The 57,444-nt window shown below is 36.6% G+C and carries 63 protein-coding genes and 1 pseudogene (1 of these 64 cut by a window edge); 47 read left to right on the top strand and 17 right to left on the bottom strand.

All coding sequences use genetic code 11. From position 1 onward, the window contains the following. The first annotated feature begins 78 nt into the window (after window positions 1-78). The gene (locus tag J2Y03_RS07360) at window positions 79-1,131 is read left to right on the top strand and encodes a YkvI family membrane protein (RefSeq protein ID WP_310192391.1); all 1,053 of its coding nucleotides are present in this window, start codon (window positions 79-81) and stop codon (window positions 1,129-1,131) included. A gap of 42 nt (window positions 1,132-1,173) precedes the next feature. Here J2Y03_RS07360 and J2Y03_RS07355 read toward each other — a convergent pair whose 3' ends face one another. After that, window positions 1,174-1,785 carry a CPBP family intramembrane glutamic endopeptidase gene (locus J2Y03_RS07355; RefSeq protein ID WP_310192389.1) on the bottom strand — a complete coding sequence of 204 codons (612 nt, stop codon included), beginning with the start codon at window positions 1,783-1,785 and terminating at the stop codon, window positions 1,174-1,176. Window positions 1,786-1,935: 150 nt separating this feature from the next. On the opposite strand from J2Y03_RS07355, the gene J2Y03_RS07350 reads away from it, so the two are divergent. Further along, window positions 1,936-2,055, top strand: a complete 120-nt coding sequence (locus J2Y03_RS07350) for a DUF6254 family protein (RefSeq protein WP_310192387.1) — start codon at window positions 1,936-1,938, stop codon at window positions 2,053-2,055. A gap of 251 nt (window positions 2,056-2,306) precedes the next feature. Here J2Y03_RS07350 and J2Y03_RS07345 read toward each other — a convergent pair whose 3' ends face one another. Next, window positions 2,307-2,495 carry a YkvS family protein gene (locus tag J2Y03_RS07345; RefSeq protein WP_090758199.1) on the bottom strand — a complete coding sequence of 63 codons (189 nt, stop codon included), beginning with the start codon at window positions 2,493-2,495 and terminating at the stop codon, window positions 2,307-2,309. A gap of 233 nt (window positions 2,496-2,728) precedes the next feature. Between J2Y03_RS07345 and J2Y03_RS07340 the strand changes: the two genes are divergently transcribed. From J2Y03_RS07340 to J2Y03_RS07310, 7 genes are all read left to right on the top strand, one after another. Further along, the gene (locus J2Y03_RS07340; RefSeq protein ID WP_310192382.1) at window positions 2,729-2,923 is read left to right on the top strand and encodes a hypothetical protein; all 195 of its coding nucleotides are present in this window, start codon (window positions 2,729-2,731) and stop codon (window positions 2,921-2,923) included. Window positions 2,924-3,207: 284 nt separating this feature from the next. Then, window positions 3,208-3,474, top strand: coding sequence for a phosphocarrier protein HPr (locus J2Y03_RS07335; protein ID WP_310192379.1), 267 nt, complete (start codon window positions 3,208-3,210; stop codon window positions 3,472-3,474). Continuing rightward, complete coding sequence (ptsP, locus tag J2Y03_RS07330) at window positions 3,474-5,186, top strand: phosphoenolpyruvate--protein phosphotransferase (protein ID WP_310192376.1); 1,713 nt, start codon at window positions 3,474-3,476, stop codon at window positions 5,184-5,186. The genes J2Y03_RS07335 and ptsP overlap by 1 nt, the downstream gene beginning before the upstream one ends. Window positions 5,187-5,302: 116 nt before the next feature. Continuing rightward, a complete protein-coding gene (locus tag J2Y03_RS07325) occupies window positions 5,303-6,088 on the top strand; it encodes an SDR family oxidoreductase (protein ID WP_310192373.1) in 786 nt (261 codons plus the stop codon). Between the two features lie 91 nt (window positions 6,089-6,179). Beyond that, on the top strand, window positions 6,180-6,653 hold the full coding sequence (locus tag J2Y03_RS07320) for a hypothetical protein (RefSeq protein WP_132085754.1): 474 nt from the start codon (window positions 6,180-6,182) through the stop codon (window positions 6,651-6,653). A gap of 156 nt (window positions 6,654-6,809) precedes the next feature. Next, window positions 6,810-7,688, top strand: coding sequence for an NAD(P)-dependent oxidoreductase (locus tag J2Y03_RS07315; protein ID WP_310192370.1), 879 nt, complete (start codon window positions 6,810-6,812; stop codon window positions 7,686-7,688). 72 nt (window positions 7,689-7,760) lie between these two features. Next, window positions 7,761-7,934, top strand: coding sequence for a hypothetical protein (locus J2Y03_RS07310; protein WP_165902991.1), 174 nt, complete (start codon window positions 7,761-7,763; stop codon window positions 7,932-7,934). Between the two features lie 27 nt (window positions 7,935-7,961). On the opposite strand, the gene J2Y03_RS07305 is transcribed toward J2Y03_RS07310, so the two are convergent. The 4 genes from J2Y03_RS07305 to J2Y03_RS07290 form a co-directional block, all read right to left on the bottom strand. Further along, window positions 7,962-9,125, bottom strand: coding sequence for an aminotransferase A (locus J2Y03_RS07305; RefSeq protein ID WP_310192367.1), 1,164 nt, complete (start codon window positions 9,123-9,125; stop codon window positions 7,962-7,964). Between the two features lie 158 nt (window positions 9,126-9,283). Continuing rightward, a complete protein-coding gene (locus J2Y03_RS07300) occupies window positions 9,284-9,484 on the bottom strand; it encodes a hypothetical protein (RefSeq protein WP_132085760.1) in 201 nt (66 codons plus the stop codon). 165 nt (window positions 9,485-9,649) lie between these two features. After that, window positions 9,650-10,126: a YkyB family protein gene (locus tag J2Y03_RS07295; protein WP_132085762.1), complete on the bottom strand. Its 477-nt coding sequence runs from the start codon at window positions 10,124-10,126 to the stop codon at window positions 9,650-9,652. Window positions 10,127-10,309: 183 nt separating this feature from the next. Next, window positions 10,310-11,188 (bottom strand): metallophosphoesterase, encoded by an 879-nt coding sequence (locus J2Y03_RS07290; protein ID WP_132086323.1) that lies wholly within the window; start codon window positions 11,186-11,188, stop codon window positions 10,310-10,312. Between the two features lie 518 nt (window positions 11,189-11,706). Between J2Y03_RS07290 and J2Y03_RS07285 the strand changes: the two genes are divergently transcribed. From J2Y03_RS07285 to J2Y03_RS07220, 14 genes and pseudogenes are all read left to right on the top strand, one after another. After that, window positions 11,707-12,921: an EAL domain-containing protein gene (locus J2Y03_RS07285; protein ID WP_310192362.1), complete on the top strand. Its 1,215-nt coding sequence runs from the start codon at window positions 11,707-11,709 to the stop codon at window positions 12,919-12,921. Between the two features lie 68 nt (window positions 12,922-12,989). After that, window positions 12,990-13,229 carry a hypothetical protein gene (locus J2Y03_RS07280; RefSeq protein WP_132085765.1) on the top strand — a complete coding sequence of 80 codons (240 nt, stop codon included), beginning with the start codon at window positions 12,990-12,992 and terminating at the stop codon, window positions 13,227-13,229. Between the two features lie 185 nt (window positions 13,230-13,414). Next, window positions 13,415-13,732, top strand: coding sequence for a DUF3993 domain-containing protein (locus tag J2Y03_RS07275; protein ID WP_310192360.1), 318 nt, complete (start codon window positions 13,415-13,417; stop codon window positions 13,730-13,732). A gap of 365 nt (window positions 13,733-14,097) precedes the next feature. After that, complete coding sequence (locus tag J2Y03_RS07270) at window positions 14,098-14,334, top strand: YkuJ family protein (protein ID WP_045515459.1); 237 nt, start codon at window positions 14,098-14,100, stop codon at window positions 14,332-14,334. A 138-nt stretch (window positions 14,335-14,472) separates the two neighbouring features. After that, a complete protein-coding gene (gene cbpB / locus J2Y03_RS07265; RefSeq protein ID WP_132085769.1) occupies window positions 14,473-14,925 on the top strand; it encodes a cyclic-di-AMP-binding protein CbpB in 453 nt (150 codons plus the stop codon). Window positions 14,926-14,966: 41 nt separating this feature from the next. Beyond that, window positions 14,967-16,478, top strand: coding sequence for an MDR family MFS transporter (locus tag J2Y03_RS07260; protein WP_310192354.1), 1,512 nt, complete (start codon window positions 14,967-14,969; stop codon window positions 16,476-16,478). A gap of 107 nt (window positions 16,479-16,585) precedes the next feature. After that, complete coding sequence (locus J2Y03_RS07255; protein ID WP_132085773.1) at window positions 16,586-17,470, top strand: LysR family transcriptional regulator; 885 nt, start codon at window positions 16,586-16,588, stop codon at window positions 17,468-17,470. A 63-nt stretch (window positions 17,471-17,533) separates the two neighbouring features. After that, window positions 17,534-18,244 (top strand): 2,3,4,5-tetrahydropyridine-2,6-dicarboxylate N-acetyltransferase, encoded by a 711-nt coding sequence (gene dapD, locus J2Y03_RS07250; protein WP_310192350.1) that lies wholly within the window; start codon window positions 17,534-17,536, stop codon window positions 18,242-18,244. 62 nt (window positions 18,245-18,306) lie between these two features. After that, on the top strand, window positions 18,307-19,425 hold the full coding sequence (locus J2Y03_RS07245; RefSeq protein ID WP_396954178.1) for an N-acetyldiaminopimelate deacetylase: 1,119 nt from the start codon (window positions 18,307-18,309) through the stop codon (window positions 19,423-19,425). Between the two features lie 156 nt (window positions 19,426-19,581). Then, entirely contained in the window at window positions 19,582-20,130 is a 549-nt protein-coding gene (locus tag J2Y03_RS07240) for a peroxiredoxin (protein WP_132085779.1), read from the top strand. A 69-nt stretch (window positions 20,131-20,199) separates the two neighbouring features. Further along, window positions 20,200-20,655, top strand: a complete 456-nt coding sequence (locus tag J2Y03_RS07235) for a TlpA family protein disulfide reductase (RefSeq protein WP_310192345.1) — start codon at window positions 20,200-20,202, stop codon at window positions 20,653-20,655. Window positions 20,656-20,735: 80 nt separating this feature from the next. Continuing rightward, window positions 20,736-21,384, top strand: a pseudogene (locus tag J2Y03_RS07230) (ABC transporter ATP-binding protein); the annotation flags it as partial. Window positions 21,385-21,477: 93 nt separating this feature from the next. Further along, the gene (locus tag J2Y03_RS07225) at window positions 21,478-22,383 is read left to right on the top strand and encodes a DUF4349 domain-containing protein (RefSeq protein WP_310192343.1); all 906 of its coding nucleotides are present in this window, start codon (window positions 21,478-21,480) and stop codon (window positions 22,381-22,383) included. A gap of 71 nt (window positions 22,384-22,454) precedes the next feature. After that, complete coding sequence (locus J2Y03_RS07220; protein ID WP_132085785.1) at window positions 22,455-23,114, top strand: potassium channel family protein; 660 nt, start codon at window positions 22,455-22,457, stop codon at window positions 23,112-23,114. Between the two features lie 287 nt (window positions 23,115-23,401). Here the strand turns inward: J2Y03_RS07220 and rnjA are convergent, their stop codons facing one another. Both rnjA and J2Y03_RS07210 read right to left on the bottom strand, forming a co-directional pair. Then, the gene (gene rnjA, locus J2Y03_RS07215; RefSeq protein WP_310192339.1) at window positions 23,402-25,069 is read right to left on the bottom strand and encodes a ribonuclease J1; all 1,668 of its coding nucleotides are present in this window, start codon (window positions 25,067-25,069) and stop codon (window positions 23,402-23,404) included. Window positions 25,070-25,075: 6 nt separating this feature from the next. Continuing rightward, on the bottom strand, window positions 25,076-25,285 hold the full coding sequence (locus J2Y03_RS07210; protein WP_132085789.1) for a DNA-dependent RNA polymerase subunit epsilon: 210 nt from the start codon (window positions 25,283-25,285) through the stop codon (window positions 25,076-25,078). 530 nt (window positions 25,286-25,815) lie between these two features. Here J2Y03_RS07210 and J2Y03_RS07205 point away from each other — a divergent pair. Beyond that, the gene (locus tag J2Y03_RS07205; protein ID WP_310192337.1) at window positions 25,816-26,586 is read left to right on the top strand and encodes a Cof-type HAD-IIB family hydrolase; all 771 of its coding nucleotides are present in this window, start codon (window positions 25,816-25,818) and stop codon (window positions 26,584-26,586) included. Window positions 26,587-26,622: 36 nt separating this feature from the next. On the opposite strand, the gene def is transcribed toward J2Y03_RS07205, so the two are convergent. Next, the gene (gene def, locus J2Y03_RS07200) at window positions 26,623-27,177 is read right to left on the bottom strand and encodes a peptide deformylase (protein ID WP_310192334.1); all 555 of its coding nucleotides are present in this window, start codon (window positions 27,175-27,177) and stop codon (window positions 26,623-26,625) included. Window positions 27,178-27,358: 181 nt separating this feature from the next. Between def and J2Y03_RS07195 the strand changes: the two genes are divergently transcribed. The 5 genes from J2Y03_RS07195 to lpdA all read left to right on the top strand — a co-directional run bounded on the left by J2Y03_RS07195 (window position 27,359) and on the right by lpdA (window position 33,283). After that, window positions 27,359-28,033 (top strand): YkyA family protein, encoded by a 675-nt coding sequence (locus tag J2Y03_RS07195; protein ID WP_310192330.1) that lies wholly within the window; start codon window positions 27,359-27,361, stop codon window positions 28,031-28,033. Window positions 28,034-28,371: 338 nt separating this feature from the next. Next, window positions 28,372-29,487: a pyruvate dehydrogenase (acetyl-transferring) E1 component subunit alpha gene (gene pdhA, locus J2Y03_RS07190; RefSeq protein ID WP_132085795.1), complete on the top strand. Its 1,116-nt coding sequence runs from the start codon at window positions 28,372-28,374 to the stop codon at window positions 29,485-29,487. A gap of 3 nt (window positions 29,488-29,490) precedes the next feature. Next, window positions 29,491-30,468: an alpha-ketoacid dehydrogenase subunit beta gene (locus J2Y03_RS07185; RefSeq protein ID WP_310192327.1), complete on the top strand. Its 978-nt coding sequence runs from the start codon at window positions 29,491-29,493 to the stop codon at window positions 30,466-30,468. A gap of 64 nt (window positions 30,469-30,532) precedes the next feature. After that, window positions 30,533-31,864 (top strand): dihydrolipoamide acetyltransferase family protein, encoded by a 1,332-nt coding sequence (locus tag J2Y03_RS07180; RefSeq protein ID WP_310193023.1) that lies wholly within the window; start codon window positions 30,533-30,535, stop codon window positions 31,862-31,864. Window positions 31,865-31,867: 3 nt separating this feature from the next. Next, a complete protein-coding gene (lpdA, locus tag J2Y03_RS07175; RefSeq protein WP_132085799.1) occupies window positions 31,868-33,283 on the top strand; it encodes a dihydrolipoyl dehydrogenase in 1,416 nt (471 codons plus the stop codon). Between the two features lie 411 nt (window positions 33,284-33,694). Here lpdA and J2Y03_RS07170 read toward each other — a convergent pair whose 3' ends face one another. Beyond that, window positions 33,695-34,129, bottom strand: a complete 435-nt coding sequence (locus J2Y03_RS07170) for a DUF1885 family protein (protein ID WP_207909377.1) — start codon at window positions 34,127-34,129, stop codon at window positions 33,695-33,697. A gap of 155 nt (window positions 34,130-34,284) precedes the next feature. Here J2Y03_RS07170 and J2Y03_RS07165 point away from each other — a divergent pair, with 155 nt between their 5' ends. Both J2Y03_RS07165 and J2Y03_RS07160 read left to right on the top strand, forming a co-directional pair. Next, window positions 34,285-34,584 carry a DUF3055 domain-containing protein gene (locus J2Y03_RS07165; RefSeq protein WP_095247804.1) on the top strand — a complete coding sequence of 100 codons (300 nt, stop codon included), beginning with the start codon at window positions 34,285-34,287 and terminating at the stop codon, window positions 34,582-34,584. Window positions 34,585-34,749: 165 nt separating this feature from the next. Continuing rightward, window positions 34,750-34,866 (top strand): GapA-binding peptide SR1P, encoded by a 117-nt coding sequence (locus tag J2Y03_RS07160; RefSeq protein WP_132085805.1) that lies wholly within the window; start codon window positions 34,750-34,752, stop codon window positions 34,864-34,866. 56 nt (window positions 34,867-34,922) lie between these two features. Here the strand turns inward: J2Y03_RS07160 and J2Y03_RS07155 are convergent, their stop codons facing one another. After that, window positions 34,923-36,395: an aminotransferase class I/II-fold pyridoxal phosphate-dependent enzyme gene (locus tag J2Y03_RS07155; protein ID WP_310192319.1), complete on the bottom strand. Its 1,473-nt coding sequence runs from the start codon at window positions 36,393-36,395 to the stop codon at window positions 34,923-34,925. Window positions 36,396-36,599: 204 nt separating this feature from the next. Between J2Y03_RS07155 and J2Y03_RS07150 the strand changes: the two genes are divergently transcribed. Further along, entirely contained in the window at window positions 36,600-37,559 is a 960-nt protein-coding gene (locus J2Y03_RS07150) for an NAD(P)H-dependent flavin oxidoreductase (RefSeq protein ID WP_310192317.1), read from the top strand. A gap of 40 nt (window positions 37,560-37,599) precedes the next feature. After that, window positions 37,600-37,872 (top strand): UPF0223 family protein, encoded by a 273-nt coding sequence (locus tag J2Y03_RS07145; protein ID WP_132085811.1) that lies wholly within the window; start codon window positions 37,600-37,602, stop codon window positions 37,870-37,872. A gap of 34 nt (window positions 37,873-37,906) precedes the next feature. Here J2Y03_RS07145 and J2Y03_RS07140 read toward each other — a convergent pair whose 3' ends face one another. After that, complete coding sequence (locus J2Y03_RS07140; protein ID WP_310192315.1) at window positions 37,907-38,539, bottom strand: YktB family protein; 633 nt, start codon at window positions 38,537-38,539, stop codon at window positions 37,907-37,909. Window positions 38,540-38,718: 179 nt separating this feature from the next. Here J2Y03_RS07140 and J2Y03_RS07135 point away from each other — a divergent pair, with 179 nt between their 5' ends. Beyond that, window positions 38,719-38,913 (top strand): hypothetical protein, encoded by a 195-nt coding sequence (locus J2Y03_RS07135; protein WP_132085815.1) that lies wholly within the window; start codon window positions 38,719-38,721, stop codon window positions 38,911-38,913. Between the two features lie 294 nt (window positions 38,914-39,207). Next, window positions 39,208-40,005, top strand: coding sequence for an inositol monophosphatase family protein (locus J2Y03_RS07130; protein WP_310192311.1), 798 nt, complete (start codon window positions 39,208-39,210; stop codon window positions 40,003-40,005). A 24-nt stretch (window positions 40,006-40,029) separates the two neighbouring features. Here the strand turns inward: J2Y03_RS07130 and J2Y03_RS07125 are convergent, their stop codons facing one another. Next, window positions 40,030-40,215, bottom strand: a complete 186-nt coding sequence (locus J2Y03_RS07125) for a YlaF family protein (RefSeq protein WP_132085819.1) — start codon at window positions 40,213-40,215, stop codon at window positions 40,030-40,032. A 176-nt stretch (window positions 40,216-40,391) separates the two neighbouring features. Here J2Y03_RS07125 and typA point away from each other — a divergent pair, with 176 nt between their 5' ends. The 3 genes from typA to J2Y03_RS07110 are packed head-to-tail and all read left to right on the top strand — an operon-like array spanning window position 40,392 to window position 42,879. Further along, complete coding sequence (gene typA / locus J2Y03_RS07120; protein WP_310192309.1) at window positions 40,392-42,230, top strand: translational GTPase TypA; 1,839 nt, start codon at window positions 40,392-40,394, stop codon at window positions 42,228-42,230. A 25-nt stretch (window positions 42,231-42,255) separates the two neighbouring features. Further along, window positions 42,256-42,570: a YlaH-like family protein gene (locus J2Y03_RS07115; protein ID WP_310192307.1), complete on the top strand. Its 315-nt coding sequence runs from the start codon at window positions 42,256-42,258 to the stop codon at window positions 42,568-42,570. A 15-nt stretch (window positions 42,571-42,585) separates the two neighbouring features. Continuing rightward, window positions 42,586-42,879: a hypothetical protein gene (locus tag J2Y03_RS07110; protein WP_310192304.1), complete on the top strand. Its 294-nt coding sequence runs from the start codon at window positions 42,586-42,588 to the stop codon at window positions 42,877-42,879. Window positions 42,880-42,911: 32 nt separating this feature from the next. Here the strand turns inward: J2Y03_RS07110 and J2Y03_RS07105 are convergent, their stop codons facing one another. Further along, entirely contained in the window at window positions 42,912-43,112 is a 201-nt protein-coding gene (locus J2Y03_RS07105; RefSeq protein ID WP_310192302.1) for a YlaI family protein, read from the bottom strand. A 172-nt stretch (window positions 43,113-43,284) separates the two neighbouring features. Here J2Y03_RS07105 and J2Y03_RS07100 point away from each other — a divergent pair, with 172 nt between their 5' ends. Continuing rightward, complete coding sequence (locus J2Y03_RS07100; protein ID WP_310192300.1) at window positions 43,285-43,740, top strand: pyridoxamine 5'-phosphate oxidase family protein; 456 nt, start codon at window positions 43,285-43,287, stop codon at window positions 43,738-43,740. 65 nt (window positions 43,741-43,805) lie between these two features. Here the strand turns inward: J2Y03_RS07100 and J2Y03_RS07095 are convergent, their stop codons facing one another. Beyond that, window positions 43,806-44,390 (bottom strand): YhcN/YlaJ family sporulation lipoprotein, encoded by a 585-nt coding sequence (locus tag J2Y03_RS07095; protein WP_310193021.1) that lies wholly within the window; start codon window positions 44,388-44,390, stop codon window positions 43,806-43,808. Between the two features lie 200 nt (window positions 44,391-44,590). Between J2Y03_RS07095 and J2Y03_RS07090 the strand changes: the two genes are divergently transcribed. Then, window positions 44,591-45,919, top strand: a complete 1,329-nt coding sequence (locus J2Y03_RS07090; protein ID WP_132085833.1) for a PhoH family protein — start codon at window positions 44,591-44,593, stop codon at window positions 45,917-45,919. A gap of 65 nt (window positions 45,920-45,984) precedes the next feature. On the opposite strand, the gene J2Y03_RS07085 is transcribed toward J2Y03_RS07090, so the two are convergent. Continuing rightward, window positions 45,985-46,482 (bottom strand): peptidyl-prolyl cis-trans isomerase, encoded by a 498-nt coding sequence (locus J2Y03_RS07085; protein ID WP_310192296.1) that lies wholly within the window; start codon window positions 46,480-46,482, stop codon window positions 45,985-45,987. A gap of 173 nt (window positions 46,483-46,655) precedes the next feature. Between J2Y03_RS07085 and J2Y03_RS07080 the strand changes: the two genes are divergently transcribed. The 3 genes from J2Y03_RS07080 to pyc all read left to right on the top strand — a co-directional run bounded on the left by J2Y03_RS07080 (window position 46,656) and on the right by pyc (window position 51,814). Then, entirely contained in the window at window positions 46,656-46,937 is a 282-nt protein-coding gene (locus J2Y03_RS07080; protein ID WP_132085837.1) for an Fpa/YlaN family protein, read from the top strand. Between the two features lie 171 nt (window positions 46,938-47,108). Then, entirely contained in the window at window positions 47,109-48,314 is a 1,206-nt protein-coding gene (locus tag J2Y03_RS07075) for an FtsW/RodA/SpoVE family cell cycle protein (RefSeq protein WP_132085839.1), read from the top strand. A 59-nt stretch (window positions 48,315-48,373) separates the two neighbouring features. Continuing rightward, on the top strand, window positions 48,374-51,814 hold the full coding sequence (pyc, locus tag J2Y03_RS07070; protein WP_310192289.1) for a pyruvate carboxylase: 3,441 nt from the start codon (window positions 48,374-48,376) through the stop codon (window positions 51,812-51,814). A gap of 42 nt (window positions 51,815-51,856) precedes the next feature. Here the strand turns inward: pyc and J2Y03_RS07065 are convergent, their stop codons facing one another. Continuing rightward, window positions 51,857-52,762, bottom strand: coding sequence for a COX15/CtaA family protein (locus J2Y03_RS07065; RefSeq protein WP_310192287.1), 906 nt, complete (start codon window positions 52,760-52,762; stop codon window positions 51,857-51,859). Window positions 52,763-53,342: 580 nt separating this feature from the next. Here J2Y03_RS07065 and cyoE point away from each other — a divergent pair. The 4 genes from cyoE to J2Y03_RS07045 all read left to right on the top strand — a co-directional run. After that, window positions 53,343-54,281: a heme o synthase gene (gene cyoE, locus J2Y03_RS07060; protein WP_310192284.1), complete on the top strand. Its 939-nt coding sequence runs from the start codon at window positions 53,343-53,345 to the stop codon at window positions 54,279-54,281. 127 nt (window positions 54,282-54,408) lie between these two features. Then, window positions 54,409-55,467 carry a cytochrome c oxidase subunit II gene (gene coxB, locus J2Y03_RS07055; RefSeq protein ID WP_310192281.1) on the top strand — a complete coding sequence of 353 codons (1,059 nt, stop codon included), beginning with the start codon at window positions 54,409-54,411 and terminating at the stop codon, window positions 55,465-55,467. 31 nt (window positions 55,468-55,498) lie between these two features. Continuing rightward, on the top strand, window positions 55,499-57,370 hold the full coding sequence (gene ctaD, locus J2Y03_RS07050) for a cytochrome c oxidase subunit I (protein ID WP_310192278.1): 1,872 nt from the start codon (window positions 55,499-55,501) through the stop codon (window positions 57,368-57,370). After that, window positions 57,370-57,444, top strand: partial view of a cytochrome (ubi)quinol oxidase subunit III gene (locus tag J2Y03_RS07045; RefSeq protein ID WP_310192275.1) — the 5' end (the start) only. It continues 555 nt past the right edge of the window; the window shows 75 of its 630 coding nt (coding positions 1-75); the start codon lies at window positions 57,370-57,372; its stop codon lies beyond the right edge, outside the window. Before ctaD ends, J2Y03_RS07045 begins: the two co-directional genes overlap by 1 nt.

Here is a 57,444-nt window from a genome sequence, read left to right as displayed (position 1 = left end):
ACGAAATTGCACTGATTGGAAAAAAGCTCGTCTTTGTTTGTCCTCTTTCTCATATATTGAATCTGAGGGGGAGATGAGGTGAAAAAGAATTGGTCAGCAGCTTTTCAAATCGCAGCAGTTTACGTGGGTACTGTTGTTGGTGCGGGATTTGCTACTGGAAAAGAGATTGTTGAGTTTTTCTCGCGGTTTGGCTTCATTGGTTTTTTAAGTATATTATTGAGCGGCTTCCTCCTTATCGTGTTAGGGTCAAAGTTGATGAGAATTGCTGCTCGAATTAATGCAGTATCATATCAGGAATTTAATGTGCACTTGTTTGGGAAATGGGCAGGCAGGGGTATTAATATAATCATGCTTTTTATGCTTCTTGGAGTTAGTGCAGTCATGCTTGCAGGTGCAGGAGCAGTCTTTGAAGAGCAATTAGGACTTACGAAAAACTTAGGAGTTTTCATCACCATATTTTTATCCTTTTTAGTTATGCTTGTCGGCACAAAGGGGCTATTTGCAGTTAATTCGTTTGTTGTACCAATTATGATTTGTTTTAGTCTAATGTTAATGACACTATCGATAAAACAGCCAGATTTTGTCAGTCACTTATTATTTATCCCACATGCAGAAGATGGATGGAAAAGTATATTAGCACCTTTTTCTTATACAGCATTAAACCTAGCTTTAGCACAAGCCGTGTTAGTTCCAATTGCAAATGAAATTAAGGATGATTGGACGATTAAATGGGGCGGGATTTTAGGAGGGACAGCTTTAACCGTCATTCTAATATCAAGCCATTTTACCTTGATTATGCTTCCAAATGTAGAGATTTATGAAATACCGATGGCAATCATTATGAAGCAAATCGCCCCTTTTTTCTATTGGATATTTGTCCTTGTTATTTATGGTGAAATTTTCACTTCAGTGATTGGAAACGTATTTGGACTTGACCGTCAGTTAAAACAATTTGTAAGGGTTCCTACTTTTGTTACAATATCAGCTATATTCTTCGTTTCTTATGCCATTAGTCTTATTGACTATAGTAAACTTTTGTCCAATCTTTACCCATTGTTTGGCTATATTAGCCTAATCTTTTTTATCCTTTTATGGATAAAGCCTTTAAACGAAAAAGTGAATAAACCATAAAAATAGGAAAAGCATTGTCCAATACTTAGACAAATGCTTTTCCTATTTTAACGGCAAAATAATAAAAATCATGATGTCAAAAACAATATGTGAAACGATTACTAGCGGCATGCTTTTTTTCCACAAGTAGAGAGCACCCCAGATAAGACCGGAAAGGAATGCTGCAAGCATTAAGATATAGGTTCCTGAATAAATATGGACAGATGCATACAAAAGGGCTCCAATTGTTATACTGGCAAATGGACCGAAATAACGAAGCAGTCTTTTTTGAACAAATCCTCGCCAAAAGAGTTCTTCTCCAGGTGCTGCCACTAAAATTAGTGCAAGATATTGCCAAAATACCGATGGGGCGAACCATCTGTAAAGCTTTTTTATACTAGTATCAAATGCCAAGTTAAGCAGGTCAAAGACTTGGACCCCCAGCCAAAAAAGAGAATAAAGAAAGATTCCTGATAAAGCACCAATAAAAATATAAGAAAAAAATGACGCCTCATCTTCCACCTCTTCTTGAAACATTGCAAAGGTGATCAATATTAGAAGTGAACCTGTGAATATATACCAGAAAATCGCTCTATCATAGAAAGTGAAGAACATAAGAGCATGGGCAAGTACGTATCCAGTAATGAGCCGCAAGTCAAAGAAGCGGTTTTTCATTTTATTTATTAGCTCCTTTCTAACAATAGAACTTATTTTAGCAAAAATGATTTATGAAAGGAAATGTTTACATCACAATTTTGAACAATTCTAATCATAAGTCTCAAGGAAATTGAAAAAAATAGTAGTGAAAGGAAAGGAGGATAAACAATGAGTAAATCCCAAAGTCAACACGAACGTGAATGGACTGTTCGAAAACAAGACCAAAACCCGCACGGAAAAGTAAAATCTTTTAAACAGCTTTCGAAAGAAGCTGGTAAGGGCAGGTAGTAATTTTTCAAATGGCTGTGTTAAAGCTAAATGTTGATATATGCACTCTGTTGATTTGCGCGGAAGGCACGAAGACTCCTGCAGGAGTACGGAGCAGGTGAGACCCCACAGGCGCTAGCGCCGAGGAGGCTCACCGCAACGCCTGCGGAAAGCGAAGTGCCTGGAGCGCAAATTAACAGACAAATTTAACACAGCCTTTCAAATAAAAAGAAAAGGCAGCAAATGGCTGCCTTTTCTATAAAGCTATTAAATTAATAAGCGCTTTCTTTTACAATCTTATAGTTTTTATGGTTAACAACAGTCCGCTGATCCAATTCTAAATCTCGATAGTTATCCATTAATGTTAAGTCGACTATTACAGAGTTTTCATTTACCTTTTCGACAATCCCTTTTAATCCGCCACGGAATTCAATGATATTTCCTACTTCTGCTTTTTTCATTAGTCTCTCTCCTTTGCTTGACAAACTATATATATATTCATTTACATAACAGTTTGCACTACTTTATCCAATTCGTAAAGGATTTTATTTGACAATTTTGTTAATTTCTTAAAAGATACAAATAAAAATTGTAATCGGTTACATTGTTAGATAGAATTTCTTTGAAAAATGGTTTAACTATTGACTATGTTATAATAGATTACTATAAAATGTTAATAAAGGTGGTGCAGGGTATGAATGAAGAATTTGTAAAAGATATCTTGGAAAAATTAAAAACAGGTGAGCTTTCAGAGTACTATGTAAAGAATGAAGATTTTATGGAATTTCGTGAGGTCCTTGTCAAAAGGGAGGACTTTAAACATTTTCGAGGTATAGGACAGCGTGGTGGGGATGTATTATACCATTACTTAAAAGAGCCTCGAAGCTAAAAATAAATGAATTTTTGTCGAATTAGTGAATTTTTCAAAAAAACACTTTACTGATTTTTTAATGCGCTTACATAAAGTGATATAGTTTGTCTAGAATGCTTGAAAATGTTATCCTTGCAATTGTATGAATTTCTAATAATAAAACGAGGCTCGGCAGTTTACATACTTCATTTCCTTTTGGAGAAAATATAACAATTAGTTCAGTTTACTTATCTGACTATAAGCTGTTAGATATGTAATAGCCAGCGTCTTTTTATATTAAATGAGAAGGAGTTTGATTTAACATGGCAGAAAAACAATTTAAAGTAACAGCAGATACAGGGATTCACGCAAGACCTGCAACTTTACTTGTACAAACAGCAAGCAGATTTGATTCAGAAATCACTTTAGAATATAAAGGGAAAACAGTTAATTTAAAATCTATTATGGGTGTAATGTCTTTAGGAATTGGACAAGGTGCAGATATCACAATCAGTGCAGAAGGCAGTGACAGCGAAGATGCTTTAAGGAGCTTAGATGAACTATTGAAAAAAGAAGGACTCGCTGAGTAATGACATTTTTACAAGGTATTGCTGCTTCCAATGGTATTGCCATTGCAAAAGCATATCGGTTAGTAGAACCAAACTTATCGTTTGAGAAACACACGGTAGAAGACATTCCATCTGAGATAAACCGATTTAAGGCAGCAATTGAGAAATCTAAAGAAGAATTGGCAGCAATTCGTGATCGTGCCCAAGTCGACCTTGGTGCAGATAAAGCTGCTATCTTTGAAGCACATTTACTTGTTTTAATTGACCCAGAATTAATTGGTCCGATAGAAGATAAGATTAAATCAGAAAATGTAAACGCTGAAGCTGCATTAAAAGAAACCGCTGACATGTTTGTTACGATGTTCGAGCAAATGGACAATGAGTATATGAAAGAGCGTGCAGCAGATATCCGAGATGTAACCAAGCGCGTGTTGTCACATTTACTAGGTGTTCAATTGGTAAATCCAAGTATGATTGCTGAAGAGGTAATCATAGTTGCCGAAGATTTAACACCTTCAGATACTGCTCAATTAAACAGACAGTACGTTTTAGGATTTACTACAGATATTGGCGGACGCACTTCTCATTCTGCTATCATGGCTCGTTCCATGGAAATTCCGGCAGTTGTAGGTACAAAAACAGCTACAGAGGAAATCAACAATGGAGATTTAGTTATTGTTGATGGTCTTAAAGGTGAAGTACATATTAACCCGACTCCAGAACTTGTGGAAGAATACCGGAAAATTCATGAGCAATATGAGGCTCAAAAGACTGAATGGGCAAAGCTTGTTAATGAGAAAACGGTATCAGCGGACGACCACCATGTCGAATTAGCTGCTAATATTGGTACTCCAAATGATTTAAAGGGAGTAATCGAAAACGGCGGAGACGGTGTAGGTCTATACCGAACCGAGTTTCTATATATGGGCAGAGACCAGCTTCCTACTGAGGAAGAACAGTTTGATGCTTATAAAGCTGTTTTAGAAGGTATGAATGGTAAGCCTGTTGTTGTACGTACATTAGACATCGGCGGCGACAAAGAGCTTCCATATCTTCAATTACCAAAAGAGCTTAATCCATTTTTAGGATTCCGAGCTATTCGTCTATGTTTGGAGGAGCAGGATATTTTCCGTACCCAGCTGCGGGCACTTCTTAGAGCTAGCAGGTACGGTAACTTAAAAATTATGTTCCCAATGATTGCAACCTTGGATGAATTCCGAGAAGCAAAGGCAATCCTTGAAGATGAAAAGCAAAAACTTATTGATTCTGGACAAAAGATTTCAGACAGTATTGAACTTGGAATAATGGTCGAAATTCCATCAACCGCTATTTTAGCTGACCAATTTGCTAAAGAGGTCGATTTTTTTAGTATTGGAACGAATGATTTAATTCAGTACACAATGGCCGCAGACCGAATGAATCAGCGTGTATCCTACCTGTATCAACCATATAGCCCATCGATTCTACGATTGGTGAAGATGGTTATTGATGCTGCACATGCAGAAGGAAAATGGGCAGGGATGTGCGGTGAAATGGCAGGAGATGAAACGGCGATTCCACTTCTTCTTGGTCTTGGATTAGACGAATTTTCTATGAGTGCAACGTCGATATTAAAAGCACGTTCACAAATTAAGAAGTTAAGCAAAGTTGAAATGGAGAAACTGGCCAAACAAGTTTTAAATATGCAAACAACCGCTCAAGTAATTGAAGCCGTTAACGCTGCAACAAAATAAGACATTTTTAAAGAGACAGAGCAAATTCTGTCTCTTTTTTTATTTGTCCTTGTTTAGGATATAAAGGTAATTTTTAGTATAATAGATATAGACAAGTTAAAGGGGGAAAAGTGTAGATGGATTTGAATTTGACCGGGAAAACAGCGCTTGTGATTGCTTCTAGCCAAGGCTTAGGGTTTGCTATCGCTGAAAGATTAGTAAAAGAAGGAACCAATGTAATGATTTCTGGGCGTGATGACGAAAAACTCCGTAAGAAGGCTCATGAATTAGAAGCTATTGGCATGGGAAAAGTTGCTTTCCAAAAAACAGATATAACTAAAACCGAGGATATTAAACGATTAGTAACAAATACAATTGATAGATTTGGTAGTCTTCATTTACTTGTCAATAATGCAGGCGGACCACCAGCAGGATCCTTTGAGGATTTAACAGATGATGATTGGCAGAACGCATTTGAACTTAATTTATTATCTTATGTCCGTGTCATCCGAGAAGCATTACCTTTTTTAAAACAGCAGGGAGGAAAGATCCTTAATATTGCATCTTCATCGATTAAGGAACCAATACCCGGTTTAATACTATCTAATACTTTTCGAACAGGCATCGTAGGACTCTCTAAGACTTTAGCTTCGGAATTAGCTGAATATAATATCCTTATCAATACGATTGCACCTGGCCGAATTGCAACTGACCGTGTAAAGCATTTAGATCAATTTGCTGCAGAAAAACAGGGCGTTGAAGTAGAAACAGTTGAATTAGCTATGAAAGCAGCCATTCCTCTTAAGAGGTATGGAACACCTGAGGAATTTGCTAATGTAGCAGCCTTCCTCCTTTCAGATGCTAATACTTATATGACGGGAAGTTCATTTTTAGTTGATGGGGGCATGATTAAAGCTATTTAACCTCTCTGTTAATCTTCCAATAATCAACCTCATTTTACGTTTATTACCAATAATATTTGGTTAAGGTAAAAACATAAAGGAGTGTTTAAAGATGCGCAGAAGTATTAAAATGGTTTTTGTGTTAATAAGTATGTTCCTTATAGGAACAACACTTACAGGATGTGGATTGCCTCTCTCAAAAGAACTAATTGTAAATCGTTACGCGGACGCCTTGTTGACAAAGAATAACGAACTTCAATTTCGATTTAGAATTAATAATGAAATTTTAGATAGACAAGAGTTATATAAAGTGAAGGTAACTATTCATGATGATCAATTAGCGGCGGCAATTGGAAAACGGGAAATTATCTATGGTGAAGATCAAGTTCTAAATGGTGAGTATTTAGAGGTAAAAGGTAAAAGCGAAAAATATATTTTCATGGATCCCCTTCCTTTAAAAGAAGATTTGCATATACAAGATCTTCAGACTATGATTGAAAAAAACAATGCAGTTTCTATCGAAATATACAATAATCAAGAAGTTTTTGGTCGTGTTTACTTAACAAATTTTTCGTCAGAGCTGTAAAAACATAGTTTATTCCAATTTTATCTAGGAAATGCTATATATGTGCATAAATTTGGAGATTGAGCACGATAACCGGAAAGTACTTAGTTCCGGTTTTTTTGCGTTCACCATTATATAATTGAGATGTGAAAATATTATATCGGGGGATTGATTAATTTGTTAACACCAGAAAATACTGTGGTTGGTTTTATTGGGACAGGCGTTATGGGAAAAAGCATGGCAGGACATTTATTGCGAGCAGGTTATCAGCTTATTGTGTATTCAAGGACAAAGGAAAAAGCTGGCGAACTGTTAGAAAAAGGTGCAGGATGGGTGAATACGCCAAGGGAAATGGCTGAAAAAGCTAATGTTATCTTTACTATGGTTGGCTATCCTTCTGATGTAGAAGAGATTTATTTGGGAGAAAATGGACTAGTTAAGAACGGGAAAGCAGGCAGCTTTCTCATTGATATGACGACATCTGCACCATCACTTGCTTTGAAAATATTTAATGCTGCAAAAGAAAAAGGAATTCATACTTTAGACGCCCCTGTCTCTGGCGGTGATGTCGGTGCTAAGGAAGCGAAACTGTCAATTATGGTTGGTGGAAAGGCAGAAGACTTTAAAGCAATAAGCCCCTTATTAAACATGTTGGGAACAAATATCGTATATCAAGGAACAGCAGGTGCAGGACAGCACACAAAAATGTGCAATCAAATTGCGATTGCTTCTAATATGATTGGTGTCTGTGAGGCAATTATTTATGCGGAAAAAGCAGGGTTAAACCCAGAATCAGTTTTAAAAAGCATCACAACTGGAGCTGCGGGAAGCTGGTCTTTAAGCAACCTTGCTCCAAGAATGCTAAATAGTAATTTTGAACCAGGTTTTTACATAAAGCATTTTATTAAGGATATGAAAATTGCTTTAGATGAAGCTGAGCACCTGGAAATGAAAGTTCCAGGTTTAGCATTAGCAAAATCCCTCTATGATCAACTTGCTGAAATGGGCGAAGAAAATAGTGGAACGCAAGCTCTTTATAAATATTGGAAGTCCTGATCCTGATACAATTCGTATAAATTCCTTCTAGTTTCAAAAACTAGGATAGAAGTAAAATTAGGAGGAATTTTCATGGCTAAACGAACAAAAAAGAATGATCCACAGCAAAAAAACAAAAAGGGTTTTGACTCTGCAGTCTTAAATGAAGAATTCGCTCATGAAATGGGCTCTGCCGCAACAAATAAAATTCATAAGGATAAAGCAAAAAAAGAAAAAGCATCTAAAAATAACGGCCAATATAAATGAAAAATAGGAAATTAAACCCTCACTTTTTTAGGAGTGAGGGTTTTTCATGTTTATATATTGTTCCATTCGGTTTAACCCAATTTCTATCGTTTCAAGTGAGCAGGCAAAAGAAAGTCTAAAATAGCCTTCACCATATTCAGAGAATGCACTGCCAGGAACCACAGCTACCTTTGATTGATGTACCATTTCAAGAGCAAAGTCAAAACTATTTAGGGGGATCGATTCAGGAATTTTCACAAAGAAATAAAAAGCCCCATCTGGTTTAACTACATTTAGTCCCATAGCGGTTAGACGGTTATAAACATAGTCACGTCTTTGTTGGTATTCCATCTTCATCGGAAGTGCATCATCAATTCCTACTGTTAAGGCGGCTAAAGCTGCTTTCTGGGCAATCGAATTTGCACAAGATACATTGTATTGATGAACTTTTAGAATGTGCTTAGTGATATTCTTAGGTGCAAATAAGAAGCCAATTCTCCATCCAGTCATCGCATGAGATTTTGATAATCCATTAATAACAATTGTTTTCTCTTTTAGAAAGGAAGCAATTGAAGTATGAGGCTGATCATAGATTAACTCGCTGTATATTTCATCTGCAAGTACAAAAATTTCTCGGCCCTTCAAGTATTCAGCGATTTCCTTTAACTCGATATCTGATAGACTTACCCCCGTTGGATTGGAGGGATAGGGCAGTACAATACAACGTGTCTTTTCGGTAATATAAGGTTTTATCATTTCTAAATTAAATCGGAACTGATTTTTCCTTATATCGACATGAACTGGAACAGCCCCACACATACGAATAATAGGCTCATATCCTGGATAAATAGGCCCTGGCAGGATAACCTCTGTCCCTTCCGTTAGAATCGTTCTAAAGGATATATCAATGGCTTCACTTGCACCCATTGTAACAATTACTTCAGATTCTGGTTCATAGGAAAGACCATATTTTTTTTTAACAAAATCGCATGCGGCAGTTCGTAATTCAGTGATTCCAGCATTAGGTGTATAGGAAGTGAAATTTTCCTCAATTGCTTGAATGCCTGCTAGCTTCACATGCTCTGGTGTGTGAAAATCTGGCTGACCAATTGTAAATGAAATTACATCGTCTATGTGAGAAACCATATTATAAAATTTTCTAATACCTGAAACCTCAATATTTTGAACCTTGGTATTAATTAAATGCTCCACCCTTGTTCATCCTTCCATTGCTTTCGTGAATACTCTGATTATAAACAGATTTATAGAAATATTCTACATTAATGAACAAGACCCTGGAAGGAACATAAAAGCAGCCTGAGTTTTCACACAGGCTGCTTTAAGGGGGGATTTAGTGAGATTATAAATATTTAATAACCGTAGTCCCAATCAACTTCGTCTTCATGCCAGAATACGGGAGAAACGGAACCGAAAGTAACGATTTTATTATCTAGTTTGCAGCTGCATTGTTCACAACCACATTGATCTTTGATTTCTTCGAAAACTGTTTGGTCAACATCTTCAATAAATGTGATATTTTTCTCCTGAAAAAGAATCGCTGTTCCTTTCATGGATAAAGCACCTCGTTTTTTTGTTATTCTTCATATGATAGTATTTTAAACTTATTAAAGAGCAGGGTCTATATCTAGTTAAAGAGTTCACAAAATGATCAAAAAGCTGTAGCAATAATATGTACAAAATAAAAATACGTAAAAAGGCCGGATAGTCTGGCTTTTTTACGTATATCTTTCCCCTAACTTTTTGAAAATTGGTTTTTGATATGGTCGGTTTTTTCGTGGGTTTGAAGGAGGCTGCTCCATATCTGTAATCCCGGTATATGTCTGTAATACGTTTTTTGCTTGGCTAAGTGAAATCGATGTTTTCGGGTTTCTAACACTGCCATCTAATTTCCCTAAATGAGGGAGCTCAGCAAAATCAGACTTAGTTGGAGGTATATGAAAAGTATAATGACCGCATTCAACGAGGACATCTGATTGCTGTTTACTATTTCGAGGATTTTCCGAAAAATGAAGTCCTACTTTTTTTGCTTTTCCTTCTTCTATTAATTTTTTTAATGATTCATGCTTTAATTTATATAAAAATTTGGGGTTTGGAGCTGTTTTGGCATGGCGATTAACAATAAAGAGAGCTTGTGAGAGGTTATCAATCGTTAGATTGCCTTTTGTATAGGGGTGTTTTCTATCATAAGTCAAAATATGTTCTCCTTTCTATGTGTATCGATCATAATGTTAAACCAACTTTAGTGATTAAATCACTATTTTATTATTATTTAATTGTAAAATAGAAATACAAGAAAGTAAAAACATTATTGTAAAAATGTGAACTTTTTACCTTTATAAATAAAAAAATCCTTTCAAATACTTGTAAGGATTTTTTTAATCTGTTTCTGATGAGAATAATGTATATACTGTTAATTCGGGTTTTGCCATGAAACGAAAAGGAAGCCTTGTCGTACCAATTCCTCTATTTACGTATAATGACAAAGGATTAGTCTCACCAATGGAGTAATAACCTTCTGGGTAATTTTGTGCATAAGGAGGGATAACAAGTGCACCTATAAAAGGTATTTTTACCTGCCCTCCATGGCTATGACCGCTTAACTGCCAATGGATTTGATAGGTGGAGGCTTCATCCGCAACATCCGGAGCGTGTGACAAAAGGAGTTTAAACGAGCTCTCTGGTACCTGTTTCATTGCTTGTGCCAAATCTGGTTTTCCTAGCATATGGTCATCAATTCCAAGTAATGAAATATATCTCCCATCCTTTTGTTTAATGAGATGTGATTCGTTTAGCAAGACGGTGAAATTAGATATTTCCATAAGGTTTCTATAGATTTCTGACCCATAGCCACCGTGGTCGTGGTTCCCATAAATACAATATTTACCCATTGGTGCCTTTAGTTGCTGTAAAATCGGGGGAATTTTGTTTATTTCATCATATTTATTGGGCTCGTCCAATAAGTCACCTGTGAAAAAAATTAAGTCAGGCTGTATCTGATTGATTTTTTTAACTAAATTTTTTAGTTGGTTTACATTATAATGAAAACCTAAATGAGTATCGCTAAATTGGACTATTTTCACCCCGTTAAAACTACTGGGAATTAAGGAATGTTTAATATCTAATTTATTTATTTCAAGGAGTGAAGGTTCAATTCGATTGGAATAAAAGTAACCGCCTGAACCAAGACCAAGAACAGTAAGAAATGTACCAAACGTACTTTTTAGGAAGGTTCTCCTTTTCATTTTTTTGGGCATCATTCATCTACCAACCTATCTCCATTTTTTTATCTGTGTTAAAAAATGAGTCAACTTGTATTCTCTTTAATAATGGGCAATTTTGCAAGTGATATGCCAGTGAAAGTCTACCATAAAAGGTATACAATAGTTCATATTCGAAAATGTATAAAAAATTCATAAACATTAAATTTAGTTCCAAAAAGCAACAAGTTGTATTGGTAGTGGCGGGATTTTCTGTTTTCTGCATAGCAGGACTCGGTACTTGCTCGTATATTTGTGTATAGTTCGGTTTATCAGAATGTGGTGAAACAGCTTCAACAGTATTATTACATCCAAACAGTGGAAGAATTGATACCAATAAGCAAAGTCTTTTCAAAAAGGAATCCTCCATTCATATGGACTTGATATTATCATTTGGTTGGTGAACGATGCCTATGATGGTATCCTTTTGGAATAGAACAAGTTATGCAGGTTAAGCGTATTGTATATAAGGATATGGTATAATGAGGAAAATCTTTTTTGCGGAGGGTACTTGAATGGATGCATTGGATATCCTAACGGATCTTGAAAATGTCATTCCTTATTTTCAACCAATTTTTAGTGCAGATGAGCAGCGTATCATTGCATATGAGGTTTTGGGTAGATATCGATCAGAAGGTAACATCATCAGTTTGGGGAATTTTTTTCTTGATGATCAAATTCCAGAGGAATATAAGTATGAAGTTGATCTATTGTTAGTTCAAAAAGCCCTAGAACTCGCATTCGAGCTTGAGGATGATGTCAGTATCTATTTGAATCGTGATGCCGATTTACTCATGTATCGGCATGGAGAGCCATTTCTACAAGAACTTTTGGCTTTTGAAAAAAGGGGTTTGAATTTAAAGAGGATAGTCCTTGAAATTTCTGAAGGAAATTATAAAGGCGATTTTGCTCAATTAGATCACTTATTACAATATTACCGGACGTATGGCATAAAGGTTGCCATTGCTAGTATTGATAGTAATACAAATTATTTTGAAAGAATCGGTCAGTTAAATCCAGAAATTATAAAAATAAATTTACAGCCGTTAAAATCAAATACAGCGACTGCTGCAAGCTTTACGGATGTATTATTCTCTTTGTCATTATTAGCAAGGAAAATTGGAGCCACCTTACTTTTTGAAAATATTGAAATGAGTTATCAGCTTCAATTTGCATGGAAAAATGGCGGGAGGTATTACCAAGGGTTTTATCTCCATCCTCCTGCATCAGAGTTTATCGACCGTGAACTACTCAAAGAGCGTTTAAAAGGGAAATTCCATGAATTTATTGCCTATGAGAAGAGGAAACTTGAAGCTATTTATTCTGCTGCTGAATATTTTCAAACGAAGGTACAAGACATTTTAATCAAGAATAAAAAGGCAAATTACGAAGAGTTATTCGTATCGCTTGTTAAAGAAATGAATCAAATTGCCTTTCGAATGTATGTATGTGATGAAGATGGCTTTCAAAAATCTTCAAATATTTTTAAGGGAGAAAGTGGCTGGTATACCCAGAAGGAATATATCCAAAAGAATTGGAGCTGGCGTCCATATTTTTTAGAAAATATCATCAAAATGAGAAATGAAGGTAAGGGAATATTGTCTGATTTATATAGTGATATTGAGACAGGTGAAACTATTCGTACATTCTCCATTCCAATAAACGGAAATGACTATTTGTTTATCGATATTACCTATCAATATTTATTTGAGAATGACCAATTGTTATAACTATTTAAGTATAGAATTGTTCATCGAGTGGAATTTTAATAGTAACTTTATTAAAGGAGAAATCGCTCATGAATCTATTTGTTAATGCACTCTCAATTGTTATTGTTGGTATTCTTGCGGTTTCGCTTATATATACATGGTCTGTCGGCAGACAACAAAAAGCGGTTGAAGGAGAAATTGATACAGAAATCCCTAAACCAGTACAAAAACATGTTTATCTGGGCAATCCGATTTTTTTGGCTTGGGGTATATTTTTTGCATTGCTTCTGTTTATCATCCTGTTCATAGCAATTACCTTTTTACAATAGGGCCTCTTGTGGAGGCCTATTTTTTATACAGATTTTTCGTTAAGTTCGCGAGCAATGAATCTAAATAATTTGTGGTTTAATGTCTATTGCTGGTGTTTTTTTACGATTTATTTTTGCGATTAAGAGGAATAATTGTTGTTAAAATGAATAATACATACATTTTTATAGAGCAGGGGGAAAAGGAAATGAAGAAAACGTTACTATTACTCCTCGTGGTACTATTATTAATCCCTTTATCTCCAAATGCAAAAGTGAATCTAAACACTAAAAAGGAAGTGTTTAGCTTGTTACAGGATGCCTTCCAAGTTCAGGTTTCTCTTAGTGAAAAAACCAGGACAAAAAACGAAATTATTGACTTATTAGATCCTTATTTTTCAAAAAGCTATCAAAATTTGTTTTGGAAGGAGAATATTTTTGAAGAAGAAGGTGAATTTGTTACATATGGCTCGGATTTGCACCATATTATATTCCCTTTTTTCAATATACAGACCAGACTAAAGTAATCATTTCTATTGATAGTATTTATGTCTTTGAATTTTTCCCTGCCTCAACGGATGGTCCAGTTGGTTATGACGATCATTATGAGGGCGTATTGTTAAAAAAAGTTGATGGTGGTTGGAAAGTGGATCAATTTTTGTATAATAATATACCCGATTCTATCTTGGAGAACGCAAAAAGCTCGTTTTGAAAAAAAACTTCCTATTTTTTTCATTTATACTTGGACAAATGCTGTCTGTTATTTTATTCTTTTAATATTGGCATATTACCTGCGGATAATTTCTGGAAAAAATCCTTAAGGATATAAAATATGCTAAAAGAGAAACATAACAGTAGAAAGTTTGCTTGTGTTTGAAAGGAGACGGAGCATATGTCACAGCTTCAAGGAATATTAACACGGTTAAAAAACCTTCAGGAACAATCTAATGGAGGTGAACCGGCACAACGCTATTTCGAAGTGAATGGCGAAAGAAAGTGTCAAGTAACATTTCATCCAAAAACAGAAACATTTGAATTAGAAATATATAATGAAAAGGAAAAACCAAAGCGTTATCAATTTGATAATGTAGACATGATTACCATTGAAATATTTGATCTAATTCAGTAGGAACCGTTTACGGTTCCTATCTTTTTTAGTCCTGTTCAACAGATCCATATTTATTACGTTTTCATAAAAAAAACCAGTTCTCCGAAAACTATGGTAGAATATACTTGTGGTAAAACAAACATTGAGGAGTTTTCGGCGATGATAAGTCTTCACAGTGGTGAATTTTTAGAGATAGATATTCGAAAATTAATGATACCTTCCGAGCGTGTCGCTCATGTGCAGGTTGGTAATAGTCTTGAACATGCATTATTGGTTTTAACAAAAAGTGGTTATACGGCCATTCCCGTACTCGATCCGCATTATAAACTACATGGTTTGATTAGTACACCCATAATTATGGATTCTATACTTGGACTTGAACGAATTGAATTTGAACAGCTTGAAAAAAAAAGAGTGGAAGAGGTAATGAATGTTTCTGTTCCACGTGTAAAGATAACAGCTTCAATCCGAACTTGTCTTAGACTGTTAGTGAACCATCCTTTTCTTTGTGTTGATACAGAGGATGGGTATTTTGAAGGGATTTTGCCAAGAAGTACAGTGTTAATGCAGCTGAATTTAGATGTAAACAAGATGAATAAAAGTGATAAATAAGCTCCCATAAGGGGGCTGTATTATTTTATTAGAGGTGTAAAATGGGTGTTCTAAATCTCAAATATAAAAAAGGGCAGACAAATAGACCGCTTGTATTAGCAGCTGTAATGCTTGCTATGTTTATGGGGGCCATTGAAGCCACAATTGTTTCAACTGCGATGCCTGCTATTGTTGCCGACCTAGGTGACTTTACTCTCTACAGCTGGGTTTTCTCTGCATATCTATTAATGAATGCGGTAACAGTTCTTATTTATGGGAAATTATCTGACCTATTCGGAAGAAAGCCTATTCTCTTTTTTGGAATCATCATTTTCTTAATTGGGTCCATTCTTTGTGGCTTTGCAACATCGATGGAATCACTGATTATCTTTCGATTAATCCAGGGGTTTGGTGCTGGAGCCGTTACGCCCATTGCAACCACTATCGTTGGGGATATATATTCTGCTGAGGAAAGAGCAAAAGTTCAGGGCTACCTAGCCAGCGTTTGGGGGATCTCTGCTGTTACGGGGCCAGCAGTTGGTGGATTGCTTGTTCAATATGTTAGCTGGCATTATGTCTTTTGGATTAACATTCCACTTGGAATTCTATCTTTAGTTGCTCTAGGTATGTTCCTGCACGAAAAAGTTGAAAAGAAAAAACATGAGATTGATTACATAGGTGCATTTTTATTAACGGTGTCTATTTCTACATTAATGTTCTTGCTCGTCGAGGGCGGGGGGCGATGGCCATGGGGCTCCTGGCAGGTACTAAGCTTGATAATCCTATTTATTGTAACGATTACAGCATTTGTCTATCATGAAGGCCGGGCAAAAGAACCGGTAATGCCATTTAATATCTGGAGGGAACGCTCTATTTTTGTTGCCAATGTTACTTCTTTAACTACTGGGATTATGTTAATTGGAATTTCGAGTTTTCTCCCTACATTTGTTCAAGGGGTAATGGAACAAACACCGATTGTTGCCGGATTTACATTAACAGCTATGTCCATTGGATGGCCGATTGCGTCAACTATGTCTGGGAAAATGCTAATTTCCTTAGGATACCGTAAAACGTCTCTTATTGGAGGCGTAGCCTTATTAATTGGCAGCTTTGTATTTGTGACAATGACCGCAACCTCTGGACCTCTATGGGCGGCAGTAGGTTCCTTTATTGTAGGTTTTGGAATGGGATTAACCTCTACAGCATTTATTGTTTCTATTCAAAGCACAGTCAGCTGGCAGCAAAGAGGAATCGCAACAGCTGCCAATATGTTTATGAGGAATCTAGGAAACACCATTGGAGCAGCTTTACTTGGAGGTATTCTTAATAACCGGCTAGCTCATTATCTAAGTGATCATGCGGGTAAATCGGAAGGAACGTTAACGGTTGATTCAGCGAATCTTTTATTAAAAGAAGATGAGCGTTCTAATTTATCTGAATCAGTACGGGAACTTCTTCAGGATGGGCTGACTCAATCCTTACATTGGGTTTATTATGTTGTACTAACCTTCGCCCTGATTAGTTTTATTCTGATATCATTTATTCCTAAAAAAGAACAAGGCTCTGCATCTTAATTGCAGGGCTATTTTTCTGTATAAATATATACTTACTAATGAAAAGTTTTAATTTTCTCTATATAATAAGTAATGCGGTAATTAAATAAACCTAAAGGTGGATGGTTTTGTCTTCAATATCTGAATTTCAGTTATTATCTGTTTTAGCTCAAGAAATGAATATGCGCAAAGCTTCGGAGAGGCTTTTTGTATCACAACCCGCACTGTCTCAGCGTTTACAAACCATTGAGAAAGAGTGGGGAACTAAATTATTTATCCGATCCCAAAAGGGACTCTCGCTAACCCCTGCTGGCGAACATATTATTCAATTTGTAAATGAGGTGCTGATTAAAGAAGAAAAGGTTCGTGAAACAATTCACTCTCTGCAATCAGGAGTATCTGGAACATTGAAAATTGCCGTTGCTTCAATAGTAGGTCAAAATTGGCTGCCACCAGTTTTAAAAAAGTATAGTGATGCTTATCCGCAAGCAAAAATTTCTTTAATTACTGGATGGAGCAGTGAAATACTGAAAAGTCTATATGACGATCAAGTACATATCGGTATCATTCGGGGAATGCCTGATTGGAAAGGGGTAAAGATTAAATTATTCAGCGATCCCCTTTATTTAGTAGACAGAGATATTACCAGACCTGAACAGCTATTGGAAACGGATAGACCTTTTATCCAATTTAAAAGTGATTCTAATTATTATCAGGAAATCCAGGATTGGTGGATGCGCCAGTTTAAAACTTCACCAAAAAGAACCATAGTTGTTGATCAAATTGAGACGTGTAAGCAATTAACCTTTAATGGTTTAGGATATTCAATCTTACCGGGAATAACTTTAAATAGCACAGAAAAGGAAATTTATAAAGTACCGTTACTAGATGAAAATGGCGATTCTCTTAAACGTGATACATGGTTATTAGCGTATGAGTCATCCTTTCAACTAAAACAGGTACAGGCATTTGTAGACCTTATTAAAGAATACAGTAGTAAAAACAGCCAATGATTGTCTTGTTTTCAATACTGCTGTTTGGTAAAGTAAATTTTAACTATATTTGGAGGGAGTAATATGAAAATGATGGATGCGAACGAAATTATTTCTTTCATTCAAAACAGTAAAAAATCAACACCTGTTAAGGTGTATGTAAAAGGGGATTTGGAGGGAATTGACTTTGGAAGCAATTCTAAAACCTTTATAAATGGTAATACAGGAGTTGTCTTTGGTGAATGGTCTGTTATTAATCCTGCCTTAGAATCCAACCAAGCAAAAATTGAGGATTATGTAGTTGAAAATGATCGCCGTAATTCTGCGATTCCATTATTAAATACTAAAAATATAAATGCACGTATTGAACCAGGAGTCACAATTCGTGACCAAGTAGAGATTGGTGATAATGCTGTTATCATGATGGGTGCCGTTATTAACATTGGAGCAGTTATTGGTGAAAAAACGATGATTGACATGGGGGCTGTTCTTGGCGGCAGAGCAACTGTAGGTAAGAATTGTCACATTGGTGCCGGTACAGTTTTGGCTGGTGTTATTGAACCACCGTCCGCACAGCCTGTCATTATCGAGGATGATGTTTTAATTGGTGCAAATGCCGTCGTATTAGAGGGTGTTAGGGTTGGACAAGGTTCTGTAGTTGCTGCAGGTGCAGTTGTAACGATGGATGTAGCGCCGTATACAGTGGTAGCCGGAATCCCAGCGAGAAAAATTAAAGACATTGATGAAAAGACAAAATCAAAAACAGAAATCATGCAAGAGCTTCGCAAACTATAGAATAAGACAATGCAGAGCGTGGAAATTTTCCACGCTTTCTTTCTAGTATAGGAGTGGATAGAATGAACCCTTTTGTGAAAATAAGACGCGATCTTCATCTGATACCAGAATTAGGATTTCAAGAATTTAAAACCCAAGCTTATTTATTGTCGTACTTAGAAACCTTATCACAAGAGAGAATTACCATCAGAAAATGGAAAACTGGGCTTTTTGTCAAAGTTCAGGGTTTAAATCCAAGGAAAACAATTGGTTATCGAGCAGACATTGATGGTCTTCCAATCGTTGAAGAAACGGGATTAGAATTTTCTTCAACACATAATGAGCAAATGCATGCCTGTGGGCACGACTTTCATATGAGTATTGCGCTTGGTGTAATAACACATTTTGTCCAAAATCCAATCGAAGATGACCTTTTGTTTATTTTTCAACCTGCTGAAGAGGGACCAGGCGGCGCTGAACCAATGCTGAAATCTGATATCATGCAGGAATGGAAGCCAGATTTAATTTTTGCCTTACATATCGCGCCAGAATACCCTGTTGGATCAATTGCGCTTAAAGAAGGGTTATTATTTGCGAATACCTCTGAACTGTTTATCGATTTAAAAGGTAAGGGAGGGCACGCAGCCTATCCACATCTAACAAATGATATGGTTATTGCTGCCTGTTCGCTTGTTGGACAATTACAAACGATTATTTCTCGAAATGTTAATCCATTAGATAGTGCAGTCATTACCATTGGCAAAATAACGAGCGGGACTGTTCAAAATATTATTGCAGAAAAGGCAAGACTCGAAGGGACGATTCGAACCCTTTCTGACGAGTCAATGGATATGGTTAAACAGCGCATTAATGCTGTGGTCAAAGGGATAGAGACCAGCTTTGAATGCGAAGCGGTAATTGATTATGGCTCCATGTACCATCAGGTTTACAATGATGAGGAAATTACAAGAGATTTCATTCAATACATGAAGACACAAACTACTGTTGATGTAATTGAATGCAAGGAAGCAATGACTGGTGAGGATTTCGGATATATGCTGAAGGAAATTCCAGGCTTAATGTTTTGGCTGGGAGTGGATTCGACATTTGGACTGCACCATGCAAAGTTAAATCCGAAGGAAGATGCAATAGAAGTTGCCATCGACATTCTCACTAGCTATATAACGTATCAAGGTAATTAATCAAAATAATTTTAAAAAGCTAATTATTTTATTCTTTTGTTTTAAAATGGTAAACTTAAACAGTAGAAAAAATTGTTACATATCGTCGTTTATTCTTGATTTAAATAGGGTAAACCAATTAAGGGTCTATTTATTAATTATTTGGAGGGATTTGACATGCCAGAACGTATGGTAGCTAAGCAAGCACCAAGATTTGAAATGGATGCCGTATTACCAAACAAAGAATTTGGAAAAGTAAGCCTTGAAGAAAACATGAAAAATGACAAATGGACTGTTTTATTCTTCTATCCAATGGACTTTACTTTCGTATGTCCAACAGAAATTACAGCAGTTTCAGATCGTTTTGAAGAATTTGACGATTTAGATGCAGTTGTTATCGGTGCTTCTACTGATACTATCCATACTCACCTAGCTTGGATTAATACTGACCGTAAGAGCAATGGTCTTGGTGAACTAAACTATGCATTAGCAGCAGATACTAACCATGTAGTTGCACGTGACTATGGAGTTTTAATTGAAGAAGAAGGTGTTGCTCTTCGCGGCTTATTCATCATCAGCCCAGAAGGCGAATTAATGTATTCAGTTGTCAACCACAACAATATTGGACGTGACGTTGATGAAACATTACGTGTCCTTCAAGCGTTACAAACAGGCGGTCTTTGCCCAGCAAACTGGAAGCCAGGACAAGCTACTCTTAATGTTTAATTCTTAAAAACTCAAATAAAGACGAGACCTAACTCACGTGTTAGGTCTTTTTTAAAAAGGGGATAAATCATGAAATTACGTGAACCAATGCCGGATTTAGCTGGTGCAGTGGAATGGTTAAATGGAGAAGTAACGAAAGAAGATTTAGTTGGTGAAAAACCTACTCTCATTCATTTCTGGTCAGTCAGCTGTTACTTATGTAAGGAAGCAATGCCGCAAGTGAACCAATTCCGTGATCAATATAAAGATAAATTAAATGTGGTTGCTGTTCATATGCCAAGGTCTGAAGAGGACTTAAACCTTGACCAGATCAAAGAGGTTGCTGCGGAACATGGAATTAATCAGCCGATTTTTGTAGATAGTGAACATAAACTAGCTGAAGCATTTGAAAATCAATACGTTCCAGCTTATTATGTTTTTGATAAAGATGGCAAACTTCGTCATTTCCAAGCGGGCGGAAGCGGCATGAAAATGCTCGAAAAAAGAGTCAATCGTGTCTTAGATGAATTAGAAAAAACAGAGTAGATGATATATCAAAAGACTGTTCGTTTTATTCGAGCAGTCTTTTTTATTTTAAAAAAATACAAAAATAGGTAGAAATATAGTCCTTTGCTTTTTATCTAGGAATGTTTTGGGAGCCTATTTCCCGACTTGGTCAGGTTTATAATCAGTTACGACCCTACCATGGGTGAGGTAATTATTGATAACCATAATATAAGGAATATTTCACTTAAAAGCCTGCGGCAGCAGATAAGTGTGGTTTTACAGGATACGTTCATTTTTTCTGGTACCATTATCGAAAATATCCGCTTTGGAAGGCCAGATGCTACTGATGAAGAGGTAATAGAGGCTGCAAAGTCAGTAGGCGCACATAAGTTTATTAAGAAGCTATCAAATGGTTATCATACGGAAGTTGAGGAGCGGGGGAATATTCTATCTGTGGGAGAGCGACAGCTGCTTTCCTTTGCAAGAGCATTGCTTGCTAATCCACGTATCCTCATTTTAGATGAAGCCACCGCTAGCATTGATGCTGAGACTGAGGTGCAAATCTAACAAGCATAAAAAACACTTTTAAAAGACAGAACGGCCATTATTATAGCTCACCGCTTATCGACTATTCGGGATGCTGAAAAAATTATTGTCTTAGATCATGGACAAATCATAGAAAGAGGCAGCCATTCACAATTAATGGGGGCAAATGGCTACTATTACAGGTTAGTAAAAGCGCAATTTAATATGTTAAACGCAGGTTAATAAAAACAGTCATCCGACTGTTTTTTATTTTTTTGTAACCATCCGAATTTTTATTCGTCGGTATTAATAATTAGACATAAGGGGGTACGTGTAATGAAAAAATGGGTGAGAATGATTACTTTGATTTTACTAATTCTTTTTCTAGCCGCTTGCAGTTCGAACAGTAAAAGTGAAGAGGTGAAGAAGAGTAGTGACAATAGTGCAGGTGTGGATGCGGGACAGGCTGAACGAGTAGAAAAATCAGAAGTATCGTTTGATAATAATGCAAAACAAGATGAAGTTAGTCCAACGGAAATAGAAGTACCTATCCAAATGGTTATCTATCAAGCCGACTTACAGCTCCGTGTGAAGAAATTTGAACAAACATTACAAACAATAGAAGAACATGTCGTAAAGTATGGCGGCTATATCTCGGAGTCTAATGTGTCTAAAGACGGTGTAGAGCAAGTAAGTGGCAGTATTACTGTTCGAATTCCCCAAAAGAATTTTCAAGCTTTTTTACGTGACGCAGAGGGGCAGGCAGCTGAGGTGCTGCAGAGAAATATTACCGGTACAGATGTAACAGAGGAGTATGTCGATCTTGAGTCGAGACTAAAGTCAAAAAGGGTAGTGGAAGAAAGGTTAACTTCTTTTATGGAATCTGCTCAGAAGACTGAAGACCTTTTAAAGATTTCAGCTGATCTCGCTGCAGTACAAGTGGAAATCGAAACGATTCAAGGTAGAATGAAGTATTTAGAAAATCAAACCACACTATCCACGATTCACATTTCACTTTATGAAAATAAAGTCATTGTTCCCAATCTTGATGATGAAGACCTTAATACTTGGGATAAAACAAAAAAACAATTTATGAAAAGCACAAACATGCTTTTGGCAGCTATCTCAGGGCTAATTGTCTTTCTTTTAGGTAATTTGCCTATTTTATTAATCCTAGCAGTGGTTGCAGTTTTAATATATCTTTATATAAAGAAGGTATTGAAAAGAAATCGCAACGAGTAAACTAGTATATTCAAATAATTTGGTTATGCTAAAATGAAAATAGTTAATTGATTTGCGCTGGGGGAGTTTTAGTGAAGAAAAATTTTGCAGTCATTGGATTAGGTCGATTCGGTGGGAGTATTTGTCGAACTCTTTCTGATGAAGGTTTTGAGGTGCTCGCGATTGATAAAAATGAAGAAAGAGTAAATTCATACGCGATGATTGCCTCACATGCTGCTGTTGGTGATACAACCGATGAGTCAGTCCTAAAAAGTCTTGGTATTCGTAATTTTGATCATGTTATCGTCGCAATTGGTGATGATATTCAATCCAGTATTTTAACAACGTTAATTCTAAAGGAGCTTGGTGTAAATCATATCACTGTTAAAGCCCAGAATGATTATCATGAAAAAGTACTTTTGAAAATTGGTGCTGACAAGGTAGTACATCCTGAAAGAGATATGGGAAGAAGAATTGCTCATAATATGGCATCGAGTAGTGTGTTGGATTATCTAGAGTTATCTGATGAGCACAGTATTGTTGAAATCTTCGCTAACAGTAAAATAAGCGGTCATACCATCATCGATTTAGATATACGCAAAAAATATGGGTTAAATATTGTCGCTATTAAAAGAGGTATGGATATTATCGTTTCCCCAAAGGCAAATGAAGATATTCGACCAAACGATGTATTGATTGTTATAGGTGCGGATGAAGACATCGATCGTTTTGAACGTAAGGTTATGCAATAGGAAAAGCGTAAGCACCCTGGTCAGCGGCGTATGGCCTCCTCGAAAAAGCTAACGCTTTTTCTTCGTGCGAAGCCTATGCTGCCGAAGCGTTCCTTGTGGAGCGCCCCAACTGAGATAAAGGAAACACGAAGAGCCGTAGGCGCATTCGTGCTTGACTTATCGTAGGGCGGGGAGCGAAGGACACTAGCCGCTAGGGTGCTGGAGCTGGACAGTAATCGAAGTTTAGAACCTATACTAATCTTATAAAAAAAGGAAGCGCTCCGATTAAATTGGGCGCTTCCTTTTTATCAAACTTCCATAATAATTGGTAAAATCATCGGTCGGCGTTTTGTTTTTTCGTAAAGGAACGGTGCTAGTGTATCAGTAATTTCATTTTTTATTTCTGACCACTGACTTGTTTTTCGTTCCATGACTTTATTTAGGTGCTTTGTAATGAGGTTTTGTGCATCGTTAATTAAATCTCCTGATTCTCTCATATAGACAAATCCTCTTGAAATAAGGTCAGGACCAGAGGCGATTTTGAAATCTTTCATATTAATGCTCACCACCACCACGACTAAGCCCTCTTCAGAGAGAATCCTTCTATCACGTAAAACAATATTACCAATGTCGCCAATTCCGCTTCCGTCAATATAGACAGAGCCTGATGGAATTTTGCCAGCTACTTGTGCACTGTTTTCAGAAAGTGCTAACACTTCGCCATTGTCCATAATAAAACAATTTTCTTCTTCTACACCACAATCAACCGCAAGCTTGGCATGCATTCTTTGCATTCTATACTCACCATGAATCGGCATAAAGAATTTCGGTTTAATTAAGCGAAGCATAAGTTTCTGCTCTTCTTGACCGCCATGTCCAGATGTGTGGACGTTACTAAGTTTACCGTGAATGACTTCGGCACCTGCTCTAAACAACATGTTGATTGTTCTGTTAACGCTAATAGTGTTTCCTGGTATCGGTGAAGATGAGAAAACTACGGTATCCCCAGGAATAATTTGAATCTGTCTATGTGTACCGTTAGCAATTCTAGATAAGGCAGCCATTGCTTCACCTTGACTTCCTGTACATAGAATCGTTACCTTGTCTGCAGGCAGCCGGTTGATTTGATTCGCTTCAATAAAAGTTTCTTTCGGTGCATTAATATAACCAAGTTCTTGACCAATCGTAATGGCAGATTCCATACTTCGACCAAACACAGCCACTTTCCTGCCGTTGGCTACTGCTGCCTCTACAACTTGCTGCAATCTGTAAATATTAGAGGCAAAGGTTGCGAAAATAACACGCCCGCTAACTTTTCGGAAAATATCATCAATGCTTTCTCCAACCAAACGCTCTGACATCGTGAATTCAGGAATTTCACTATTAGTACTATCTGAAAGTAAACATAAAACGCCTTCTTTTCCGATTTCAGCCATCTTAGTTAAATTTGCAGGTTCGCCTACTGGAGTGAAGTCAAATTTGAAGTCGCCCGTATGGACGATTTGTCCTGGTGGGGTTTTAACGACAATACCGTATGAATCTGGAATGCTATGTGTTGTACGGAAAAAGCTAACAGACGTCTTACGGAATTTAATCACATCGTCTTCTTGGATAGGAATTAGCTTAGCGGTTCTAAGTAATCCATGCTCTTCTAGTTTATTTTTTATTAGTCCTAATGCGAGTTTTCCACCATAGATTGGAATATTTACTTCTCGAAGCAAATAAGGAATACCGCCAATATGGTCCTCGTGGCCGTGTGTTATAAATAATCCTTTTATTTTATCTTCATTTTTTACTAAGTAGGTGTAATCTGGAATTACATAATCAATCCCTAAAAGCTCATCCTCAGGGAATTTAATTCCAGCATCAATCAAGATGATTTCATCCTGAAATTGTACTGCATATGTGTTTTTTCCAATTTCACCCAAACCACCTAATGCAAAAACAGCGGTTTGGTCATTTTTTACAAATTTCATATAATATCAAATCTCCAATACTTTATAATCTTCATTTTGTTTTTCGTATTCTAAAAATGCTCCTGTTACTTCTTGTAAAAATTCAACGTTAAACCCACGATCATTAATTTTTTTCCTGACATCCCTTACCGATTCTCCCTCCACATAAAGAACCTTTGTTTTCTCTCTAACAGGGACTTCCTTACTGTTTTCTTGAAAATAAACTTTAAATACCATAATTAATTCGCTCCTTAATCGATCATGACTTTTTCTATTATATAAAATAATTACATTTTTTTCATGTAAATTCACTTTCCACCTAAAAAGTAAACACTTGGACCTATAGAAAAAATATGTAAAATAAATACACTGATAATCAATTTACAATAAGGAAGGAGCCCTTCGCAAGTTTGAAGGGCTCGAAAAAGTTTTGTTAGGCAATAGACTTTTTTCGTAGTAAATCTTTCCACTGTTTTAAAAGCTTCTTTCTTAGCTTCTTTAACATAGTGGATCATCTCCTTACTTCCTATTTTAAACGATCCTTGTCCAATGTAAAGCAAGCCGTGTAAGATTATTAAAGATTTTTTTAAATTTAAGCTTTTTATACTAATATTATATGTATAAACAGGATTTCTATCATGGATAAACATGGAAGAATTATGAAAGATTAATAAATTGACAAGTAATCCTGTTATGATTAGTGTTTATTAGGGAAAATGATAAACATGCGATTCAATTATTAAACCGTATAGAGGTGTTAGGATTATATGAAGAAAATTGTTTTTTTTGATATAGATGGAACATTGCTCGATCATGAAAAACAACTCCCAAGCAGTACAAAAAAGGCAATCACTTTATTAAAGGAAAATGGTGTGTTCGTAGCGATTGCAACCGGAAGAGCGCCATTCATGTTTACAAGCTTAAAAAAAGAACTAGATATCGATTCATACGTGAGTTTTAATGGACAGTTTGTTGTATTTGAAAATGAAGTGATTTATAAAAATCCGCTGAATCATTCAGAATTGGAAAAATTCCTACAAGATACAAATAATAATGAACATCCATTAGTATTTATGAACGAATTAACCATGAAATCCACTATTGAATACCATCCTTATATTGAATCAAGCATGGGAAGCCTTTTATTTCCGCATCCTGATGAAGACAAATCTTTTTATGCCCATAATGAGATCTATCAATCCTTACTTTTCTGTAGGGTTGATGACGAAAGGCTATATTTTGAAAATTTCCCCGAATTTGATTTTATAAGGTGGCATCCATATTCAGTCGATGTTTTACCTAAAGGCGGTTCTAAAGCCGAAGGAATAAAGCAAATGATTGATAGGTTAGGGTTTGACTTAAAAGATGTTTATGCGTTTGGTGATGGCTTGAATGATTTAGAGATGCTTAAAGCGGTTGGTACCGGTGTTGCAATGGGCAACGCTGTTCCTGAGGCGAAAGCAAATGCAAATTTAGTAACTTCCGATGTCTCCAAAGATGGAATTTGGAATGGCTTGAAAGAATTACAGCTAATATAATGAAAGCGCAAGAGCATTAGAGCCCTTGCGCTTTTTTTATCTTTCTATAGCGATTGCACCTTCAATTGGTTTGAAAGGATCTTGTTTGTTAATATGATCATAAAACATAATTCCGTTTAAATGATCTATCTCGTGTTGAAAGCAAATCGCTGGAAGGCCTTTTAATCGGAGTTTAACTTCTTCGCCTTCCAGTGTAATTCCTTTTACTGTAATTCGAGCAAATCTCTCCACGTATCCTGCAAAATCTTCATCCACAGAAAGGCAGCCTTCCCCTGAAACTAAGTACGCTTTTTCAACAGAATGACTGGCAATCTTGGGGTTATATAATGCATAGCTGTACAAGTTTCCTTTGTCATCATAGAGGTGAACAGCAATCATTCGCTTAGAAACATTAATCTGCGGAGCAGCTAAACCGATTCCTGGACGTAATCCGTATTGTGAAGAAATTTCTGGGTTTTGGCTATTTTTTACATACTCTAAAAGACTTTTAAGAATTTCTTTATCTTCTTCCGATGGCGGCATTGATACTTCAGCTGCTACTTTTCTTAGTGTAGGATGGCCGTCTCGAATGATATCATCCATCATTAACATGTTTCTATTCACTCCTGTTTATAAACTAAAAATATTGATATTCCTTAGTCTATCAGACAATTCCAGAAAAGTTAATTGTAACTACAATAACCCAGGTTCTACATGATAATTTCTATGAGATATTGTCAAATATTAGAAGTATAGATATAGTAAGAATTGTAATCAGTAAGGGGGTTGCCAATTGTCTATATTTAGAATTACTCGTATTATTTTATTTGTTTTAGCAGGTGTTTACTTATTAACTGCCTGCGTTAACAAGGAGACATCAGCTGAGAAAATGTACCAAGTGTTAGAAAAAGTTGTACAAGCAGAAAAAGAATTTGAGGAGCAGCAACAGCCTCTTGTAGCATTAGAAAAGCAAGAAAAGGAAAAATACAATCAAATCATGGCTATAGGTTTGAAGCAACATGATGAGATTATCAAACTTTCTGATGAAGCACTTTCGATAATTGAAAAAAGAAGGGTTCATTTACAGAAAGAAAAGGATAGTATCAATGCTTCGAAAACTGAATTTAGGAAAGCAGAAGAAATAAAGAGTAAAATAAAAGATACTGAGCAGAAGAAAAAAGCAGAAGATTTATTTGAAATTATGGAAAATCGGTATATTGTACATAATCAGCTTTCTACAGATTATTCAAATGCTCTCGATAGCGACAAAGAATTATATCTAATGTTAAAAGATGAGAATATTTCATATGAAAGACTAGAAATGCAGGTGACAAAATTAAATACAGCATATCAACAGGTTTCTGACGCAAATGATGAATTCAATAAACTAACTGCACAATATAATGAGAAAAAACTTGAGTTTTATATAGAAGCAGGGCTTAAACTGGAAGATGATAATGGAAAGTAAAAAATTGGCTGCCAAGCCGATTTTTTTATTGAAAAAAACGAAAGTATTTTAATATAACAGAGTTAAGTGGTTAGTGGTACAGAGTTTATTAATTTAAGATAAGATAATAATATATACATGTTGTAAAATAATAAAACATAGTATTTGACGAGTGAATTCAGTTGATGTACACTCAATATGGAATTATTTATTGTACCATTAATTTTTTTGAAAATTATAGTACAGAGCAACAGGGTTAAAGTTAATTTTAATCTCTAATGTTGTTTAAGGTTTTTGGGTAATCTAATATGAGGAATTTATTTTACATTATTTTAATGGAAGAAAGGAAGATGTGACGAATGGCTTCTAAAACCCAGAACGCTCAGGTCGATGCTAAGAAAGTACTCGAAGTAGTAGAAGATCAATTTAAAACGCTTCAAATATTAAATGAAGAAGGCGAAGTTGTAAATGAAGCAGCAATGCCTGACTTAACTGATGACCAACTGCAAGAATTAATGCGCCGTATGGTTTATACACGAATTTTAGACCAACGTTCGATTTCATTGAATCGCCAAGGACGACTTGGTTTTTATGCTCCAACTGCAGGTCAGGAAGCATCTCAACTTGCTTCACAATTTGCTCTTGAAAAAGAAGATTTTATCTTACCTGGATATCGTGATGTTCCGCAAATTGTATGGCATGGACTACCTCTATATCAGGCATTTTTATGGTCCAGAGGTCATTTTGAGGGTGGACAGATTCCTGAAGGAGTCAATGTTGCTATTCCTCAAATCATTATTGGTGCTCAGTATGTTCAAACTGCTGGTGTGGCACTAGGATTTAAAAAGCGTGGTGTAAAAGCTGTTGCCATTACATATACAGGTGACGGTGGAACATCTCAGGGAGATTTCTATGAAGGCATGAACTTTGCAGGTGCATACAAAGCTCCAGCAATCTTTATTGCTCAAAATAACCGTTTTGCTATTTCAACTCCTGTTGATAAGCAAACTGCGGCTAAAACTCTTGCTCAAAAAGCAGTTGCTGCGGGTATCCCAGGTATTCAAGTAGATGGTATGGATCCATTAGCTGTTTATGCAGCAACTCGCGAGGCACGTGAGCGTGCAATTAATGGTGAAGGACCAACATTCATCGAAACATTAACTTACAGATATGGTCCACATACAATGGCCGGAGATGATCCAACACGATATCGTACAGCTGATTTGGATAATGAATGGGAAAAGAAAGACCCTCTAGTACGTTTCCGTAAATTCCTTGAGAAGAAAGGAATCTGGAATGAAGAAAGAGAAAACCAAGTAATTGAACAAGCAAAAGAAGATATTAAAGAAGCAATCAAAAAAGCTGACGCAGCACCAAAGCAAAAGGTTACAGATTTAATGTCTATCATGCATGAAGAAATGCCTTATAACCTAAAAGAACAATTTGAAATTTATAAAGCAAAGGAGTCGAAGTAAGCCATGGCTCAGATGACAATGATTCAAGCAATTACAGATGCAATGCGTGTAGAATTGAAAAATGATCCGAATGTATTAGTGTTTGGTGAAGATGTGGGCGTAAACGGCGGTGTTTTCCGTGCAACGGAAGGTCTACAAAAAGAATTTGGGGAAGATCGTGTATTTGACACACCACTAGCGGAATCAGGAATTGGCGGTTTAGCGATTGGTCTAAGTTTACAAGGCTTCCGTCCTGTTCCGGAAATCCAATTTTTTGGATTTGTTTATGAAGTAATGGATTCTATTTCTGGTCAAGCTGCTCGTCTTCGTTATCGTACTGGCGGCAAATTTAATGCTCCTATTACGTTCCGTTCACCATTTGGTGGTGGCGTACATACACCTGATATGCACGCAGACAGCTTAGAGGGTCTTATGGCACAACAGCCTGGAGTTAAGGTAGTTATCCCATCAACTCCATATGATGCAAAAGGTCTTCTTATCGCGTCAATCCGTGATAATGACCCAGTTGTTTTCTTAGAACATATGAAGTTATACCGTTCTTTCCGTCAAGAAGTTCCTGAAGGGGAATATACAATTCCACTTGGTAAAGCTGATGTAAAACGTGAAGGAACTGATATCTCAATTATTACTTATGGTGCTATGGTCCATGAATCATTAAAAGCTGCAGAAGAATTAGCGAAGGAAGGCTATTCTGCTGAAGTTATTGACTTGCGTACGGTTAGTCCAATCGATATTGAAACCATTATTGCGTCTGTTGAAAAAACAGGTCGTGCAATTGTTGTACAGGAAGCACAAAAGCAAGCTGGTGTTGGCGCAAACGTTGTTGCTGAAATTAACGACCGTGCAATTTTAAGTTTAGAAGCACCTGTATTACGTGTAACTGCGCCTGATACTATTTTTGCTTTCCCACAAGCTGAAGCAGCTTGGCTTCCAAATTACAAGGATGTAATTGAAACAGCGAAAAAAGTATTGTCGTTCTAAAAATCTAGGTAAAATAGGAGGATGAATCCCAGTGAGCGCAACCGCAACCACATTCCAATTTAAAATGCCTGACATCGGTGAAGGTATTCATGAAGGCGAGATTGTTAAATGGTTCATTAAGCCAGGTGATAAAGTCCAAGAAGATGATATCCTTTGTGAAATTCAAAATGATAAAGCAGTAGTTGAAATTCCTTCCCCTGTTGAAGGAACAGTTATTGAAGTTAAAGTAGCGGAGGGAACTGTAGCAACGGTTGGACAAGTTCTTGTAACATTCGATGCTCCAGGTTATGAAAACTTGCAATTTAAAGGTGACGAGCACGCTGAAGAAGCACCGAAGCAAGAGGCGCCAGCAGCACCTGCTCCTGCAGCTGTTCAAGAGGCTCCGGTAACTCCACCAGCAGCACCACCTGCATATGGTATCGGTGTAACACAACCACAAGGACAAGTGGAAGTAGACCCTAATCGCAAAATTATCGCGATGCCATCTGTTCGTAAATATGCTCGTGATAAAGGTGTAGAAATTACACAGGTTCCTGGTTCTGGTAAAAATGGACGCATCGTGAAAAGTGACATTGATGCATTCTTAAGCGGCGGTGTAGCAACAGCGGCAACGCAGGCGGCAGAAACTCAGGCACCAGCAGGTGCACAGGCGGAAGCAGCAGCACCAAAGGCTGCTCCAATCCCACAAGGTGAATATCCTGAAACTCGTGAGAAAATGAGCGGAATCCGCAAAGCGATTGCAAAAGCAATGGTAAATTCAAAACATACTGCCCCACATGTGACGCTTATGGATGAAGTGGATGTGACGAAACTTGTTACCCATCGCAAAAAATTCAAAGAAGTGGCTGCAGCTAAGGGAATTAAGCTAACATTCTTACCATATATCGTAAAAGCATTAACAAGTGCATTACGTGAATTCCCTGCACTTAATACATCACTTGATGATGCAACAAGTGAAATTATTCATAAGCATTACTACAATATTGGAATTGCAGCTGATACTGAAAAAGGTTTACTAGTTCCAGTTGTTAAAGATGCAGATCGTAAATCAGTTTTCGCGATTTCAAATGAAATTAATGAATTAGCTGGTAAAGCACGAGATGGAAAGCTTGCTCCTAATGAAATGAAAGGTGCGTCTTGCACGATTTCAAATATTGGTTCTGCAGGGGGTCAATGGTTTACTCCTGTTATTAACCACCCTGAAGTAGCTATCCTAGGTGTTGGAAGAATTGCAGAAAAACCAATCGTTCGTGATGGTGAAATCGTTGCTGCTCCAGTCTTAGCATTATCATTAAGCTTTGACCACAGAATGATTGATGGAGCTACAGCTCAAAATGCATTAAATCATATTAAACGATTATTGAACGATCCAGAACTATTGTTAATGGAGGCGTAATAAATGGTAGTAGGAGATTTTCCAATTGAAACGGATACTATAGTCATTGGTGCAGGACCTGGGGGTTATGTAGCTGCTATTCGTGCAGCACAGTTAGGTCAAAAAGTTACGATTGTTGAAAAGGAATATATTGGCGGAGTTTGTTTAAACGTGGGTTGTATTCCCTCGAAAGCAGTAATCGCTGCTGGACACCGTTACGAAGTAGCGAAACACTCTGAGACATTCGGAATTAAAGCTGAAAATGTAACAGTTGATTTTTCAAAGGTTCAAGAATTTAAAGCAGGAATCGTGAAAAAGTTGACTGGTGGTGTCGAGGGTTTATTAAAAGGAAATAAAGTTGAAATTGTTCGTGGAGAAGCATACTTTGTGGATGGTAATTCATTACGTGTGATTGGCGAAAATTCTGCCCAAACTTACAATTTTAAAAATGCAATTATCGCATCAGGTTCTCGTCCAATTGAACTGCCAACTTTTAAATACTCAAAACGAGTACTAAATTCAACAGGTGCCCTTAATTTACAAGAACTTCCTGAAAAAATCATAGTTATCGGCGGCGGTGTAATCGGAATAGAACTTGGCGGTGCCTATGCAAACTTTGGCACACAAGTTACTATTCTAGAAGGTGCAGATGAGATTTTAGGTCTTGGCGTCTTTGAAAAACAAATGGCTGCCCTTGTGAAAAAGACCATGAAGAAAAAAGGCGCAGAATTCTATACGAAGGCAATGGCTAAAGGTGTAGAAGAAACTGAAAATGGTGTTGTTGTAACGTTCGAAGTAAAAGGTGAAGAAAAGAAAATCGAAGCAGATTATGTTTTTGTAATGGTTGGACGCCGTCCAAATACGGACGAAATGGGCCTTGACCAAGTAGGTGTGAAGGTTACAGACCGTGGATTGATAGAAATTGACAATCAATGCAGAACAAGCGTGTCAAATATCTATGCGATTGGTGATGTCGTTGCAGGTCCTCAATTAGCTCATAAAGCATCTTATGAAGCTAAAATCGCGGCAGAGGCGATTGCAGGTCATAATGCTGTGATTGACTACTTAGGTATCCCTGCAGTAGTATTCTCTGATCCAGAACTAGCTAGCGTAGGTTACACAGAAGCTCAGGCAAAAGAAGAGGGTATTGATGTTAATGGATCAAAATTCCCATTTGCAGCAAATGGACGTGCTCTATCACTTGACAGTGCAGATGGCTTTGTTAAATTAGTTTCACGTAAAGAAGACGGGGTCTTGATTGGTGCTCAAATTGCCGGTGCAAGTGCATCTGACATGATTGCTGAACTAGGGTTGGCAATTGAAGCAGGTATGACAGTCGAAGATTTAGCACTGACCATTCATGCTCATCCAACATTAGGAGAAATTACAATGGAAGCTGCCGAAGTAGCACTTGGTACTCCTATCCATGTTTTAAAATAGGTAAAAAAAGTCCTTTCCATTGCTTAATGGAAAGGACTTTCTTTTTTTATTGAAATATATATATATCTACCACTTTCATTCATATATTTAAAACACTACTATCTTAAATTTTCAAAAAGACCATGAGTGGTGATAAATGATGCGGGTTTATATTATTATGATATTGCAATTAATTATTTGGAGTGCCTTTACCCTGGTTGAGTGGTTGTCAAAGCATGACCAACTATTATACAAAGTAATTATGTTTTTTGTCTTTTTCTATTTAGCCTTCGTACTTTGCAACAGAGTGACCCAATCAACAGCAAAAACACTTTTTATTACATCTCTTAGTCTCACGATTTATACATCTATTCATTATACGCTTGCCCTGTTAACACATTAAAAAACTCCCAAAATGGGAGTTAGCTTAAATTACTTCCTTGGATAATAATACATGATACGTTCGTTGAAAAGATGCAGTTCTCCTTGTAATTTCTTAGCTAGAAATTTACAAAATTCATTTGCCTTACCCTTGTCTCCAAAAGTGGACTGTTCTGGAAGAGTAACCTGTATGTAAGTTTGAGTTCTCTCAGTACCATCTTCATCACGAATACTTTCCTGATCGACACCGATTAAGATTGCGTAATACCGTTCATTTGTAGAATGCAAATAAAACCAGTTTCCTTTTCCTTCATCTTTCTCTTTAATTTCATATGGAAAGGCAGAGTCACCATATTCCCAATTCACTTGATTACCTGTTTTTTCAGTAATATTTTTATAATAAAATAATAGTTCTTTTACTTCGTCTACAGTAATTGATTGTTTTGCAGATGAAGGAACTAGTTTAATGAATGCGTTTTCAGCCATCATCAGCCCCCCTATTCGTTACATTTATTATCTCTTTTATTCTAGCATTGTAAAAACCATGATGACAACAATTAGACACACAAATGTCATTTGTTATTTCCAAAAAAGTAAATTATAATAATATTCTAAATACTATTTTGGAATAGGAGGCCCATATGGAATTATTTGATAAGCTCTATGATGAGCACGAAAATGTAAAAGTAAGGTTTATTGGCTTCACCACTGAGCATACCCGTTATGATTTCGGGATTATTTACACGAATATGTTTTTTGGTAAACCCCTAGTTGTCTGTATGCAAACTGGCCGTTCCACACTCCTCGATCCAAAAGAAATTGAAGATATAGAATACCTTCAAAATGTATTCCGGATCCCTGATAAACAACAAGCTGCAGATTTAGCTGAGTTCTTCAGTGAAACTCTCCCACAAATTCCATTTGTTACCCAATATGAATAATTGGACAGTAAAGGCCTAGCAATAGGTCTTTTTTTGCGAAAAATAATTAAATGTGACATACAATTTAGGCTTGATAATTTCAATGTGTTATATTATTATTAAGTTAAGGATATTAAAACGTTTTCAAAGTAATGAACATTTCATAATGAAAAGGGGATTGAAAAGATGGGCACAATCATATGCCAAGCTTGCGACTCAACAATTGATCATTTCGAAGACGAAAAAGTAACAGTTCTCTATTCAAGATGTAATTGTTGCGATGAACATCAAACTGAAGAATAACAATAAAACTATCTTACTTAAATAGAAACAGGATTCCTCATTGGAATCCTGTATTTTTATTTTATAGCCTTATATTCCTTAATGACACGGATGGTTTTAATTTCATCATCCTCTGGACCCTGAACAGGTAAACCTGCTTCTAAATTTTCTTTAACATAATGAAGGTTTTCTTTTGTAATGATTTCTCCAGGTATAAAAATCGGTATTCCCGGTGGGTAAACCATAATAAACTCGGCAATAATTCTACCTTCAGATTGCTCAAAAGGAATCACTTCTGTTTCAGAATAGAATGCGTCTCTTGGTGTCAACGCAAGAATAGGGATTTCAGGCAGAAGAACTTGGATAGGTTCAATCTTTTCTTTTCGATGTTCTCGTTCCTCTGCAAGCTCTTTTAATGCATTAACTAAGATAAACCCTTCAGATTCTGTATCCCCAATCGTTATGATACAGAGGATGTTATATAGATCAGACATTTCAACTTCGATATTATGTCTTTCCCTTAACCACTTTTCAACTTCATACCCGGTTAAACCCAATTCTTTAACGGAGATAATTAATTTAGTTGGATCATAATCAAATGTTGCCTTAGATCCTAAAATTTCTTCTCCGACACAATGTAAATGGTCAATTTCATTAATTCTTTTCCGAATTGATTGTGCAAGATTAATCGTTTTATCAATTAACTCTTTACCTTTTGTGGCTAATTGTTTCCTTGCAACATCAAGGGAAGCAAGTAATAAATAGGAAGTCGAGGTTGTCGTCAGCATACTCAGTATTGCTTGAACGTGTTTGGCAGATACCAAACCTTCTTTTACATTTAGAATAGAGCTTTGCGTCATTGAACCGCCAAGCTTGTGGACGCTAGTTGCAGCCATATCAGCACCCGCCTGCATGGCTGAAAGAGGCAGTTCATCATGAAAATGAATATGAACCCCATGTGCTTCGTCCACAAGGACAGGAACGTTATGAGAGTGAGCTATTTCTACAATCCTTTTTAAGTCGGCAGAAATCCCAAAATAGGTCGGATTAATTACAAGGATTGCTTTCGCATCAGGATGCTGTTTAAGAGCTTTTTCGACGGAATCTGTGGTGATGCCATGGGAGATACCTAAATCCTCATCAATTTCTGGATGGATGAACACAGGAATTGCCCCTGAGAAGACAATGGCTGACATAATAGATTTATGGACGTTTCTTGGAACAATGATTTTATCTTCAGGTCCACAAACGGCCATAATCATCGCTATAATAGCTCCACTTGTACCTTGAACAGAAAAGAAGGTTCTATCGGCACCAAAAGCTTCAGCAGCCAAATCTTGAGCTTGTTTAATAATTCCTTTTGGCTGATGGAGGTCGTCGAGTGGACCAATATTTATTAAGTCTATCGATAAGGCATTATCACCAATGAAATCTCGAAAATCAGGATCCATACCGACACCTTTTTTATGACCAGGAATATGAAATTGGACAGGATTTTTTTTTGCATGTTCTAATAAACCGCTAAATAGCGGTGTTTGGTATTGAGACAATTTATTTCCACACCTCTTTATTTACAAAATGCGTTTATATAAATTCAAAACAAATGAATTATAGCACTAATATTTTTGCTTGCATAGAATTTTCTTCCCTTGGTAAACGACTTTTTACCCCTGTTTCATTAGTTTCTCATTAAAACAGGAAAATTAACCTTTAAGGGCGAAATAGGAAGGTAACAATAATTAGGAGGGGTTTCATTGAAGTGGCAAACGAGAGTTACTGAAATTCTTAGTATCCAGTATCCAATCATTCAGGGTGGCTTAGCATATCTGGCTTATTCAGAACTGGCAGCAGCTGTCTCTAATGCTGGTGGGCTGGGGCAGATTACAGCCATGTCTCTTAGTAATCCGACGCAGCTGCGAGAGGAAATAAGGAAAGTTAAGCAGCTGACAAATAAACCATTTGGTGTAAATTACGCAATCGGACAGCATAATAGACCTTTTGAGGACATGCTGCAAGTAGCAATTGATGAGGATGTTCCGGTTGTATCGTTGACAGGTGGAAATCCTGCACCAATTTTTGAGCAGTTAAAAGGTACTTCCAGCAAAAAACTCGTTCTTGTAGCGGCTAGAAGGCAAGCTGAGAAGGCGGAAGAGCTTGGTGCTGATGCTGTTATGGTTGTAGGGCAAGAAGGTGGTGGACACCTAGGCAGGGACGATATTGGAACCATGGTATTAATCCCACAGGTGGTTGACGCAGTTTCTATACCAGTAATAGCCTCAGGAGGTATTGGGGATGGCAGAGGGTTAATGGCAGCACTTAGCTTAGGAGCAGAAGGAATTGAAATGGGGACACGATTTATTGCAACACAAGAATGCGTCCATGCGAGTGAATTATATAAAAAAAGATTAGTCGAAGGCTCCGAATCAAGTACAGTAGTGATTAAACGTACGCTAGGGAGTCCTGCTCGTGTTATTGCAAATAAATGGACGGAAAAAATCCTTGAAATTGAAAAAGAAAATGGCAATTACGAACAGTTGAAGGAATACATTAGCGGCCTAGCCAACAAACGTTATATTTATGATGGAGTAGAAGATGAAGGTTTTGCATGGGCTGGCCAAGTAATGGGACTTATAAATGATGTACCAGCGGTTTCTCAATTATTTAATCGAATGATGGGTGAGGCAGAAAAAATTCGTGAAAAATGGGCAAAATAAGGGTATTATACATATATACAAATAATAAGCAGGTGAAAATTTGGAATACCAATACCCAATTGATTATCATTGGACAACTGATGAAATTATCGATGTTATTAAATTCTACGATGCGATAGAGCGAGCATATGAAAAAGGAATAGAGCGAGATGAATTAATGACTAATTATCGACGTTTTAAGGAAATCGTTCCGAGTAAATCGGAAGAGAAAACACTATGTGGTGAATTTGAAGAAATGAGCGGTTATTCATCATATAGGGCAATAAAAAAAGCAAAAAATGCGTCTTCTGGTGACAGAATCATTATGAAATAAAGAAAAAAACTCCGAACTTTAGTTTGGAGTTTTTTTAGTTAATATTTTGTGCGATTTTATATAAAGGTGCCACTGTGACAAATACATTGCTTACTAACTGAAGGAATTCATCGGCTTCCATCTGTATTACTTTTTCTCGGTCAATTTCAAATCCACACAATAATTCAGCTTTCTTTACTGTTCCCAGCCTCTCGAGCATACTTCTAAATTCTTCTTTAGAAAGTTTCCCATGCTCCACAGATTCAGGTTTCATATGGTCCAATGACCAAACAAAATTTTTAGGTATTTCTTTGTAGATTTTGTTTGATTTTTTGGTTAATCTTGCTGCAATTTCCGTTTTTTGCGGTGCTTCATAAATGATTGCAAACCAAATGAATAAATGAGTACTCCACAGTCCTATTTGAAAATGTGGAAGCATTTTATAACCGCGGGGATTATTTGCAAATGCAACCCAAGTATCCTTGGGAGGATTGATTGTTCTTCTTGCATGTTTAGCCACATGGGCAAACATTTCATCACCAGTCACTGTAGATAATGTAGGTGCAAAATGGTGTCCTAGATTTTCTAATTTAGGACGAACCCTCTCAATTAAAGCTTCCATCCTTGCCTCTAATCCATCTATATGAAAAACTTGGAAGTCTTCATTTTTAAAGCCGTTAAAATCCATTATTAGTCCTCCCGATTGTGGATATTTGTCATTTATTGTAGCATATAAGCGAAAATTCATAAAACTTCATGCTTATATAGGTTAACGCACAAATTAGTTGCAACCTTACATGCTGGCTCATATTATATTAATAAAAATAGTCAGAAAAATTAAATAATAGTTGAAAGGAGAACGCAAAAATGAAACAATTAATGAATACTTCACTAAAAAAAGTTGGCGAGAAGGAAAGAATGGCCTATTTAAGATTAGAAATGGATTATGAGCTAGCTACCTTATTTGAGGCAATTGAAGAGAAAAACGAGAAAAAGATAAAGGATTGTAAACAAAAGTTAGAAAAAATCCGCCAAGAGTTAATAAAACTAAAAGCTCTTTGATAAATTGTTTTCAAAGGGGATATTATTTAGAATGAAAATAAAGAATTTCATATGGAATTTTTAGAACGAACTCTGTGATGAAAAGTAGAGAGTTCGTTTATTGTTTTTCCCGAAAAAAATAAACAAAAAAAGAAAAACTGAATTTGGGAAAGGCTAAAAGTTGCTGGCATACCTTAATTTGTTTAAGCTTAAAATAGTTTATAAGTCTTTTACATAGGGTGTTATCAAAAAGCAACGAAGTATAAGAAAAGAGCCTTTACATATAATGAAATAGAAAAAAATTGGAGGGAAAACATGGACTGGGAAATCATTGATCTTCATGCAAAGCAATGGGTAAGTGAAGCAGGAGATAAAATCCGGGATTCTTTCAATAAAACATTAAATATTCAAACCAAATCAAATCCCAACGATTTAGTAACAAATATAGATAAAGAAATCGAACAATTTTTTATTCATAAAATAAGAGAAGTTTACCCGAATCATCGAATTTTGGGTGAAGAGGGGTTTGGTGATGAATTAAGTAATCTTGATGGAGTAGTATGGATTATTGACCCGATAGATGGAACGATGAATTTTATCCATCAACAACGTAATTTTGCCATATCTCTTGCCGTTTATGAAAATGGTATAGGAAAAATAGGAATTATTTATGATGTTGCTCATGGTGAATTATATCATGCCATTAACGGCAAAGGTGCTTTTATGAATGACACTCAGTTGCCTTCTTTATCCAAAAGGACTGTAAAGGAATCAATTATTGCGTTAAATGCTACCTGGGTAATGGAAAATCAACGTATTGACCATAACCTAATCATCCCGCTAGTCAGAGAGGCCAGAGGGACGAGATCATATGGTACAGCTGCACTTGAAATGGTATTTGTGGCTACAGGAAGAGTCGATGCGTATATTTCTATGAGGTTGTCACCTTGGGATGTTGCAGCTGGAGCCGTTATTATAGAAGAATTAGGTGGTATAGTAACCAATTTAAGAGGAAAGAAGCTTGACTTCCTTTCAAATGATTCACTGCTTGTGGCAAAACCTGGATTGCACCAAACAATAATAAAGGATTATCTCAAAGAAGGACAATGGTAAAAAAGAAGCCTGACAGGCTTCTTTTTATAATTGTCCATTTGCTCTATATTTTGCTTTTGTTTTAAATCCAAATCCCATTACAAGAACTAATGCAATGATACTGCCTATTACCCCTAAAATACTTTCTTCCCCAATTGCAACCCCTATGCCCATAATGCTGAATGCTGCTAGTATAGCGTAAACGACAAAAATCCATTTAATTTGCTTCATTTTGCTATTGTCCCCTTTGTTATATAAATAGAGTAATTGTTATGGTAATATTTTTTATAGTCTTATTCTACATAAAATGCGTTTAGTTTTCCATCATTAATGTGGTATAATACTTTAGCCGTATATGGGAAACTATAAATAGCTTAAATTTTGAAATAGAGGCAGGAGTGAATTACTTGAAAATTAGAGAAGATATTCGCAACATAGCGATCATCGCACACGTTGACCACGGGAAAACGACTTTGGTTGACCAATTATTAAAGCAGTCTGGAACATTTCGTACAAACGAGCACGTTGAGGAACGTGCAATGGATTCAGGCGATATTGAAAGAGAACGCGGAATAACGATTCTCGCTAAAAATACAGCGATTCAATATAAGGATAAACGAATCAATATTTTAGATACACCTGGACATGCTGATTTTGGCGGCGAAGTTGAACGTATCATGAAAATGGTTGATGGTGTTTTACTCGTTGTTGATGCTTATGAAGGAACAATGCCACAGACACGCTTTGTACTTAAAAAGGCATTAGAACAAAATCTAACTCCAATTGTTGTCGTTAATAAAATTGACCGAGATTTTGCTCGTCCTCTAGAGGTAATTGATGAGGTAATCGACCTATTTATCGAACTAGGAGCCAACGAAGATCAACTTGAGTTCCCGTTCATTTTTGCATCTGCAATAAACGGAACTGCCAGCCTGGATCATGAAAAACAAGATGAAAACATGCAATGCTTGTATGATTCCATTGTTGAGAACATTCCAGCACCAATTGACAATCGTGATGAGCCATTACAATTCCAAGTTGCTCTTCTTGACTATAATGACTATGTTGGAAGAATTGGAATTGGGCGCGTTTTCCGCGGGACAATGCATGTTGGACAGCAGGTTTCATTAATGAAAATAGACGGTTCTGTTAAACAATTCCGTGTAACGAAAATCTTTGGTTTCTTTGGTTTAAAACGTGAGGAAATTCAAGAAGCAGTAGCTGGTGATTTGATTGCTGTCTCTGGAATGGAAGATATCAATGTAGGTGAAACAGTTTGTCCAGTTGAACACCAAGAAGCATTACCAATCCTAAGAATTGATGAACCAACGTTGCAAATGACATTCGTCGTAAACAACAGTCCATTTGCAGGTAGAGAAGGTAAGTACTTAACTTCTAGAAAGATTGAAGAAAGACTGCTCGCTCAACTGCAAACAGATGTAAGCTTACGTGTTGAAAATACAGATTCTCCGGATGCATGGATTGTTTCTGGCCGTGGTGAGCTTCATTTATCCATTTTAATTGAAAACATGCGCCGTGAAGGCTACGAGCTTCAAGTTTCTAAGCCTGAAGTTATTGTAAAAGAAATTGATGGTGTTCGCTGTGAGCCAATTGAACGAGTTCAAATTGATGTACCTGAAGAGCATACAGGTTCTATAATGGAATCAATAGGTGCACGCAAAGGTGAAATGATTGATATGATTAATAATGGCTCTGGTCAAGTACGATTAATCTTTAATGTCCCAGCACGTGGACTAATAGGCTACACCACAGAATTCTTAACAATGACTCGTGGTTATGGAATTATTAATCACACATTTGACAGCTACCAGCCAATGCTTCAAGGTCAAGTGGGAGGAAGACGTCAAGGTGTCCTAGTATCAATGGAATCAGGAAAAGCTTCTACTTATGGTATTATGAATGTTGAGGACCGTGGAACAATTTTCGTTGAACCTGGTACTGAAATATACGAAGGTATGATTGTGGGCGAACACACTCGCGAAAATGATATTACCGTTAATATCACAAAAGTGAAGCAGGCAACAAACGTTCGTTCAGCGAACAAAGACCAAACTTCAGTTATTAAAAAACCAAGAATCATGACATTAGAGGAGTCTTTGGAGTACCTAAACGAAGATGAATACTGTGAAGTTACACCAGAGTCAATCCGTTTACGAAAGAAAATCCTAGATAAAAATGAACGTGAAAGAATGGCTAAAAAGAAAAAAGTAGCAGAATTAAGCTAATATCTCTTCGGGGGAGGTTTTTCGTGTGAATGTAGCGGACCGGCTTTCTTTTTTCCCAGCTCTCTATAATGTAACCGAAAATCCAAAAATGGGAATGTGGCTGCTTTATATTACTATTGTAGCTTTATCCATTTTGGTTTATAAACTTGGCTTTGCTCAGAAGCTGCCGATCGCAAAATCAATCATGATTTATTTCTTTTTAGCTGCAGGTTGTACGATTCTAACGGCATTAGGAATCTTTTTACCAATAACAGAGGGACTTGTCGTAGCAGCCTTGATTTTAATCATTTATAAAATTCGCCTACACCAGTCGAAAAAACAACAGGCTGAAGCGAAGTAACGGGGGATTCGAAACATGAGATCGGTTCAGGATGCACTCTATAATTGGCTCTCGATAAAGGTTGTCTGTGATGCTCGTCCAGAAGATACTGCAGCAAGAGAAACATTAGACCTTTTTGATGGGATTATAAAGGATGAACACCATCTAACAAACATTCTAGTTACAACTGATGAAGTGATGTATTATGTTTCATACACCCACGAAGGGGAATCGAAGAAGACGCGGTTTCCCCGTGAACTCATCGAGGTTATGCTCAACCAAATTAACCAAGAGCCGGATAAATATTGTAACTTTCCAATTGAAAGCTAAAAAAACAACATGCCCACCGGCATGTTGTTTTTTTACCACTCATCCTTTTCAGACTGCGTACTGTAAAATCGAAAGTTACCTGTTTCAATTCTTGCTTTGGTTTTTTCGGAAATCCTACTGCTGCAGTCTTGACACATATATGTATGGATAGGACGATTTCGAAGACGTTTTGCTATAAAAGATTCATCTTCTATCGATTCAATTTTATCGCAGATTACGCATTTTACTCTCATAATACACCTCGGGGTCAATTCTAGTCTTGCTTGATTATACCTAGTATATCATGCAAAGACAGTGACTGTTAAATCATTCTGATTAAGTTGCTGAAAAAAACAGATAATAGTACTATGAGAATGTTGGTTTTTATTATTAAAGAGTAAGGAACTGAATGAAGGGGTTGTAAAGATGGCGAATCAAGTAGAACCAAGACTCATTAAGCCATTATTTGATGAGTTACAGAAAGAAAGGTTTGTAACATTAGCAACAGTGGATTTTGAAACAGGCGGACCAAATGTAAGTGCAATATCTTGGATCTTAGCAAACGATGAAGAAACCATCTATTTTGCTGTAGATAATAAATCAAGAATCATTCAAAACATTTCACAAAATAGTAAAGTGGTCATCAATTTAATTGCGAATGAATCTACATATTCGATACAGGGAGAGGCTTACTTAAAAGAAGAACGGCTTCAGGACGTTCCTTTAAAGCTGGCATTGGTTGAAATAAGAATTAATGAAGTTAGAGATGTCATGTTCTATGGTTCAAAAATTGTCACTGAGCCACAGTACGACAAAACCTATGACAAAAAAGCTGCTTCTAGGTTAGATAAGCAAGTAATGGAAGCAATGAAAAAAGCTTAGTCACTGACTAAGCTTTTATTTATGCTCTTTTCGTAAACTTTGTTGTGTATTTACAAATACAGCCTTTATTTCAAATGATTAGATTGGTCTTCCTGGTCTTCCTCTAAACTTTTCTTTTGGTTATCCGGTAGTTGTTTCTTTGGTTCTTCTGGAGCATTCTTAGGATTAGGAGTAATAATATCTCCAGGTATTTCTGGCATTAATCTGCCGGCAACGTCTGCGAGCTCCTCCATAATCCCTTGTATCGGTCTTCCCTTTTGGATATCGGTTGAAATTTCTTTTAAACGCTGAGTGGTGTCTGCGTCTGCCACGACAATCGCACGTGCACCATAGGGGTCTTTCTTTAAGCTTTCTGCTACTGAATACTTAATGGTCCCTACTTGAGAACGTTCAATCTTCGAATTCACATCGATTCCAACAATCGCATAGCTGCCCATCACAATAGCGGTTGCATCATTAACATTAGGAATACTAGTGGCAAGTTCAACCAAACGTTTGGAAATTTCCTGACCAGTTTTTCGGTCTACATCTTCAATATAACTGTTCTTAACATTAACTAATGATTGCTTCTCATTATTTTGGGCATTGTTTGTGTTGTTACAAGCTGCTAATACCAATACTAAGGTAGTAAACATTAAAAGCTTCTTCATTTTAAAATCCACCTCCACATAGAGTTGTTTAAGTGATTCATCAGTAACACGGAGTTTTGTCTTACTCAACTTACATTTATTGTGCGGAAATCCTTCTATCTTTATTCGAACAAACATATATTTTACCAAAGTCCTATCTAGCAATCGGTTTGTTTTAAGCAGTAACAAGCCAATCAACTAGAAAAAGTGGAGGCGTCGCTTTGAGTAAAATATACGTGTTAGATACAAACGTCTTATTACAAGACCCGTATTCCATATTCTCATTCGAAGATAATGAAGTAGTCATTCCTGCAGTTGTCCTTGAAGAAGTGGACTCAAAGAAAAGATACATGGATGAAATAGGAAGAAATGCCCGACATGTATCAAGATTAATTGATGAATTGCGAGCGGCAGGTAAGCTTCATGAAAAAATTCCACTTGAAAATGGCGGAACGATAAGAATTGAGCTTAATCATCGTGCCTTTCATGAATTACAGGAAATATTTGTTGAGAAAACAAATGACAATCGAATTCTTGCAGTAGCAAAAAATTTATCTACAGAAGAACAACAAAAGGAAAATGGAAAGCCCGTAATCCTTGTAAGCAAGGATACATTGGTAAGGGTAAAGGCAGACGCAATCGGGTTAACTGCAGAAGATTTTTTAAGTGACAGGGTGGTCGAAATCGACCATATTTACACCGGCTTTTTGGAAGTTTTTTTATCTGTAGAAACGCTTGGTACTTTTTATGAAAAAGGTGAATTACCTTTAACAGAGATTGGAAAATATTCATTCTATCCGAATCAATTTCTAATTATGAAAGACGCGCTAGGAGGATCAGCTTCAGCATTAGGGATGGTGGATAAAACACGGAGTAAGGTAAAGAAACTTGCCATTAATCAAGAACATGTTTGGGGGATTCATCCAAGAAATGTACAGCAAACAATGGCTATTGAGTTATTACTTCGTAAGGACATACCACTTGTTACCTTAATAGGTAAAGCAGGAACAGGTAAAACCTTACTAGCTCTTGCAGCGGGGTTAATGCAGACTGAAGACTTCAGAGAATTTAAAAAACTATTAGTAGCTAGGCCGATTGTACCGGTCGGTAAAGATTTAGGATATTTACCAGGAGAAAAACAAGAAAAACTTAGACCATGGATGCAGCCGATTTTTGATAATCTTGAATATCTATTTAACACAAAAAAACCTGGTGAATTGGATGCTATCCTAGCAGGGATGGGGTCGATAGAGGTAGAAGCATTAACGTATATTCGCGGAAGAAGTCTGCCGAAGCAATTTATCATCATTGATGAAGCCCAAAATTTAACGAAACATGAGGTAAAAACAATCTTAACGCGTGTAGGTGAGGGCAGTAAAATTGTTTTAATGGGGGACCCAGAACAAATAGACCATCCATATCTGGACGCCTACAATAATGGTTTAACCTATGTCGTCGAACGTTTTAAAGACCAAGTTATTTCCGGACATGTTAAACTTTTAAAAGGCGAGCGGTCTGGATTAGCAAGGCTAGCAGCCGATTTACTGTAAACTTGCATGAGACCTAATAAGATTTCCATGAAGAAACGGGTACCAAATGGCACCCGTTGTTTACTTTATTTAATAATAAACTCTCTTACGTATTTTATTGGTTCTTGTTTGTTAGAACCATCTCCGAAATAAACATGGACAGGTCCGTCTTCTGAAAGTGGTTTCCCCTTATCCGAAAAACCAAGAATGAGATCCTTTGCAATCTCAAGCGGTATCTCTTGTTCTAAAGTTGCTGTTCTTATGATTAAAGTAGTAGCATTTTCATCTGGCTCGGCATTTTTTAAAAAAGGTTGAAACTGTATACCAAAACTTCCTGTTAATACCTTTTCTTTCTCATATTTTTTCTCGGTTTTTAAAGTTGGTGGGTAGACAGCACCCTCCATTATTTCACGGTCCCAGTGTTTTGAAACCGATTTGGTATATTCCTCAAGTTCATTTGTTCTTTCATTCGTTTCAGAGAAGTAAGTAGTCAAGTCAATCCGTCGATCATCAAAAATCCAAACAGTAGGATCAAGAGTAATGGTGTATTTGGCCTTACCTGATAGTATTATTATATTTTCCATCTTTCATTCCTCCAGTTCATTTCTATTAAAAGTATAACGTGAAATAGAGTGGATGTCATATAAGTAATATGGTGGAGCAATGAATCGTGATGTTATTGTTCTTGCATTTTTCTGTGGTAAAAGGTAAAATTTATAGATAAGTTGGGTTATCGCTCTGAATGGGGGGATCAATGTTGGCGTCTGAAATGATTGTAAATCATCAAGAAAAAGCCTTTGCCTTGTTACAGGCAGACGCTGAAAAAATATTAAAGCTTATTAAAGTGCAAATGGAAAATCTCACGATGCCTCAATGCCCACTTTATGAAGAGGTATTGGATACGCAAATGTTCGGATTATCAAGAGAGATAGAATTTGCGGTTAGATTAGGCTTAATTGATGTCAAGGATGGCAAAGCGATATTAGATAAATTGGAAAGAGAATTATCTGCGCTTCATGATGCATCCATTAGAAAATAGCTAAAGAACTCAAACAATGATGATGTATTGTTTGAGTTTTTTATTAACTATCTCTATTTTCAGAATATTCCTATTCAAAAGATTTGAGTAATGTAACTTTTCTTCCCTAATACGTATCATTTTCTATTATAATAGCAATAACAACAATTTTAAAAACGAGGAAGTTATTACATGTTTAAAAAAATATTGAAATCCTATGATTATTCATTAATTATCGCAATAATCCTTTTGTCTTTATTTGGATTAGTGATGGTTTATAGTGCAAGTATGGCATCGGCTGTACAAAGATATGGAGTTGAAAGTGATTACTTTTATCAAAAACAAAAGCTCTATCTAATCGCCTCGGGTTTTATTTTTATGTTTATTGCTTTATTTCCGTATAAAATTATGCAGAGTACAAAATTCTTACTGCCAATGGTTGGTCTATCCGTTTTGGGTCTTTTAGGACTTTTTGCGTTTGGACAAGTTAGAGGAAATGCTCAAAGTTGGTATGATTTTGGTTTTATTAGTATCCAACCATCAGAATTTGTAAAAATATCCCTTATTATTTATTTGTCAGCGGTATATGCTAAAAAGCAAGCATATATTAATAAATTCAATCATGGTGTACTCCCGCCATTAGCATACCTAGTAATCGTACTTGGTTTAATTGCCTTTCAACCAGACTTTGGAACTGCGCTTATTATTGGTTTAATTGCAGGTACAATTATCCTCTCATCAGGAATGAACTTCAAAAATATTACTAAATTACTTTTGCTTGGTATGATTCTCATATCACCTGTCTTTTTAGTATTGCAGGGCGAAATTTTTTCAGAAAAACGTATGGAACGATTTGAGGTTTTAAGTGATCCTTTCAAAGATGAACTAGATTCTGGGTTCCACTTAGCAAACTCGTATATAGCAATTGGGTCAGGCGGTGTAAATGGGTTAGGTTTAGGAAAAAGTGTCCAGAAACTAGGGTATTTACCTGAATCTCATACAGACTTTATTATGGCAGTCATTGCAGAAGAATTAGGTGTATGGGGGGTTGGCTTTGTAATCATTTGCTTAGCATTTATTGTTTTAAGGGGAATCCGTCTTGGAATGCGTTGTAAGGATCCTTTTGGCAGTTTATTGGCTATTGGAATATCAAGTATGATTGGAATCCAGTCATGCATCAACCTCGCAGGTGTCTCTGGTGTTATGCCACTAACAGGTGTACCATTACCATTTGTGAGCTATGGAGGATCTTCACTTCTCCAGTTAGCTATAGCAGCTGGAATTCTAGTAAATGTTTCAATGTTTGTTAAATATGATAGTAAATATAAACAAAAACAGGTGGAAAAAGAAAAAAATCTTAAACAACAAGATGGAAATCTATATCAGTTTCGAACATAGCGCTGGGAGTTCTGCTTTCCTGCGCTTTTATATAATACAAAAAAATAGAGGTGCTAAAATTGACTAGACAAATCAATAAAGTGTTAGTAGCAAACAGGGGAGAAATTGCCATCCGAGTTTTTCGGGCTTGTACTGAATTAAATATCCAAACAGTAGCAATCTATTCCAGGGAAGATACAGGTGCATATCATCGCTACAAAGCAGATGAAGCTTATTTAGTTGGTGAAGGGAAGAAACCAATCGATGCCTATTTAGATATTGATGGAATTATTGAAATCGCAAAATTTAGTGGTGCAAATGCCATTCATCCGGGCTATGGTTTCTTATCGGAAAACATCCATTTTGCGAAACGTTGTGAAGAAGAAGGAATTATCTTTATCGGTCCCACCTCCACTCACCTAGATATGTTCGGTGATAAGGTTAAGGCAAGAAAACAAGCGGAATCAGCAAATATACCGGTAATTCCAGGCAGTGATGGACCAGTCGAAACAATAGAGGAAGTTCTGGATTTTACCGATAATCATGGTTTTCCGATTATTATTAAAGCAGCCCTAGGCGGGGGCGGACGTGGAATGCGTATAGTAAGAAATCGAGAGGAAATGCAAGAAGCATTTGACCGCGCTCGATCAGAAGCAAAAGCAGCATTTGGCAGTGACGAGGTTTACCTGGAAAAATTAATTGAGAAACCAAAACATATAGAGGTTCAAATCTTTGGGGATACAAATGGCAACATCGTCCATTTATATGATCGGGATTGTTCAGTACAGCGAAGGCATCAAAAGGTAGTGGAAGTAGCTCCAAGTGTATCAATATCAGATTCATTACGAGGGGAAATTTGTGATGCTGCGGTTAAGTTAATGAAGAATGTAGCTTACTTAAATGCAGGGACAGTTGAATTTCTTGTTTCGGGTGAGGACTTTTATTTCATTGAAGTAAATCCAAGGATACAGGTAGAACACACTGTAACTGAAATGGTAACGGGGATTGATATTGTACATACGCAAATTCTAGTTGCTGAAGGTCAAGATTTACACAGCCCAATTGTCGGAATTCCTCCACAGGAAAAGATTCGGATTAATGGTTTTGCTATCCAGTCGCGTGTTACAACAGAAGATCCACTAAATAACTTTATGCCAGATACCGGAAAAATTATGGCCTATCGTTCTGGAGGGGGATTTGGTGTCCGTCTGGATGCAGGAAATGGTTATCAAGGCGCTGTCATTACACCTTATTATGATTCTTTGCTTGTGAAGCTTTCTACACATGCCTTAACCTTTGAGCAAGCGGCATCAAAAATGGTTCGGAACCTGCGTGAGTTTAGAATTCGTGGAATTAAAACCAACATTCCGTTTTTAGAGAATGTCGTTAGACATGAGAAGTTCAGACGAGGGGAATATGATACATCATTTATCGATTCAACCCCTGAGTTGTTTGTATTTCCAGTTAGTAAGGACCGTGGAACTAAAATGCTTTCCTATATTGGAAACGTAACAGTGAATGGTTTCCCAGGAATTGAAAAAAAGAAAAGACCAGTTTTTGCAAAACCACGTATTCCGAAATTAAGCTATGATTTTCCATACCAAGAGGGAACAAAACAAATACTGGATCATAGCGGTGCAGATGGTCTCGTTCAATGGATTAAGAATCAAAACAAAGTATTACTGACTGATACTACCTTTAGAGATGCTCATCAGTCTTTGTTGGCCACTAGGGTTAGATCAACAGATATTTTGCATATTGCGGAGCCGACAGCCAAATTATTGCCTAACCTTTTTTCTTTTGAAATGTGGGGAGGAGCTACATTTGACGTAGCATACCGATTCTTAAAAGAAGATCCATGGGAACGATTGAGGATGCTTCGTGAAAAAATTCCTAATGTTCTGTTTCAAATGTTAATCCGAGGTTCTAACGCAGTGGGTTATACAAATTATCCTGACAATCTTATCCGTGAATTTGTAAGAAAATCCGCGGAGGAAGGTATTGATGTTTTCAGAGTATTTGACAGTTTAAACTGGGTACCAGGTATGGAGATAGCGATTGAAGCTGTTCGGGATAGTGGAAAGATTGCTGAAGCAGCCATTTGCTATACAGGAGACATACTTGATCAAACTAGAGTGAAATATGATTTGAACTACTATAAAGTACTAGCAAAAGAGCTGGAGAATCAAGGGGCCCATATATTAGCGATAAAGGATATGGCGGGCTTACTTAAACCAGAAGCAGCGTATCGACTGATATCTGAATTAAAAGAGACAATTGATATTCCGATTCATCTTCATACACATGATACAAGTGGAAATGGTATTTTCACATATGCACGTGCCATAGACGGGGGAGTTGATATTGTCGACACCGCATTAGGTACGATGGCAGGGCTTACTTCACAGCCAAGTGCAAACTCTCTTTATTATGCATTAGAGGGTAAGGATAGGAGAGCAAATGTAAATATTGATGCACTCGAACAGCTTTCGTATTATTGGGAGGATATTCGGAAATATTATCATGATTTTGAAAGTGGAATGATGGCGCCGCATTCAGAAATATATCAGCATGAAATGCCGGGAGGACAATATAGTAATCTTCAACAGCAAGCCAAGGGAGTTGGACTTGGAGAGCAGTGGGACGAGGTCAAGCAAATGTATACACGGGTAAATCATATGTTTGGAGACATCGTAAAGGTTACACCGTCTTCTAAGGTTGTTGGTGATATGGCACTCTTTATGGTACAAAATAATTTAACCGAAGAGGAAGTCTTAAATAGTGGAGACTCATTAGACTTTCCAGATTCAGTAGTTGAATTGTTTCAAGGGTATCTAGGTCAACCTCATCAAGGATTCCCTGAGGAATTGCAAAGGGTCATATTAAAAGGTAAAAAACCATTAGAGGTCCGTCCAGGAGAGTTACTACCACAAGTTAATTTTGAGGAATTAAAGGAAGAGCTAGTGAATGAATTTGGAGAAAACTTTTCGGATATAGATATAATTTCATATGCACTTTATCCGAAGGTTTACAAAGAATATTTGAGCACAGTTAACCAATTTGGAAATATATCATTTCTAGATACTCCAACATTCCTTTATGGCCTGCGGCTTGGGGAAGAAATTGAAGTAGAGATTGAAACAGGTAAAACACTTATCGTTAAACTTGTCTCAGTTGGACAACCACAGTCTGATGGTACACGTATCGTTTATTTCGAACTAAATGGACAACCGCGTGAGGTAAATATTAAAGATGAAAGTATTAAAGCGGCAGTGGTTTCTAGATTAAAAGCAGACCACAAGAATGAAACACATATTTCCGCAACAATGCCTGGGACTGTTGTAAAAGTATTGGTTGAAAAAGGGGAAAGGGTAGAACGAGGCGACCATCTCTTGATCACAGAGGCTATGAAAATGGAAACAACCGTTCAAGCCCCTTTTTCTGGAGTAATAAAAGATATTTACGTTAAAAATGAGGATGCTATTCAAACAGGAGATTTACTTCTTGAATTAGATAAGTAATTAAATAAAAAAAGTTGCCAATTATAAAAATTGGCAACTTTTTTATTTGTTCTTCCGTGACCTTGATAGTAATAAAAGAAAATAACTTAATACTCCAAATAAACATGTAATAAATAGGGCATGCATCAATGCAATATAAAGATTTAATTGAGTAAAAATAACGAGAGCACCCGATAAAACTTGAAGGGATACTAATGTAAAAGCACTCATCCAGCCCCAATAGATAACTTTTTGGTGACGATACTTTTTGATTGCTAAGTAGGCAACATAGGCGATCCAGATGAAAATAACACCTGCAGCAGCACGATGCCCCATCTGCACCCACTCAAAAAGATTACTTGGAAGTGCAGGACTCTCATTGATACATAACGGCCAATCACGGCAAACCAAACTCGAGTTAGTATGACGAACAAGTGCACCGGTGTAAATAACTAAGTAGCTATAAACAGAAATGGAGATAATATGAAAGCTCATCCTTTTATCTATTATTAGTTTATCTGCTTCAAACTTTTTATCGATCTCAAAGATCAGTAAAGTAAGCAGGAATACTGCCGCAAAGGAAATAAGAGAGATTCCAAAATGCAGGGCTAGGACAAAGTCAGATTGTTCCCATATTACTGCTGCGGCTCCAATCAAACCTTGCAATACTAGAAAGAATAATGAAAGAAAAGAAAGGAATTTTGTCTCTCTAATATGACCGATTACTCTCCAAGTCCATATTGATAGGATTAAAACCATAAAGCCGACGCTCCCAGACACTAGTCTGTGTGCAAGTTCAATGATTAATTCAGGAGTTATGTCTGATGGCACGAATTCTCCATTACAAAGTGGCCAGGATCTTCCGCATCCCATACCAGATTCAGTTTTTGTTACTAGTGCTCCACCAAGTAACACTAGTATCATTCCAATAGTGGTAGCTACTGCTAACCACTTTAAAGAACGTCGCAAAAAAATCACCTTCTTAACTAAAAGTTCAATAATTTGTTGTTGGATATTAATGTCAGTATAATGAATTGGTAAGGAAGAGATAAAAGTACTTATTAATCATAACGAAAACCTGAGAAAAAGAACAGAAATAAAACAGAGATTTTTAGTTTACTTTTAATTAAATGAATAATTTTCAGTTTTCACTATTATTATAGTGAAAACTATCGTTAAATAGAGAAGTGTCTGTTAGGTAAATATGGATAGATAATACAAGCTTATATATAACAACGATTTAAAAACAATTGTTCTGTACAACACATAGAAAATATTTGAATTTTACTCAAATTCGAGTATATTTTATTATCTAAAAATTCTAATATATAGTATAATGGATTATAAATAATGGTGGACACAATTTAGACAAAAATTATTCAAAAAAAATTCACAAAAATAACTAAAAGTGTGATTTAATATACAGAGAAAGTGTTCCTCAAATAACAATATTATAAAATAATAATAGCTTTTAAATAACTATTATAATTTGGTAAAGTTATCTATCGGGTTTATAATAATATGTACAACATAATTAGGAGGGGGAAAGATGCCAAATTCAAAGGCATATGGTGAAGCAACGATTGAAACTAGTTCAACTAGTCTTAATACACAAATAGAAAAAGCAACGATGTGGAAAGATTTTACGGCACTAATCAAGATTGGAATTGTAAATTCAAATCTTATAACAACTTTTACAGGCATATGGCTGGCTTTACATTTTAGTGGTCAAAGTTTTCTAGGTAACTTAGATATTGTTTTATATACCGTTATTGGTTCCTCCCTTATTATTGCTGGTTCCTGCAGCATAAATAATTATATTGATCGTGATATTGATCATTTAATGGAAAGAACAAAAGCTAGACCTACCGTTACGGGGAAAATAGTACCTTCAAAGGTACTGGGGTTGGGGATATTTTTAATTGCTCTAGGTACAATTTTTCTAATGTTTACTACCATGACTGCAACGGTGATTGGACTGCTTGGGGTTTTTAGTTATGTAGTCCTATATTCTTTATGGTCGAAGCGTCAATTAGTCTCAAATACAATTATTGGCAGTATTTCCGGGGCAGTACCTCCGTTAATTGGATGGGCTGCAGTAGATGGAAACCTAGACATTATCGCTTGGTCCTTGTTTATTCTTATGTTTATTTGGCAGCCTCCTCATTTTTATGCCCTTGCAATGAGAAGAGTGGAAGAATATAGAGCTGCTGGTATTCCAATGCTTCCAGTGGTGAAGGGGTTTAAGACTACTAAGAGACACATCCTAATATGGGTAGCTGCATTACTGCCGACACCCATATTACTAACTTCTTTAGGAATCCCATTTCTAATTTTGGCAACCATATTAAATATCGGTTGGCTAGTATTAGGGATTTATGGATATAAGATCAAAGATGATATTAAGTGGGCAAAACTAATGTTTGTGTACTCATTGCAATATTTAACAATTATTTTTGTCGCAATGGTTATTGTCACATTAGTTTAGCTTGGATGTTCTTCCTTAAATAAAGGGAATATAAATTATTCCTTTTTTAGGGGGAATTCTACTACATACATTTTTGATCACAGATAATTAAAGAATCTATTTGGCGAAAGAGGGGTTTGATTTAGCTATGAAAAGGCTTGCAAAGTGGCGTTTGATTTCGATATTTGCGATTCTTTCGCTTATCCTTTCAGGATGTGGCGAACCGTTCCTATCGACACTAAGGCCTGCTGGTGAGGTTGCAGACATTCAATATGATCTGATGAAACTAAGTACTTGGATTATGGTAGGGGTTATTGCCGTTGTAATGGTAATCTTCTTTATTGTCTTGTTTAAGTTCAGACGAAAAGATGAAAAGATACCAAAACAGGTAGAAGGAAGTCACAAACTAGAAATTATTTGGACTGTTGTTCCTATTTTATTACTTTTAATTTTAGCAGTCCCAACGGTTGCTGCTACATTTAAATTAGCAGATGTATCACCAATGGATAAAGAAGATTCAGACGCGCTTGTCATCAATGTTCGCTCCAATTTATATTGGTGGGAATTTGAATATCCTGATCAAGGTATTGTGACAGGTCAGGATCTAGTTGTTCCAACAGACGAAAAGGTTTATTTTAATTTAATTTCCTCCGATGTAAAGCACTCTTTCTGGGTCCCTGCAGCAGGTGGAAAGCTTGATACGAATACCGAAAACGTTAATAAATTCTGGTTAGAGTTTGATAGTGCGAAGGCTAAAGAAGCTGGAGATTTATTTTACGGTAAGTGTGCTGAACTTTGTGGACCATCACATGCTTTAATGGACTTTAAAGTGAAAACCGTGAGCCGTGCTGACTTTGATAGCTGGGTGGCTGATATGAAGGATGTTAAAGAACCTGCAAAAGCTGATACAGCTTTAGCTCAACAAGGTCAAGAAATCTTTAATAAGAGTTGTATAAGCTGTCACGCCGTTACACCGGGGAATACAACACCACCTGAAGCAAGGTTTGCACCAAACTTAACGAACTTTGGAGAACGTTCACGTATTGCTGGTGTTTTAGATCATAATGAGGATGAACTAAAGAATTGGCTCCGTACTCCTGAAAAATACAAGCCAGGAAATTTAATGACAGATAAATATCCACAATTAAGTGAAGAACAGCTTGATGCTTTAACAGCATATTTAATGGGATTAAAAGTCGAGGAATAATAGGGGATTTGGTTGAAAGGGAGGTAAAATTGTGAGTACCTACGCTCAAAAAAAGGGATTCGGCGCAACTTTATGGGACTTTTTAACAACTGTTGACCATAAAAAAATCGCCATCCTATATCTTATTGCAGGTGGATTTTTCTTCGTAATTGGCGGACTTGAAGCAGTATTTATCCGCATCCAGCTTGCAGTACCAAACAATGATTTTGTCAGTGCAGGATTATTCAATGAAATTATTACTATGCATGGAACAACGATGATATTCCTTGCTGCAATGCCGCTTGTTTTTGCTTTTATGAATGCAGTCATGCCATTACAAATTGGTGCACGAGATGTTGCATTTCCATTTGTTAATGCATTAGGATTTTGGTTATTCTTCTTCGGGGGAGTATTTCTAAATCTTTCTTGGTTTTTTGACGGTGCACCTGACGCCGGTTGGACTTCATACGCTTCACTTGCAATGGCCTCAAAGGGTCATGGGGTTGATTTCTATGTTTTAGGATTACAAATATCAGGTCTAGGTACACTGATTGGTGGTATTAATTTCCTAGTTACGATTATTAATATGCGTGCACCAGGGATGACGTATATGAGAATGCCATTGTTTACATGGACAACTTTTGTCACTTCCGCACTAATATTATTTGCATTCCCTCCATTAACTGTTGGTCTAGTCTTAATGTTGTTCGACCGTATGTTTGGATCTAATTTCTTTGTTACCACTATGGGTGGAAACACAGTGATTTGGGAACATTTATTCTGGATTTTCGGACACCCAGAAGTATATATTTTAATACTTCCTGCTTTTGGTATTTTTTCTGAAATCATGCCTATGTTTTCAAGAAAACGCCTTTTCGGATACTCATCCATGGTATTTGCAACCGTATTAATCGGTTTCTTAGGATTCATGGTTTGGGCGCACCATATGTTCACAACTGGTTTAGGACCTGTTGCAAATGCGATTTTTGCTGTTGCTACTATGGCGATTGCGGTACCAACGGGTATTAAAATCTTTAACTGGTTATTAACCATGTGGGGTGGAAGTGTTAAATTTACGACTCCAATGCATTATGCTATAGCATTCATTCCATCATTCGTTGCAGGTGGGGTAACAGGGGTTATGCTTGCAGTTGCAGCTGCTGACTATCAATACCATGATACGTATTTTGTCGTAGCGCATTTCCATTATGTAATCGTCGGTGGTGTAGTATTTGCACTTCTCGCTGGTACACATTTATACTGGCCAAAAATGTTTGGAACAATGTTAAATGAAACATTAGGAAAAATCACTTTCTGGTTATTCTTTATCGGTTTCCATATGACATTCTTTATCCAGCATTTCTTAGGTCTTTGGGGTATGCCGCGTCGTGTATTCACATACCTGCCAGGTCAAGGATTTGAGACGTCTAACTTAATCAGTTCACTGGGCGCCGTATTTATGTCATTAGCTGTATTAGTTCTTTTATACAACATCATTATGACATCAGTGAAAAATGTCCGAGTTGGAAATGACCCATGGGGAGACGGTAGAACACTTGAGTGGTCACTCCCATCACCACCGCCTTTCTATAACTTTAAGCAGCTTCCACTAGTACGTGGTTTAGACGCTTATTGGTTAGAAAAAATGGAAGGTAAAAAAGGGATGACTCCTGCTGAGCCTCTTGGTGATATTCATATGCCAAACTCGTCATTCTTGCCATTTATGATGTCATTTGGATTATTTGTCGCTGCATTTGGCGCATTATTCAATATGGATGATAAAGCATGGTCCATTCCAGTCCTTATACTAGGCCTATTGATTACTTTTGGATCTATGTTTATACGTTCAGTAAAGGATGACCATGGATTCCATATTCATAAAGAGGAATTAATGGATGATGAGGATAAGGGGGTTAAGGCATAATGCATGCAGAAGAAAAATTAACACATGAAACATGGCCTGCTGAGCCTGAAAAATCAACCCTTGAAGCAAAAAAT

Origin of the sequence: Neobacillus niacini (assembly GCF_031457145.1) — a bacterium.
GTDB lineage: Bacteria > Bacillota > Bacilli > Bacillales > Cytobacillaceae > Neobacillus > Neobacillus niacini_J.
The sequence above is the reverse complement of the archived record's forward strand: the minus strand, read 5'-3'. Positions and strand labels throughout refer to the sequence as shown.

Coding starts and splice junctions, on each gene's coding strand:
- J2Y03_RS07355 (WP_310192389.1), bottom strand. CDS start 1,785: ATGAAAAACCGCTTCTTTGACTTGCGGCTCATTACTGGATACGTACTT.
- J2Y03_RS07350 (WP_310192387.1), top strand. CDS start 1,936: ATGAGTAAATCCCAAAGTCAACACGAACGTGAATGGACTGTTCGAAAA.
- J2Y03_RS07345 (WP_090758199.1), bottom strand. CDS start 2,495: ATGAAAAAAGCAGAAGTAGGAAATATCATTGAATTCCGTGGCGGATTA.
- J2Y03_RS07340 (WP_310192382.1), top strand. CDS start 2,729: ATGAATGAAGAATTTGTAAAAGATATCTTGGAAAAATTAAAAACAGGT.
- J2Y03_RS07335 (WP_310192379.1), top strand. CDS start 3,208: ATGGCAGAAAAACAATTTAAAGTAACAGCAGATACAGGGATTCACGCA.
- ptsP (WP_310192376.1), top strand. CDS start 3,474: ATGACATTTTTACAAGGTATTGCTGCTTCCAATGGTATTGCCATTGCA.
- J2Y03_RS07325 (WP_310192373.1), top strand. CDS start 5,303: ATGGATTTGAATTTGACCGGGAAAACAGCGCTTGTGATTGCTTCTAGC.
- J2Y03_RS07320 (WP_132085754.1), top strand. CDS start 6,180: ATGCGCAGAAGTATTAAAATGGTTTTTGTGTTAATAAGTATGTTCCTT.
- J2Y03_RS07310 (WP_165902991.1), top strand. CDS start 7,761: ATGGCTAAACGAACAAAAAAGAATGATCCACAGCAAAAAAACAAAAAG.
- J2Y03_RS07300 (WP_132085760.1), bottom strand. CDS start 9,484: ATGAAAGGAACAGCGATTCTTTTTCAGGAGAAAAATATCACATTTATT.
- J2Y03_RS07290 (WP_132086323.1), bottom strand. CDS start 11,188: ATGCCCAAAAAAATGAAAAGGAGAACCTTCCTAAAAAGTACGTTTGGT.
- J2Y03_RS07285 (WP_310192362.1), top strand. CDS start 11,707: ATGGATGCATTGGATATCCTAACGGATCTTGAAAATGTCATTCCTTAT.
- J2Y03_RS07280 (WP_132085765.1), top strand. CDS start 12,990: ATGAATCTATTTGTTAATGCACTCTCAATTGTTATTGTTGGTATTCTT.
- J2Y03_RS07275 (WP_310192360.1), top strand. CDS start 13,415: ATGAAGAAAACGTTACTATTACTCCTCGTGGTACTATTATTAATCCCT.
- J2Y03_RS07270 (WP_045515459.1), top strand. CDS start 14,098: ATGTCACAGCTTCAAGGAATATTAACACGGTTAAAAAACCTTCAGGAA.
- cbpB (WP_132085769.1), top strand. CDS start 14,473: ATGATAAGTCTTCACAGTGGTGAATTTTTAGAGATAGATATTCGAAAA.
- J2Y03_RS07260 (WP_310192354.1), top strand. CDS start 14,967: ATGGGTGTTCTAAATCTCAAATATAAAAAAGGGCAGACAAATAGACCG.
- dapD (WP_310192350.1), top strand. CDS start 17,534: ATGAAAATGATGGATGCGAACGAAATTATTTCTTTCATTCAAAACAGT.
- J2Y03_RS07245 (WP_396954178.1), top strand. CDS start 18,307: ATGAACCCTTTTGTGAAAATAAGACGCGATCTTCATCTGATACCAGAA.
- J2Y03_RS07240 (WP_132085779.1), top strand. CDS start 19,582: ATGCCAGAACGTATGGTAGCTAAGCAAGCACCAAGATTTGAAATGGAT.
- J2Y03_RS07235 (WP_310192345.1), top strand. CDS start 20,200: ATGAAATTACGTGAACCAATGCCGGATTTAGCTGGTGCAGTGGAATGG.
- J2Y03_RS07225 (WP_310192343.1), top strand. CDS start 21,478: ATGAAAAAATGGGTGAGAATGATTACTTTGATTTTACTAATTCTTTTT.
- rnjA (WP_310192339.1), bottom strand. CDS start 25,069: ATGAAATTTGTAAAAAATGACCAAACCGCTGTTTTTGCATTAGGTGGT.
- J2Y03_RS07210 (WP_132085789.1), bottom strand. CDS start 25,285: ATGGTATTTAAAGTTTATTTTCAAGAAAACAGTAAGGAAGTCCCTGTT.
- J2Y03_RS07205 (WP_310192337.1), top strand. CDS start 25,816: ATGAAGAAAATTGTTTTTTTTGATATAGATGGAACATTGCTCGATCAT.
- def (WP_310192334.1), bottom strand. CDS start 27,177: ATGTTAATGATGGATGATATCATTCGAGACGGCCATCCTACACTAAGA.
- pdhA (WP_132085795.1), top strand. CDS start 28,372: ATGGCTTCTAAAACCCAGAACGCTCAGGTCGATGCTAAGAAAGTACTC.
- J2Y03_RS07185 (WP_310192327.1), top strand. CDS start 29,491: ATGGCTCAGATGACAATGATTCAAGCAATTACAGATGCAATGCGTGTA.
- J2Y03_RS07180 (WP_310193023.1), top strand. CDS start 30,533: ATGCCTGACATCGGTGAAGGTATTCATGAAGGCGAGATTGTTAAATGG.
- lpdA (WP_132085799.1), top strand. CDS start 31,868: ATGGTAGTAGGAGATTTTCCAATTGAAACGGATACTATAGTCATTGGT.
- J2Y03_RS07170 (WP_207909377.1), bottom strand. CDS start 34,129: ATGGCTGAAAACGCATTCATTAAACTAGTTCCTTCATCTGCAAAACAA.
- J2Y03_RS07165 (WP_095247804.1), top strand. CDS start 34,285: ATGGAATTATTTGATAAGCTCTATGATGAGCACGAAAATGTAAAAGTA.
- J2Y03_RS07160 (WP_132085805.1), top strand. CDS start 34,750: ATGGGCACAATCATATGCCAAGCTTGCGACTCAACAATTGATCATTTC.
- J2Y03_RS07140 (WP_310192315.1), bottom strand. CDS start 38,539: ATGGATTTTAACGGCTTTAAAAATGAAGACTTCCAAGTTTTTCATATA.
- J2Y03_RS07135 (WP_132085815.1), top strand. CDS start 38,719: ATGAAACAATTAATGAATACTTCACTAAAAAAAGTTGGCGAGAAGGAA.
- J2Y03_RS07130 (WP_310192311.1), top strand. CDS start 39,208: ATGGACTGGGAAATCATTGATCTTCATGCAAAGCAATGGGTAAGTGAA.
- J2Y03_RS07125 (WP_132085819.1), bottom strand. CDS start 40,215: ATGAAGCAAATTAAATGGATTTTTGTCGTTTACGCTATACTAGCAGCA.
- J2Y03_RS07110 (WP_310192304.1), top strand. CDS start 42,586: ATGAGATCGGTTCAGGATGCACTCTATAATTGGCTCTCGATAAAGGTT.
- J2Y03_RS07105 (WP_310192302.1), bottom strand. CDS start 43,112: ATGAGAGTAAAATGCGTAATCTGCGATAAAATTGAATCGATAGAAGAT.
- J2Y03_RS07100 (WP_310192300.1), top strand. CDS start 43,285: ATGGCGAATCAAGTAGAACCAAGACTCATTAAGCCATTATTTGATGAG.
- J2Y03_RS07095 (WP_310193021.1), bottom strand. CDS start 44,390: ATGAAGAAGCTTTTAATGTTTACTACCTTAGTATTGGTATTAGCAGCT.
- J2Y03_RS07085 (WP_310192296.1), bottom strand. CDS start 46,482: ATGGAAAATATAATAATACTATCAGGTAAGGCCAAATACACCATTACT.
- J2Y03_RS07075 (WP_132085839.1), top strand. CDS start 47,109: ATGTTTAAAAAAATATTGAAATCCTATGATTATTCATTAATTATCGCA.
- cyoE (WP_310192284.1), top strand. CDS start 53,343: ATGCCAAATTCAAAGGCATATGGTGAAGCAACGATTGAAACTAGTTCA.
- coxB (WP_310192281.1), top strand. CDS start 54,409: ATGAAAAGGCTTGCAAAGTGGCGTTTGATTTCGATATTTGCGATTCTT.